General features: G+C 65.2%; 35 protein-coding genes and 2 riboswitches (1 of these 37 cut by a window edge). Of the genes, 17 read left to right on the top strand and 18 right to left on the bottom strand.

The window, feature by feature from the left end:
* The first annotated feature begins 551 nt into the window (after positions 1–551).
* Complete coding sequence (gene pyk / locus PI87_RS13930) at positions 552–2,024, top strand: pyruvate kinase (RefSeq protein ID WP_039598303.1); 1,473 nt, start codon at positions 552–554, stop codon at positions 2,022–2,024.
* Between the two features lie 6 nt (positions 2,025–2,030).
* On the opposite strand, the gene hemN is transcribed toward pyk, so the two are convergent.
* On the bottom strand, positions 2,031–3,515 hold the full coding sequence (hemN, locus tag PI87_RS13925) for an oxygen-independent coproporphyrinogen III oxidase (protein WP_039598302.1): 1,485 nt from the start codon (positions 3,513–3,515) through the stop codon (positions 2,031–2,033).
* 234 nt (positions 3,516–3,749) lie between these two features.
* Here hemN and PI87_RS13920 point away from each other — a divergent pair, with 234 nt between their 5' ends.
* Positions 3,750–4,865, top strand: a complete 1,116-nt coding sequence (locus PI87_RS13920) for an ABC transporter substrate-binding protein (protein ID WP_198139560.1) — start codon at positions 3,750–3,752, stop codon at positions 4,863–4,865.
* A 172-nt stretch (positions 4,866–5,037) separates the two neighbouring features.
* Here the strand turns inward: PI87_RS13920 and PI87_RS13915 are convergent, their stop codons facing one another.
* On the bottom strand, positions 5,038–5,364 hold the full coding sequence (locus PI87_RS13915) for a hypothetical protein (RefSeq protein ID WP_039598301.1): 327 nt from the start codon (positions 5,362–5,364) through the stop codon (positions 5,038–5,040).
* A 253-nt stretch (positions 5,365–5,617) separates the two neighbouring features.
* Positions 5,618–7,468 carry a YadA family autotransporter adhesin gene (locus PI87_RS13910; RefSeq protein WP_039598300.1) on the bottom strand — a complete coding sequence of 617 codons (1,851 nt, stop codon included), beginning with the start codon at positions 7,466–7,468 and terminating at the stop codon, positions 5,618–5,620.
* Between the two features lie 499 nt (positions 7,469–7,967).
* Here PI87_RS13910 and PI87_RS13905 point away from each other — a divergent pair, with 499 nt between their 5' ends.
* From PI87_RS13905 to PI87_RS13880, 6 genes are all read left to right on the top strand, one after another.
* Positions 7,968–10,088 (top strand): UvrD-helicase domain-containing protein, encoded by a 2,121-nt coding sequence (locus PI87_RS13905; RefSeq protein WP_039598299.1) that lies wholly within the window; start codon positions 7,968–7,970, stop codon positions 10,086–10,088.
* Positions 10,089–10,228: 140 nt separating this feature from the next.
* Positions 10,229–10,326: riboswitch (glycine riboswitch) on the top strand.
* 13 nt (positions 10,327–10,339) lie between these two features.
* A riboswitch (glycine riboswitch) is annotated at positions 10,340–10,468 on the top strand.
* Between the two features lie 128 nt (positions 10,469–10,596).
* A complete protein-coding gene (gcvT, locus tag PI87_RS13900) occupies positions 10,597–11,724 on the top strand; it encodes a glycine cleavage system aminomethyltransferase GcvT (protein WP_039598298.1) in 1,128 nt (375 codons plus the stop codon).
* Positions 11,725–11,775: 51 nt separating this feature from the next.
* A complete protein-coding gene (gene gcvH / locus PI87_RS13895) occupies positions 11,776–12,156 on the top strand; it encodes a glycine cleavage system protein GcvH (protein ID WP_039598297.1) in 381 nt (126 codons plus the stop codon).
* 75 nt (positions 12,157–12,231) lie between these two features.
* Entirely contained in the window at positions 12,232–15,171 is a 2,940-nt protein-coding gene (gene gcvP / locus PI87_RS13890; RefSeq protein ID WP_039598296.1) for an aminomethyl-transferring glycine dehydrogenase, read from the top strand.
* Between the two features lie 174 nt (positions 15,172–15,345).
* Positions 15,346–16,464, top strand: coding sequence for an alginate lyase family protein (locus tag PI87_RS13885; RefSeq protein WP_039598295.1), 1,119 nt, complete (start codon positions 15,346–15,348; stop codon positions 16,462–16,464).
* A 96-nt stretch (positions 16,465–16,560) separates the two neighbouring features.
* On the top strand, positions 16,561–17,937 hold the full coding sequence (locus PI87_RS13880; protein WP_039598294.1) for an L-serine ammonia-lyase: 1,377 nt from the start codon (positions 16,561–16,563) through the stop codon (positions 17,935–17,937).
* A 107-nt stretch (positions 17,938–18,044) separates the two neighbouring features.
* Here PI87_RS13880 and PI87_RS13875 read toward each other — a convergent pair whose 3' ends face one another.
* Complete coding sequence (locus PI87_RS13875) at positions 18,045–18,515, bottom strand: GNAT family N-acetyltransferase (RefSeq protein WP_052321537.1); 471 nt, start codon at positions 18,513–18,515, stop codon at positions 18,045–18,047.
* 168 nt (positions 18,516–18,683) lie between these two features.
* Between PI87_RS13875 and PI87_RS29095 the strand changes: the two genes are divergently transcribed.
* Positions 18,684–18,827, top strand: a complete 144-nt coding sequence (locus tag PI87_RS29095) for a hypothetical protein (protein WP_157003138.1) — start codon at positions 18,684–18,686, stop codon at positions 18,825–18,827.
* Between the two features lie 252 nt (positions 18,828–19,079).
* Entirely contained in the window at positions 19,080–21,134 is a 2,055-nt protein-coding gene (locus PI87_RS13870) for an OPT family oligopeptide transporter (protein WP_039598293.1), read from the top strand.
* Positions 21,135–21,145: 11 nt separating this feature from the next.
* On the opposite strand, the gene PI87_RS13865 is transcribed toward PI87_RS13870, so the two are convergent.
* From PI87_RS13865 to PI87_RS13835, 7 genes are all read right to left on the bottom strand, one after another.
* On the bottom strand, positions 21,146–22,279 hold the full coding sequence (locus PI87_RS13865; RefSeq protein WP_039598292.1) for a YbdK family carboxylate-amine ligase: 1,134 nt from the start codon (positions 22,277–22,279) through the stop codon (positions 21,146–21,148).
* A gap of 3 nt (positions 22,280–22,282) precedes the next feature.
* The gene (locus PI87_RS13860; RefSeq protein ID WP_039598291.1) at positions 22,283–23,506 is read right to left on the bottom strand and encodes a cation:proton antiporter; all 1,224 of its coding nucleotides are present in this window, start codon (positions 23,504–23,506) and stop codon (positions 22,283–22,285) included.
* A gap of 203 nt (positions 23,507–23,709) precedes the next feature.
* Positions 23,710–24,843, bottom strand: coding sequence for a branched-chain amino acid ABC transporter substrate-binding protein (locus PI87_RS13855; protein ID WP_039598290.1), 1,134 nt, complete (start codon positions 24,841–24,843; stop codon positions 23,710–23,712).
* Positions 24,844–24,973: 130 nt separating this feature from the next.
* Positions 24,974–28,960, bottom strand: a complete 3,987-nt coding sequence (putA, locus tag PI87_RS13850; RefSeq protein ID WP_039598289.1) for a trifunctional transcriptional regulator/proline dehydrogenase/L-glutamate gamma-semialdehyde dehydrogenase — start codon at positions 28,958–28,960, stop codon at positions 24,974–24,976.
* 264 nt (positions 28,961–29,224) lie between these two features.
* Entirely contained in the window at positions 29,225–31,522 is a 2,298-nt protein-coding gene (locus PI87_RS13845) for a primosomal protein N' (protein ID WP_039598288.1), read from the bottom strand.
* Between the two features lie 595 nt (positions 31,523–32,117).
* Positions 32,118–33,212, bottom strand: coding sequence for a uroporphyrinogen decarboxylase (hemE, locus tag PI87_RS13840; RefSeq protein WP_039598287.1), 1,095 nt, complete (start codon positions 33,210–33,212; stop codon positions 32,118–32,120).
* A gap of 138 nt (positions 33,213–33,350) precedes the next feature.
* Entirely contained in the window at positions 33,351–34,337 is a 987-nt protein-coding gene (locus PI87_RS13835) for an NAD-dependent epimerase/dehydratase family protein (RefSeq protein ID WP_198139559.1), read from the bottom strand.
* A 59-nt stretch (positions 34,338–34,396) separates the two neighbouring features.
* Between PI87_RS13835 and PI87_RS13830 the strand changes: the two genes are divergently transcribed.
* A complete protein-coding gene (locus tag PI87_RS13830; protein ID WP_039598285.1) occupies positions 34,397–35,209 on the top strand; it encodes a helix-turn-helix transcriptional regulator in 813 nt (270 codons plus the stop codon).
* Positions 35,210–35,394: 185 nt separating this feature from the next.
* Here PI87_RS13830 and PI87_RS13825 read toward each other — a convergent pair whose 3' ends face one another.
* Positions 35,395–35,874 (bottom strand): cupin domain-containing protein, encoded by a 480-nt coding sequence (locus PI87_RS13825; protein WP_039598284.1) that lies wholly within the window; start codon positions 35,872–35,874, stop codon positions 35,395–35,397.
* Positions 35,875–36,022: 148 nt separating this feature from the next.
* On the bottom strand, positions 36,023–37,825 hold the full coding sequence (locus PI87_RS13820) for a methyl-accepting chemotaxis protein (RefSeq protein WP_039598283.1): 1,803 nt from the start codon (positions 37,823–37,825) through the stop codon (positions 36,023–36,025).
* A 158-nt stretch (positions 37,826–37,983) separates the two neighbouring features.
* Between PI87_RS13820 and PI87_RS13815 the strand changes: the two genes are divergently transcribed.
* The 3 genes from PI87_RS13815 (at position 37,984) to PI87_RS13805 (ending at position 40,186) form a co-directional block, all read left to right on the top strand.
* Complete coding sequence (locus PI87_RS13815) at positions 37,984–38,565, top strand: hypothetical protein (RefSeq protein ID WP_157003137.1); 582 nt, start codon at positions 37,984–37,986, stop codon at positions 38,563–38,565.
* Positions 38,566–38,663: 98 nt separating this feature from the next.
* Positions 38,664–39,611 (top strand): sterol desaturase family protein, encoded by a 948-nt coding sequence (locus PI87_RS13810; RefSeq protein WP_039598281.1) that lies wholly within the window; start codon positions 38,664–38,666, stop codon positions 39,609–39,611.
* 134 nt (positions 39,612–39,745) lie between these two features.
* Positions 39,746–40,186 carry a hypothetical protein gene (locus tag PI87_RS13805; protein ID WP_039598280.1) on the top strand — a complete coding sequence of 147 codons (441 nt, stop codon included), beginning with the start codon at positions 39,746–39,748 and terminating at the stop codon, positions 40,184–40,186.
* Positions 40,187–40,222: 36 nt separating this feature from the next.
* Here PI87_RS13805 and PI87_RS13800 read toward each other — a convergent pair whose 3' ends face one another.
* On the bottom strand, positions 40,223–41,104 hold the full coding sequence (locus PI87_RS13800) for a LysR family transcriptional regulator (RefSeq protein WP_039598279.1): 882 nt from the start codon (positions 41,102–41,104) through the stop codon (positions 40,223–40,225).
* Between the two features lie 112 nt (positions 41,105–41,216).
* Here PI87_RS13800 and gstA point away from each other — a divergent pair, with 112 nt between their 5' ends.
* The 3 genes from gstA to PI87_RS13785 all read left to right on the top strand — a co-directional run bounded on the left by gstA (position 41,217) and on the right by PI87_RS13785 (position 43,512).
* A complete protein-coding gene (gstA, locus tag PI87_RS13795) occupies positions 41,217–41,822 on the top strand; it encodes a glutathione transferase GstA (RefSeq protein WP_039598278.1) in 606 nt (201 codons plus the stop codon).
* Between the two features lie 252 nt (positions 41,823–42,074).
* Positions 42,075–43,136, top strand: a complete 1,062-nt coding sequence (gene pstS, locus PI87_RS13790; protein ID WP_039598277.1) for a phosphate ABC transporter substrate-binding protein PstS — start codon at positions 42,075–42,077, stop codon at positions 43,134–43,136.
* A 172-nt stretch (positions 43,137–43,308) separates the two neighbouring features.
* Complete coding sequence (locus PI87_RS13785) at positions 43,309–43,512, top strand: DUF3562 domain-containing protein (RefSeq protein WP_039598276.1); 204 nt, start codon at positions 43,309–43,311, stop codon at positions 43,510–43,512.
* A 9-nt stretch (positions 43,513–43,521) separates the two neighbouring features.
* Here PI87_RS13785 and PI87_RS13780 read toward each other — a convergent pair whose 3' ends face one another.
* The 4 genes from PI87_RS13780 to PI87_RS13765 all read right to left on the bottom strand — a co-directional run.
* Positions 43,522–44,469 carry an alpha/beta hydrolase gene (locus PI87_RS13780; RefSeq protein WP_039598275.1) on the bottom strand — a complete coding sequence of 316 codons (948 nt, stop codon included), beginning with the start codon at positions 44,467–44,469 and terminating at the stop codon, positions 43,522–43,524.
* 66 nt (positions 44,470–44,535) lie between these two features.
* Positions 44,536–44,943 carry a hydroxyisourate hydrolase gene (uraH, locus tag PI87_RS13775; RefSeq protein WP_039598274.1) on the bottom strand — a complete coding sequence of 136 codons (408 nt, stop codon included), beginning with the start codon at positions 44,941–44,943 and terminating at the stop codon, positions 44,536–44,538.
* A gap of 74 nt (positions 44,944–45,017) precedes the next feature.
* Complete coding sequence (locus PI87_RS13770; protein ID WP_039598322.1) at positions 45,018–45,479, bottom strand: CoA-binding protein; 462 nt, start codon at positions 45,477–45,479, stop codon at positions 45,018–45,020.
* 17 nt (positions 45,480–45,496) lie between these two features.
* Positions 45,497–46,581, bottom strand: the 3' portion of a protein-coding gene (locus PI87_RS13765) for an RsiV family protein (protein WP_052321534.1). It continues 70 nt past the right edge of the window; 1,085 of the gene's 1,155 nt are visible here — the last part of the coding sequence; the start codon falls outside the window, past its right edge; the stop codon is at positions 45,497–45,499.

The following is a 46,581-nucleotide window of genomic DNA, read 5'->3' as shown; positions in this document are numbered from 1 at the left end:
CCGTTTCATCCCCTGCCGGGGCTGACTCACTTTCTTTGTCTTGCCAAAGAAAGTAAGCAAAGAAAGGCGCGCCCAAGCGGCGAAAGACTCCTTGAATTTATGTCGCAGGGAGGGAGGAGAGGCAAACTCGCTTCGCTCAGACAAGCCTCCCCTCTTTTTCCTCCCTGCAACAGAAATTCAAGGCGCCGCATAGGGCAAGGGACGGCCAAACAATCGGTCCACAAGCGCAGTAGCAACAAGCAATAAGCAGCACAGCAGCAAACAAGAGCCTGAAGGGGCAGCGCACCGATTGTGTGTCTTTGCCCTGCCCTAGATGGCGCCTTGAATTTGTGTAAGCGGGCGGAGAAAAGACGGGGAACTGTTTGAGCGCAGCGAGTTTTCCCCGTCTCCGCCCGGTTACACAAATTCAAGGAGGGTGTCGCCATCTCGGGCGCGCCTTTCTTTGCTTACTTTCTTTGGCAAGACAAAGAAAGTGAGTCAGCCCCGGCAGGGGATGAAATCAAGGGATGGACCACTCAGGTCCAAACACAAACCCACCGGAGCAATCCAAAGTGCGCCGCTTCCGCAACACCAAAATCCTCGCCACCCTCGGCCCCGCCAGCAGCGACAAAGACACCATCCGCGCGCTGTTCGACGCCGGCGCGGACGTCTTCCGCCTGAACTTCAGCCACGGCTCGCACGAAGACCACCGCAAGCGCTACGACGCCGTACGCGCAGTGGAAGCCGAGACCGGCCGCCCCATCGGCATCCTGGCCGACATGCAAGGTCCCAAGCTGCGCATCGGCACGTTTGCCGAAGGCCGCGTCGTGCTCAAGAACGGCGATCGTTTCGTACTCGACCGCGACCCGACACCGGGCGATGTCACGCGCGTGCACCTGCCGCACCCGGAGCTGTACGCCGCTGCCGCACCGGGCCAATCGCTGTTGCTCGATGACGGCAAGATCCGCCTGGCCGTGGAAGCCGCTGACCCGACCGCCATCGTCACCCGTGTGGTCGACGGCGGCCCGCTGTCGGACCGCAAGGGCGTGAACGTGCCGGACGCCGTGATCCCCATCCCCGCACTCACCGAGAAAGACCTGCGCGACCTCGAGTTCGCCCTGTCGCTGGGTGTGGACTGGATTGCACTGTCGTTCGTGCAGCGCGCCGAAGACGTGATCGCCGCACGCGAGATCATCGGTGACCGCGCCGGCCTGCTCTCCAAGATCGAAAAGCCCGCAGCACTGCTGCACTTGGAAGACATCGTGCAGGCCTCCGACGCGCTGATGGTGGCGCGTGGCGACCTGGGCGTGGAACTGCCACCTGAGCGCGTGCCCGGCGTGCAGAAGCGCATCCTGCGCATCGCGCGTCAGCACGGCAAGCCGGTGGTCGTGGCCACGCAGATGTTGGAATCGATGATCGAAGCGCCGGTGCCGACGCGTGCGGAAGCCTCCGACGTGGCCACCGCCGTGTACGACGGCACCGATGCAGTCATGCTGTCGGCCGAATCGGCCAGCGGCAAGCACCCGGTGGCGGCGGTCAGCATCATGAACCGCATCATTGCCGAGACCGAGCGTGACCCGCTGTACCGCAACCTGATCGACGCACAACACCAGGCCCCGCTGCCGACGCGTCAGGACGCCATCTGCGCGGCCCTGCGCGACGTGACGCACATCCTGGGCGCGGTGGCCACGGTCACCTACACGTCCAGCGGCAAGACCAGCCTGCGCGCCGCACGCGAACGGCCGCTGGCGCCCATCGTGAGCATCACGCCGCGCCTGGATACGGCGCGCCGTCTGGCAATCACCTGGGGCGTGCACAGCACCGTGAGCGCCGACGTGCACAGCGTGGATGAAATGGTGGATGCGGCGTGCCGCGCTGCCGCACGCGAAGGCTTTGCCGTGTCGGGCGACCAGATCGCCATCACGGCGGGCATGCCGTTTGGTCAGGCCGGTTCGACCAACCTGCTACGCCTGGCCGAGATCTGGCCGCAGACCGTCGTCACTGCGCAAACGGAAGTGAATGCGCAGGAGCCGGCAACAGCCTAACGTGGGTCAGACCACCTTGGAGTAGCGCGGGACAAAGGCGACGGGCTTGCCCTCCGCCTCGACCGCGCGCTCGGTACCCGCGGCGCGCAGGTGCGCGTCGAACACCATCGCAATGCGCCGCACCAGCAGCCGTCCTTGCGGGGTGATGAGAATGCGTTCATCGCCCACCTTCACCAGACCCGCGTCTTCGAGCGGCGCCAGCGCTTCCAGCTCATCGGCAAAGGTGCGCTTGAAGTCCAACCCATGCGTGGCGCCAAACGCGCGCATGTCCAGCTCAAACCCGCACATCAGCTCGCCAATCAGCGCGCGTCGCACGTGGTCGTCCGGCGTGAGCGACAGGCCGCGCAGCACCGGCAGCGCGTTGGCATCGATGCGCGCGTAGTACGCGTCGAGCTCCTTTTCGTTCTGCGCATACACGTCGCCCACGCGGCTGATGGCGGACACGCCAAAGGCCAGCAGGTCGCAATCGGCATGCGTGGAGTAGCCCTGGAAGTTGCGCTGCAGCCGCCCTTCGCGCTGTGCAATCGCCAACGCATCATCCGGCCGCGCGAAGTGGTCCATGCCGATATAGACATAGCCCGCGTCAACCAGACGCTCCACCGTCATTGCCAGCAGGTCGAGCTTCTCGTCGGCCGTGGGCAGCGTGAGGAGATCGATGCGGCGCTGCGGCTTGAACAGATGCGGCAGATGCGCATAGCTGTAGACCGACAGCCTGTCCGGCGCCATCTCCAGCACGCGGTCCAGCGTGGCGTTGAAGGTCTCCGTACGCTGATGCGGCAGACCGTAGATCAGGTCGAAGCTGATCGACTCGAAGCCGAGGCGGCGCGCACTCTCCACCACGCGGCGCGTGTCTTCCACGCTCTGGATGCGGTGGACGGCGCGCTGCACATCTGGGTCAAAGTCTTGAATGCCAAGGCTGGCACGGTTGAAGCCAAGATCGGCCAGCACCTCCAGCGTGGCGTCGTCGGCGTGGCGCGGGTCGAGTTCGACGGAGATTTCCGCGTCCGGCGTCAGGTCGAAATGCTCGCGTGTGGCGGCCATCACGGCGCGCATCTCATCGTGCGTGAGGAAGGTGGGCGTGCCACCGCCCCAGTGCAGTTGCGTCACGCGGCGCAGCGGGCCGATGTGCCTGGCCACGAGCGCCATCTCCTGCGCCAGGGCGCGGATGTAGCGCGCACTGCGCGAATGATCCTTGGTGATGACCTTGTTGCAGCCGCAGTAGTAGCAGAGGTTCGCGCAGAACGGCAGATGCATATACAGCGACAGCGGCGCATGCAGCGCCGGTGCAATCGCGGCGCGGCGGTGCAGCGCGTCGAGGTAGTCGGCGTTGTTGAACCCGGCGTGGAAGCGGTCCGCCGTCGGGTACGACGTATAGCGCGGGCCGTGCGTATCGAAGCGCTGCGCCAGCGCGCGCACCTGCGATGCAGACCAGCGGAAGGCGGCGTCATTGGCGGCCGCATCCTCGGCGGCCGGTTGGGCAAAGGGGAACATGGGGCGTGGGGTGCGAGGGCGATGGTTGATGCTATGCCTGTGCTCCCGGCGGCGCGTTGATATGTGTCAACGTCGGTCAATACGGGTTCAAACGCGTCGATCCCTCCGTCGGGAGGGGCTTAACTTCACGGATCTGTCACGTTCCGCCGCCTAACATCGACGATTGGCGCGCGCCCGCCTGCCTGGCCGGTCACAACAAAAACAACGCGCCGTCGATTCGCCTTTGGGGGAAGCATGATCTGGCAGACACTGGCACACCGCTGCGCGTGTGCACTGGTTTGCGCGGCCGCCGTTGTGACACTGACGGCGCATGCGCAGGGCAACACCACCTTCGTCGTCGGACAGTTGATCGAGCGTGGCGGCGCCCAGGCCGACTACGCGCGCGACTTCATGGCGGGCGCCAAGGTCGCGTTTGATGCGGCCAACCTGAGCGGCGGCATCAAGGGCCGGCGCATCAGCCTGATCCGCCGCGAAGTCGAACAGGCCGAGGCGGTGCCACAAGCCCTCGACATGGTCGAACGCGATCACGTGGAGGTGCTCTTTGGCGTGAGTGAGCGCCTGTTGCCCGCGTTAACGGCCTCTCCGGAAATCGCGCGGCGCAATGTGCCGCTGCTGGCGCCGCTTTCGGGCGCCACGTCCACCTCTGACAACGTCTGGTTCATCCGCCCCGACTACGACCACGAGATCATCGCCGCGCACAACCGGCTGCGCCAGTTCGGCATGCGGCGTATCGCGTTGGTCACCACCGCGGGGTTCGATCCGCAGATCGGCACGCGCCTGCGCAACACCCTCGCCAGCACAACGCCGGCGAAAGGCGAGGCGGCAGAAGCGCTCGACCTCTATACGCTGGCGGGAGATCCGGGCGAATTGGCAGCGCGCATCGCCCCAACCAAGCCGACCGCCGTTATCGTCGCTGGCGATACCCTCGCCTATGCCAGCGTTGGCCGCGCGCTGGCGCAGCACGGTTGGTACGGCTTCTTGGTCGGGCTCTCGTCAGTCAACCCGCAGGTGGCGCGAGAAATTCTCGGCACCGGCTACAGCGGCGGCATGCTGCTCGCGCAGACCGTGCCCAATCCTGCGGTCGGCAACACGAAAATCACGCGCGAGCACATCGCGCGCATGAAGCAGTTTCTGGATGAGCCGCCATCAGGAGCGACGTTGTCGGGCTATATCGCGGCGACGTATCTACTGCAGTCGATGAATGCGGCGGGTGGCAAGGTGGCCGGGGCCGAATTGCGGCGGGCGCTGCAGACGCGGGTGGATGTGGGGGGATTTACGTTGGACTTCACGCGCGGGAATCGTGGGAGTGAGTTTGTGGACTTGAACTACATCCAGGGGAATGGGAATTAGCGGTTGGCGGTCCACTTCCCTTTCGCCCCCTGCCGGGGCCAGCTCACATTCTCTGTCTCACTAAAGACTAAAAACCGGAAAGACAAAGGACAACGGCCACACCCTCAGGACGCTGGCGGTATCGCCATGCCCTGGGTGTGGCCGGAGTGCGGGTCGTTGGTTATGCGGCGTCTTAGTTGCCGATCTTGCCGCTGACCTGGTTTTCCTGTTGGTTCAGGGTGCGCTGTTCTTGCTTGGTGATGTGGCCGCCATTTTGCGAAGCCATATCGCGCTCTTCCTGGCGGATCTTGCGATCGTCCTTGTGCAACTGGCGGGCTTGGCCCTTGGTGATTTCGCCTTCCTTCACTTCGTTGTGGATGCGCTTGTCTTGGTTGGCAAGGCGGTGGTTCACCTCGGCGCGGCGCGGGTGATCCTTCTGCCATTGCGTTTGTGCGAAGGCGCCGGTGGTAGCAGACAGGGCGACGGCGGACACAGCCAGGATTTGGACGATGCGGTTCATGGTGTTCTCTCCAGGGTGGTGATCGGGCGGCCGATCCATTCAGCCGCTGTCCTGCCTATAACGACCCGCTTCTGCCGCAGGCTTACTGCCGTCGTGTAACCGCGCGTAAGCGGTGTAACGGCTGCGGGGAAAGCGAGGGGCGCAAACGAGTGCGGTCGCCCAGCCGGCACCTCCGCCGATGTGCTTACCAAGAAAAAAGGCGCATCGGCCAAAGCCAATGCGCCTGTCGCCACACGTTCAATGCAGCAACGGCTTACCAACCGTAGCCTGCGCCAACGCCCACGTTGTACTCGGAGCCGCCCGCTGTGGAACCGCCGATCGTGACCGTCGCGCGCGAGCCGACTTTGCGCTGGTAGCCGACTGCCAGGGCGGTCTGGCCGCGGTACAGGCCGGTGCCGATGGCAATACGGTTATCGGTCTGCAGGCCGGCGGCGCTGGCGACCATCGTCGTCATGGCGGCGTTCATCGCACCGACGCGATTGACGCGGCTGTCGAGCTGGTCGAAGCGCTGGTTGACCTGGCTTTGCAGCGTGTCGACGCTTTGCTGGATCTTGGCCGTCTCGCCCTTGAGCTGCTGAACGTTCACGGCATCGGTGTCTTGTGTACCGGCCATCACGTTGGTGATGACGCGTTCGTTGCCAGCGGAGCCCACCGACACCGTGTTCTCACGGTCCGCGACCGAGCCCGCGCCCAGCGCCACGCTATTTTGCTTCGAGGCCGAGGAACCGGCGCCGAGCGCCACGCTGTTATCCGCCGAGGCTGACGCCTTGGCGCCGGCTGCAGTCGCGTTGGTGCCGGTCGCCTGCGCGTTTTCCTTATCACCGCTGCCGGCGTTGCCGCTGCCGCTGCCGATGAACCTTTGGTCGGTCGGGCCGCCATTGCCACTGCCGCCGTCGCCCTGCTCCAGACCGGTGAGCCGGCCGTCCAGGTTCTTGAAGACATCGCCAACGTTGTTGTAGGTGGCGCCACCCACTGTATAGGTCGGCGAGATGATGGTGCCGCTTGCGCTGAGCGAGGTGCCCAATGCCGAGGCAACCGCCTGATTGGTCGCGTACAGCTGAGCACCATTGATGGCGTCCATGCTATCCGCCGCCACGGCACCTGCCGCCACGTTGGTCAACGTGGTGCCATTGGCGCCGCCGAGCGAGACTTTCGACCTGGTGTCGTCGTCATACGTCACGACGTTGGCGAGGGAACCGTCGTCCTTGACCAGACCGGACTGCTTCAACTGCCCCAGGTTGACCGCATCGCCGTCTTCCGTGCCATCTGCCACGTTCTTGATCTGCGCCGGCTTGCCGTTACGTGCCAGATCAACGTTGCCGCTGGCGTCGTACTTGACGGCACTGGCGTCCAGATCCGCTACCTGCTTGCCGACCGCTTTGAGCTGGCCGACGTTGGCAGCATCGGTATCAGCCTCGCCCGCCGTGACATTGGCTAGCCTGCGGGTGATGGCGTTGCCCTCGGCATCCTTGCCGGCAAAGTTCACGCTGTCGCCCGCGGTGTCCTTGGCGATGGTGATCTCGGACGAGGCATCCACCTGTTGCACGAGGCCGATCGCGCCGTTGACGATTTGCTGGTTCAGGCTGGTGATGCTGTCGCCGTTGGCTTTGATACGGTTGTTCAGGTTGCCCAGCGCGCTGCCGACGTCGCGGTATACGGTTGTACCGGCGGGGTCCGTCGGATCTGCGTAGAGGCTGTAGGTTGGCGCAGTGACCGCGCCAGTGACGGAGTTGACTGCTGCCCCGCCGCCCAGCGCTCTGGCGATTCCGGCGTTGACGGATGAGAACTGACCATAGTTGATGGCATCGGTTGTGTCCCGGCCATTGGCGACGCCCATCAAGCGACGGTTTTCACCGAGTTCATTTGCAATGTTGACAATGGTCCCATCAGTACCGCTGCCAATATTGATCGTTCCGCTGAAGGGGTCCTGCTCCACCAACTGGGCCATTGCGCTTGGTGCCCAGATAGCAGTTGCACCCGCCACCAATACAGAACTGACCGCGCGCACTGCGGCGCGCCCCTTGCCGTGCCCGCGCGCGATTTCCGAAACCGCTGTCCATGTGCCGGTCGCTTTGTTGCGAACGACGCGATATGCCTTGTTCATGTCAATCCCTCTGCGGAAATGAAAGTCGAATTCGGTGCCGATTCAAACGCTGTATCGGCGGCCGCAGAGTCTGGGGAAATCACGGAATCAGTTCCGTCGATTTGTGTGTCAATCGCAATGAATTGCGGAAATTGAAGAATCAGAATGCGCTGATAACACGCTGCATCCTGTGTGTCGTGTTGTTGCTCGTGACAACGCTGAAACGATGTGACGTGGCAGAAGACCTTTCTTCGGCATCACGAAAAGTCCCAAAGATCGGCAAATTCTTATTTTTCTATTTGACGGCGATCCATCCATCGACGTTGGGTTGGCTGCTGAGAGTTTCAGCAAGACAGGGCGCCCGTCCGGTACGTGAAAATCGCCTTCATCAGCACCTCAGAAAATGCCTGTCCGGCACGGCGCTCGACCATGTGCGCGCCACGCCAGAAGGGGCGCCAAGCCCTGTCGCCCACGCGTGCTACCATCGCCGTCCGCCTGCAATTCCCGCCTGTTTGCCCCCATGTCTTCCGGTCTCGCCCACGGGCTCAATGCTGCCCAATCCGAAGGTGTGCACTACCTCGACGGCCCGTGCCTGGTGCTGGCCGGGGCAGGCTCCGGCAAGACGCGTGTGATCACGCAGAAGATCGCGCACCTGATCCTCGACAAGGGGTTCGAGCCCAAGCACATCGCCGCCGTCACGTTCACCAACAAGGCGGCCAAGGAAATGCAGGAGCGCGTGGCCAAGCTGATGGACGGCAAGACGCGCGAAGACGGCAAGCGCATCCCCATCAAGCAGTTGACGGTGTGTACGTTCCACTCGCTGGGCGTGCAGATCCTGCGGGCCGAAGCCGAGCACGTGGGCCTCAAGCCGCGCTTCTCGATCATGGATTCAGACGACTGCTTCGGCATGATCCAGGAGCAGCTGGCGACCACCGACAAGCAACTGATCCGCCGCGTACAGAGCACGATCTCGTTGTGGAAGAACGGTCTCGTCGACCCGGAAACCGCGATTGCCGAAGCGCTCGCCAACAACAACGTTGATGATCACCAAGCCGCGCTGGTCTACCGCAACTACGTCGCCACGCTGCACGCCTATCAGGCGGTGGACTTTGACGATCTGATCCGCATTCCCGCCGAGCTGTTCGCGCGCAATGAAGACGTGCGTCTGAAGTGGCAGAACCGCCTGCGCTACTTCCTCGTCGATGAATACCAAGACACCAACGCCTGCCAGTACCAGCTCCTGAAGCTGCTGGCGGGCGGCTCGCACCTGCGTGCGCCGGCCTTCACGGCGGTGGGCGACGACGACCAGGCCATTTACGGCTGGCGCGGCGCCACGCTCGACAACCTCAAGCTGCTGCAGACGGATTTCCCGAACCTGAAGGTGATCAAGCTGGAGCAGAACTACCGCTCCACGGTGCGCATCCTGAACGCCGCCAACGCGGTGATTGCGCAGAATCCGAAGCTGTTCGAGAAGACGCTGTGGAGCGAGCACGGCATGGGCGACAGCATCAACGTGACGGGCGCCAATGACGAAGAGCACGAGGCCGAGAGCGTGGTCTTCAAGCTCTCCGCGCACAAGTTCGAGCGCCGCGCGCAGTTCCGGGACTACGCGATCCTGTATCGCGGCAATTTCCAGGCGCGGCTGTTCGAGCAGATCCTGCGCCGCGAGCGCATTCCGTACGTGCTTTCCGGCGGTCAGAGCTTTTTCGACAAGGCCGAGATCAAGGACCTGTGCGCGTACCTGCGCCTGATCGCCAACGCCGATGACGACCCCGCCTTCATCCGCGCCATCACCACGCCCAAGCGCGGCGTGGGCAATGCAACGCTGGAAGTGCTGGGCGCGTTCGCGGGGCAGGCCAAGGTGTCATTGTTTGAGGCGGCGATGATGGGCGGCATCGAGGCGCAACTTGGCTCCCGTCAACTGGAGCCGCTGCGTGTGTTCTGCGAGTTCATCGTGCGCCTCTCAGACCGCGCCGCGAAAGAGCCCGCCAGCACGCTGCTCGACGAGATGATGGAAGGCATCCACTACGAGGCCTACCTGTACGACACCTATGACGAGCGCCAGGCCCAGAACAAGTGGACCAACGTGCTCGAGTTCACGGAGTGGCTCAAGCGCAAGGGCACCAAGCCCGAGAAAGAAAATGACGAAGAGGCCACCGGTTTCGACAATGCCGATGGCTTGATGGATACCGGCAAGAACCTGCTGGAACTCACGCAGACCATCGCGCTGATCAGCATGCTTGAAGGCAAGGAAGAGGACCCGGATGCGGTGCGCTTGTCCACGCTGCATGCGAGCAAGGGGCTGGAGTATCCGCACGTGTTCCTCGTGGGCGTGGAAGAGGGCATCCTCCCGCACTGCCGCGAAGACGACGACCTGACCGACGAGAAGATCGAAGAAGAGCGGCGGCTGATGTATGTGGGGATTACGCGGGCGCAACGCAGCCTGCATATCAGCTGGTGCAAGAAGCGCAAGCGGGCGCGAGAGACGGTGGTGTGTGAGCCGTCCCGCTATATCGCTGAGATGAAGTTGGGGGATGACGCGGGGCCTACCCCGGAGGATTCCATGCCGGCCATGTCGCCCAAGGATCGGTTGGGGGCGTTGAAGGGGTTGTTGTCGGCTAAAAAGCCCGTGGTTTCCTGATTGTTCTTGGCCGTGGTGGTCCATTCCGGTTTCGCACCCTGCCGGGGCTGAAACAGAAGATGGACCACCAACAATAGAACCCAGCCCTAAGACCTCCCTCATCCCCAATTGACAATCCCAGCCCCCTTCCGTAAATTCCGCTCATCCATCCGGGAGAGCGTGCCCGCCGCACACGGCAAGGCACCGCCGAAGGGGTAGCACCCAAAAACTCTCAGGCACCAAGGACCGGGCGGATCGGCTGGACATGCGTCCGACCGCACTCTGGAGAGCTGGCGCCGCACGACCACTGCGGGCGCCCACCGAAGGGGCTCACGAACCGGCGCGCACCGCTATGCGCCCCGCTTTGCAATCTCTCAGGTACCAAGGACAGAGGGGCCATCTGCGCAGCTTGCATCTTCATGGCGTCACCATGAGGCATCAGGCTGCGCGGGTGGCCTTTTTGCTTTTCTGGTCCCGAATAACGCGCCGCGCCCAGGCCTCAGTGGCGGCGCTTCAGCCGAGAGATTCCATGACGCTCCAACACACGCCGCTCAACGCCATCCACCGCTCGCTGGGCGCCCGCATGGTCGACTTTGGCGGCTGGGACATGCCGGTCAACTACGGCTCCCAGATCGAAGAACACCACGCCGTGCGCCAAGACGCCGGCATCTTCGACGTCTCGCACATGTGCGTCGTCGACCTCACCGGTGCGCACGTGCGCGACTTCCTGCGCGGGCTGCTGGCCAACAACGTCGACAAGCTGCAGACCCCGGGCAAGGCGCTCTACAGCTGCATGCTGAACCCCAAGGGCGGCGTGATCGACGATCTGATCGTCTACTTCTTCCGCGAAGACTGGTTCCGCCTGGTGGTCAACGCCGGCACCGCGCCGACCGACCTAGAGTGGATCGTCGCGCAGAACGCCGCCGCCGGCACCAACGTGACCATCACGCCGCGCCGCTCGGACAACAACGCTGGCGCCGAGCCGCTGGGCATCCTCGCCGTGCAAGGCCCGAACGCGCGTGCCAAGACCTACGCCGCGCTGCCCGGCACGCAGGCCGTGGGCGAAGCGCTCAAGCCGTTCAACGCAGGCTTTGTCACCGTCGACGGTGTGGGCGAGATCATGGTCGCGCGCACCGGCTACACCGGTGAAGATGGCTTCGAGCTGGTGGTGCCCGCCTCGCAGATTGCTGGCGTGTGGGAGCGCCTGCAGCAAGCCGGCGTGCGCCCGGCTGGCCTGGGGGCACGCGACACGCTGCGCTTGGAAGCCGGCATGAACCTCTACGGCCAGGACATGGACGACCACGTCTCGCCGCTCGACGCCGGCCTGGCCTGGACGGTCGACCTGCAAAGCGAACGCGACTTCACCGGCAAGGCCGCGCTGCAAGCCGGCGGCCAGCGTGAACAGTTCGTCGGCCTGATCCTGCGTGACAAGGGCGGCGTGCTGCGCGCCCACCAGAAAGTCATCACCCCCGCCGGTGACGGCGAGATCACCAGCGGCACCTTCAGCCCGAGCCTGTCGCTCTCCATCGCGCTGGCACGCCTGCCCAAGGACGTTGCCATCGGCACCGACGTGCAGGTGGAAATTCGCGACCGCAAGTTGACCGCGACTGTGGTTAAACTGCCGTTCGTGCGCAATGGCAAGGCGCTGGTCAGCTAGTCACCGACCGAATCTGCATCCCCCAATACCAATCTTTCGGAGAAACCTTTCATGAGCAACGTCCCCGCCGATCTGAAGTACACCGAACACGACGAGTGGATCCGCGTTGAAGCCGACGGCACGCTGACCATCGGCATTACCGACTTCGCGCAAGAGCAGCTCGGCGACATCGTCTTCCTGGAGCTGCCGGAAGCCGGCCGCACCATCGCCAAGGACGAAGCGATTGCCGTGGTGGAATCGGTCAAGGCCGCCTCCGACATCTACGCCCCGGTGTCGGGCGAGATCATCGCCAACAACGGTGACGCTGCGGGCGCGCCCGAGTCGGTCAACGCCGGTGCCTACGAGGCCTGGCTGTTCAAGATCAAGCCGACCAACGCCGACGACGTGAACGCCCTGATGGACGCCGCCGCGTACACCGCCAAGATCGGCTAAGCCGGTCCTCCGGCCGATGCGCGCGCTCTGACCTGCGCCGCGCATTGGCTTTTGCCAGAATTTCGAGCCCTTGCCATGAACGCTCCGCACCCCGCTTCCTCGGCGCTGTCCGCCGAACGTCCCACGTTGGCTGACCTGGAGGCGCGCGACGCCTTCGCGCACCGCCACATCGGCCCGTCTGCCGACGAGCAGGCCCAGATGCTCAGCACGCTCGGCTATGCCAGCCGCGCCGCGCTGATCGACGCCGTGATCCCGCCTGCCATCCGCCGCCAGGACGGCATGCCGCTGGGTGAATTCACGCAGCCGCTGACCGAAGAGGCCGCACTGGCCAAGCTGCGCGGCATCGCCGGGCAGAACCGCGTGGTCAAGAGCCTGATCGGCCAGGGCTACTACGGCACGCACACGCCGGGCGTGATCCTGCGCAACATCCTCGAGAACCCGGCCTGGTACACGGCCTATACGCCGTACCAACCGGAAATCTCGCAAGGCCGCCTGGAAGCGATGCTGAACTTCCAGCAGATGGTGATCGACCTGACGGCGATGGACATCGCCAACGCGTCGATGCTGGACGAAGCCACTGCCGCGGCTGAAGCGATGACGCTGCTGCAACGCATCGGCAAGTCGAAGTCGACCGTGTTCTTTGTCGCCGACGATGTGCTGCCGCAAACGCTGGAAGTCGTGCGCACGCGCGCCGAGCCGATCGGCGTGCAAGTCGTGACCGGCCCGGCGGCGGACGCCGCCAAGCACGATGCCTTTGGCGTGCTGCTGCAATACCCAGGCGCCAACGGTGCGCTGCTGGGCGATCTGTCGACGTACCAGGCACTGACCGATGCCGTGCACGCTGCCGGCGGCCTCGTTGTCGCTGCGGCTGATCTGCTGGCGCTCACGCTGCTGGCCGCGCCGGGCGAATGGGGCGCCGACGTGGTGATCGGCAACACGCAGCGCTTTGGCGTGCCGTTCGGTTTCGGCGGCCCGCACGCCGGCTACATGGCCGTCCGCGATGCGTTCAAGCGCTCGATGCCCGGTCGCCTCGTCGGCGTGACGATCGATGCGCAAGGCAACTCGGCCTACCGCCTCGCACTGCAAACGCGCGAGCAACACATCCGCCGCGAGAAGGCCACCTCGAACATCTGTACCGCACAGGTGCTGCTGGGCGTGATGGCGTCGATGTACGCCGTCTACCACGGCCCGCAAGGCTTGAAGCGCATCGCCCAGCGCGTGCACCGCCTGACCGCCACGCTGGCCGCCGGCCTGCGCGCGATCGGCTACACGCTGGAATCGGACGCCTTCTTCGACACGCTGACGGTCGCCACCGGCCCGCGCACCGCCAACCTGCATATCGCCGCGCAGGCGCACGGCATCAACCTGCGCCAGATCGATGAGGCGCGCCTGGGCATCTCGCTGGACGAGACCGTCACGCGCGCCGACGTCGTTGCTCTGTGGGAAGTCTTCGCCCACGCTGCTCACGCAACGGCACCGGACTTCGACAAGACCGAAGCCAGCGTTGCCGATGCGTATCCGGCATCGCTCGTTCGCCAGAGCGCGTACCTCACGCACCCGGTGTTCAACGCGCACCACTCCGAGCACGAAATGCTGCGCTACCTGCGCAGCCTGGCCGACAAGGACCTGGCGCTCGACCGCACGATGATCCCGCTGGGCTCGTGCACGATGAAGCTCAACGCCACCGCCGAGATGCTGCCGGTGACGTGGCCCGAGTTCTCGAACATCCACCCGTTCGCGCCGGCCGACCAGACCGTGGGCTACCGCGAGATGATCGACCAGCTCGAACAGATGCTGTGTGCCGCCACTGGCTACGCTGCTGTGAGCCTGCAGCCGAACGCCGGCTCGCAGGGCGAATACGCCGGCCTGCTGATCATCCATGCGTACCACGCCAGCCGTGGCGAAGGCCACCGCAACGTGTGCCTGATCCCGTCGTCGGCGCACGGCACGAACCCGGCATCGGCGCAGATGGCCGGCATGCAGGTCGTCGTGGTTGCTTGCGATGAGCGCGGCAACGTCGATCTGGCTGACCTGGAGAAGAAGGCCGCCGAGCACAGCAAGAACCTCGCGGCGATCATGATCACCTACCCGTCCACGCACGGCGTGTTCGAGGAAGGCGTGAAGCGCGTCTGCGAAATCGTGCACAGCCACGGTGGCCAGGTGTACGTGGACGGCGCCAACATGAACGCCATGGTCGGCACCGCCGCGCCGGGCCACTTCGGCGGCGACGTTTCGCACCTGAACCTGCACAAGACGTTCTGCATTCCGCACGGCGGTGGCGGCCCGGGCGTTGGTCCGGTGGCCGTGGGCGCGCATCTCGCGCCGTTCCTCCCGGGGCGCGCGGCGTCGGGTGAAGACGCCAGCCAGAACATCGGCAACGTGTCGGCGGCGGCTTTCGGCTCGGCGTCGATCCTGCCGATCTCGTGGATGTACATCGCCATGATGGGCGCGGCCGGCCTGACCGCCGCCACCGAAACGGCCATCCTGTCGGCCAACTACGTGGCCAAGCGCTTGGCACCGTATTACCCGGTGCTATACACCGGCGCGCACGACCTGGTGGCGCACGAGTGCATTCTCGACATCCGCCCGCTGCAGAAGGAATCGGGCATCAGCAACGAAGACATCGCCAAGCGCCTGATGGACTTCGGCTTCCACGCGCCGACAATGAGCTTCCCGGTGCCGGGCACGCTGATGATCGAACCGACCGAGAGCGAGCCGAAGGTGGAACTCGACCGCTTCATCGACGCGATGATTGCCATCCGTGGCGAAGTCGACAAGGTGATCTCGAGCGAATTCGACCGCGAGGACAACCCGCTCAAGCACGCCCCGCACACCGCGCAGGTGGTGATGGCCGATGACTGGCAACACAAGTACACGCGCGAGCAGGCCGCCTACCCGGTGGCGTCGCTGCGCAAGCAGAAGTACTGGCCGCCGGTTGGCCGTGCGGACAACGTGTACGGCGACCGCAACCTGTTCTGCGCCTGCGTGCCGATGAGCGAGTACGCGCAGGATTGATCGGCCTGATGTGACATGCATGACGCGGCGGCGGGCACCCTGCTCCGCCGCCGCGTCACATGTAACCTGGCAGGATCGTCGCAAACCGCGCTGTAACCCGTTGTGACAACCGATGCTTTCCGGCGTGTCGCCGTTTAAGGTGACGACAGTTCACCTGATCGACGAGACCCTTCCATGCCGATGCCCCACCGCGCCCCGCTCCTCCGCCTGCTTGCCTGTGCTGCCGCCGTTGCGGTGTGCAGTGCGTGCTCGCCGACACAAGCCGGAGCGGCAGCGTCCATGTACGCTGGGGTGCACAGCCCGGCTGGCCCGACGCGCGACTGGTGCAGCGTGTCGCCCGCGCAGTCCGGTGACCCGTCCGCAGTCAAGCTGATCGCCCGCGCGACCCAACATCTTGGGCAGACCCCGCATCCGCTGCCGCGCCTGCATACCGAAGGCACGCTGCCGCACCAGGGCATCTACGACGAATCCGTTGTTGCCGCGCGCGACTTCCCCATCATGCGCGACGCCGCATTGGCCTGGCGCCTGACCAGTGACAAGCGCTTCGCCGAGCAGGTCGACACCTTCCTGCACGCGTGGGTCGGCACGTATGTGCCGAGCTTCAATCCGATCGACGAAACCAAGTTTGATGCGCTGATCCAGGCTTACACGCTCGCACGCGACGGCCTGACGCCGGGCACGCGGGAAGAAACGCAACGCTTCCTGCGCACGCTGGCTGAGGGCTACATCGCCCGCACGGAGACTGCCAAGCAACCGCTGTCGCACACGTGGGTCAACAACTGGCAAAGCCACCGCATCAAGCTCATGGCGATGTCGGCCGCTGCACTGGGCGACCACGCGCTGATCGCGCAGGTGCATCGTCTGTTCCTGCAGCAACTCGCCAACAACGTGCGCCCCGACGGCTTGGTGGAAGACTTTGAAGACCGCGATGCGCTGCACTACGTCGTCTACGACCTGGAGCCGCTAACGATGGCCGCGATTGCCGTGCAGCCGTTTGGCCAGCACTGGCTGCGCGAGCGTGCGAGCAATGGCGCCACGCTGGCCGCTGCCATCGACTGGCTCGTGCCGTATGCCGATGGCAGCCGCACGCATGAGGAATACGTCCACTCGCACGTCGCGTTCGACAAGAAACGTGCCGATGCAGGTCTACCCGGTTTCTCCGGCATGTGGGAGCCCAAGAGCGCCGGCACGCTCTACTGGCAGGCCGCGCGGCTGGACCCGAAGTACCGCCCGCTGGCCGAACAGCTGGCCGCCACCGCGCCCGATTGGCTGGCGCTGTGCGCGGCACGCTGATCGGCGCATCATTGCTGTAACAGCGGGCACGCAACAACCCGGCGCAAGTGGCCACAAGCCGACTTGCCCTCACTAACGCCCCCGGAGCCCTACCCCATGGCTGTTTCTGTTTTCGACCTCTTCAAGATCGGCATCGGCCCGTCCAGCTCGCACACCGTCGGCCCGATGCGCGCCGCGCTGATGTTCGCCTCGGCCCTCGAAGCCGATGGACTAATGCCGCAAGTGGCCAGCGTGCGTGTGGAGTTGTACGGCTCGCTGGGTGCTACCGGCAAGGGCCACGGTACGGATCGCGGTGTGATCCTCGGCCTGATGGGCGAGGCGCCGGACACCATCGACCCCGACACCATCGACGCCAAGCTGGCGGAACTGCGCAAATCGCAGTCGCTGTCACTGCTGGGCCGTCACGCGGTGCGCTTTACCGAGAAGGAGCACATCGCCTTCTACCGCCGCGAGGCGATGGCCGAGCACCCGAACGGCATGAAGTTCCACGCTTTCGATGCGGCGGGTGAGCGGCTGCGCGAGGCGCGCTACCTGTCAGTGGGCGGTGGCTTTGTCGTCACGGCCGGTGCAGCGAATACGCAAGTACTGTCTGCGCATGACCAGTTGCCGCATCCGTTCCGCAGCGGCAAGGACCTGCTGACGATGTGCGAATCGACGGGCAAATCCATCGCTCGCCTGATGCTGGAGAACGAACTGACCTGGCGCACCGAAGCCGAAGTGCGCGCCGGCCTGCTCAACATCTGGCACGTGATGCAGGCATGCGTGGCACGCGGCTGCCGCACGGAAGGTGAACTGCCCGGCCCGTTCCACGTGCGTCGCCGTGCGGCTGAGTTGTATTCACGGCTCACAGGACAGGCGGAGCGGACGTTGTCCGATCCGCTGTCGGTGATCGACTGGGTGAACCTGTATGCGATTGCCGTGAACGAAGAGAACGCTGCAGGCGGACGTGTCGTGACAGCACCGACCAACGGCGCGGCGGGCATCATCCCGGCGGTGATGCATTACTACGATCGCTTCGTACCTGGTGCGAATGACAACGGCATTGTGGATTTCCTGCTCACCGCGGGTGCGATCGGCATGCTTTACAAGATGAACGCGTCCATCTCGGGCGCGGAGGTCGGGTGCCAGGGCGAAGTGGGTGTTGCGTGTTCGATGGCGGCGGGTGCGCTGGCGGCAGTGCTGGGGGGCACGCCTGCGCAGGTCGAGAATGCTGCGGAAATCGGTATGGAGCACAACCTGGGGCTCACCTGCGACCCAGTGGGCGGGCTGGTGCAGATTCCGTGTATCGAGCGCAATGCGATGGCGTCGGTGAAGGCGGTGAATGCGGCACGCATGGCGCTGCGCGGCGACGGCACGCACTATGTTTCGCTCGACTCCGTGATCAAGACGATGCGGGAGACGGGGGCGGATATGAAGACCAAGTACAAGGAAACCGCGCGCGGCGGACTGGCCGTCAATATCGTTGAGTGCTGAGGGTAAATTAAGGGCCTCAAACCGGCACGCGCCAGCGTTTGAGGCTCAGAGATGCCTAGGAGATCCGGCGCGATTCAACAAGAGAAAGCAGTCGCTCGACGCGTGCATTAAGCCGACCCGCGTAGCAGGTTCGGCTTGAATGAATTGTTAGGACTGGCCCTCTCCATAAGGACATACGAGCCTTCCGGACCGTCAGCCTCGCTGCGTACACGCCACCCCTGAGACTGGTAGAACTGCTTGGCACGCTCATTAGCTTTGAGGCATTTCAGTGTAGGTACGCTGGAAAAGTACTTGTCGCAGCCGGCCAATAACATCGTTCCTACACCCAGCCCCTGATGCCGAGGGTGAACAAATAGATTGTGTAAGAAGCTGTCATCCTGCCATACAGACGCAAAGCCGATGGGATGGGATGAATGCACGGCTACCAGAATCCTCTCACCTGCGGTGCTCAGATCAAAGTCTTCAAGCTTATGGGTGCCAACGGTAGCCCACGAGAAAGCGGCATCGCGCGATACAACAAATAACTTGCGAAGGGCCTCCCGATCGGCCTCAACAAACTCTCGCACGATGACCTGCATGTTTCTGCCTATATCGCTAATCACAAAGACTGAAGAATCTGGCTAGCGTGGGTCCATAGGATGGACCCACCGGCATTTTCCAGAAAGTAACGTTGGCGTTTCGCAAGCGCCTGTGCAGTATGGCACCTCCATGGCGTGGCGCTCTTGGGCTTCTGGATGGCGCTCGACATGTTCTTCCTATCGCTGCTCGCGCTGTGCACGCAGGATGTCGGCGAATGGGGCACACGCGGGGCCGCGCAAAAGACACCCTCCGAAGCTGAGGAGGCCAGCGAACCCACCACGCCGATACCCGTCAGCGGGCCACAGCCATGATCGTGCCCCAGAAGCATGCTGCCTCGCGCGCTGGCGCCCCGTCCTTTCGGAAACCGGTAGACAGCTCGCGCGTCGAATGCACGAAGCGGTTTAGCCCGTCGCCGCAGTCCGGCACGCCTCTGCAGATCCGCCACCTCACCAGCAAGAAAACGGCCGGAATTTAGAGGAAGCTCAAAACAAAATCATTCGTCCTGTCGCATCCCTGCCCTCCTATAATCCGGGCCACAAAAACCCTCATCGGAGACCCGCAGGATGCAATCTCCTCATTCTCTCAAGCACATTCCAGCAGCCACCCTGCCGGAGCTGACGCTGCGCGGCATGATCCTCGGTGCCATCATCACCGTGATCTTCACCGCCTCGAACGTGTACCTCGGCCTGAAAGTGGGCCTCACGTTTTCTTCAGCGATTCCCGCTGCCGTGATCTCGATGGCCGTGCTGCGCATGCTCGGCAGCACCAACATCCTCGAGAACAACATGGTGCAGACGCAGGCCTCTGCGGCCGGCACGCTGTCTTCCATCATCTTTGTCTTGCCGGGCCTCGTGATGATCGGACACTGGCAGGGCTTTCCGTTCTGGCAGACGTTTGGTGTGTGCATGGCCGGCGGCATGCTGGGCGTGGTGTTCACGATCCCGCTGCGTCACGCGATGGTGGTGCAGAGCGATCTGCCCTATCCCGAAGGCGTGGCCGCGGCAGAAATCCTGCGCGTGGGCAGCGGCCACTCCGCTGACGGCACACAGGCCGACAATGGCGATGCCGTGCCTGCGGCCACCGGCATGCGCGATCTTGCTGCGGGCGGCATCGTCGCGGCCATCGTTGCATTTGCGACCAACGGCCTGCGCGTGCTGGGCGAAGGGGCGAGCTGGTGGTTTGCGGCGGGGGCCTCGGTGGTGCGCCTGCCGCTGGGCTTCTCGACGGCGCTGCTGGGCGCGGGTTACCTGATTGGCCTGATGGGCGGGTTGGCCATGCTGGTGGGTCTGGTGATCGCCTGGGGCATCGCCGTGCCGTACCTGACCGCCATCACGCCAATGCCGGAAGGCAAGGCGCTGGCCGCGTTCGGCGCAGACGTCTGGCGCACGCAGGTGCGCTTCATCGGTGCAGGTGTGATTGCGGTGGCCGCCGTGTGGACGCTCGGCACGCTGATCGGCCCGGTAGTGCAAGGCGTCAAGCGCTCGTTCGGCAGCCTGCGCCCGCAAGGCGATGACCGGCAGCGCACCGAGCAAGACATGGCGCCGCGCTGGATTCTGCTGGTCACGCTGGCGATGGTGGTGGTGCTGGTCATCACCTTCGCGGCCTTCCTGGCGCCGACCATGCTGTCGGCCGGCTCGCGCTGGACGCTGATCGCCTGCGCGGTGGTGTTTGCGGTGGTGTTCGGTTTTCTGGTGGCGGCGGCGTGCGGCTACATGGCCGGGCTGATCGGTTCGTCCTCCAGCCCGATTTCGGGGATCGGCATGATCGCCGTCACGCTGGTGTCGCTGCTGCTGTTGGCCGTGGGTGCGGACAACGGCCTCGTGGGTTCGCCCGAGGCCAGCAAGCTGGGGATTGCGCTGGCGATCTTCACGACGTCGGCCGTGGTGGCCGTGGCGACCATCTCCAACGACAACCTGCAGGATCTGAAGACCGGCTGGCTGGTCGGGGCCACACCGTGGCGCCAGCAGGTCGCGCTGCTGGTGGGCTGCGTGGCGGGCGCGGCGGTCATCTCGCCGGTGCTGGAGCTGCTCTACAACGCATACGGCTTCCCGGGTGCATTGCCGCGCGCAGGCATGGATGCCGCGCAGGCGCTGTCCGCACCGCAAGCGACGCTGATGACGGCCATCGCCACCGGCATCTTCACGCACAAGCTGGAATGGAACATGGTGATCACCGGCACCATCGTCGGCGCCATCCTCATCGCCATCGACTGGGTGCTTAAGCGGCGCGGCGGCGCGGCACGACTGCCAGTGCTGGCCGTGGGCATCGGTATCTACCTGCCGCCGACGGTGAGTGCGCCGCTGGTGATCGGTGCCGTGCTGGCATGGGTTATCGAGAAGATTCTCGTCAAGCGCGCACAAGCTGCCGGTGTGCCATACGAGCGCTATGCAGAAGTCCCGAACCGCCACGGCGTGCTGCTCGCCTCGGGCCTGATCGTGGGGGAAAGCCTGGTGGGCGTGCTGATGGCGGCCATCATTGGCGCCACAGGTAGCGATGCGCCGCTGGCCGTCGTCGGCGCTTCGTTTGAAGGTGCCGCGCAATGGCTGGGGCTGATCGTATTCGCCCTGATCTGCTGGGCATTTGCGCGCCGCGTGCTGGCGGTGCGCCCCGCTCACTGATCGACTGCCGATTACGCAGGCTGGGTTGCCGCCTGCGTCCAACGCCCGCAACCCCGTCGCACGGTCTCGTGCAGGTTGCGGGTTTCGTTTTGGGCACGGCGGATCCACTCGGCATCCGTGTCACGCGCTTCCACCACTTCTCGCACCATGTCGAGTGCGCCTTCGGACGACAACGCCTCGGCGTGGTGGGACAGCACCTTGCTGGTTTCCAGGATGTGATCGGCCAAGGCTCCACGGTTGCCGGTGGCCGGGTCGACGTATTCGCCCGCCAGCCCGAAGCGGCACGCCTGGAAGCGGTTGAAGGTGTAGACGAGGTAGTCGTCCTCCACCGGCGTGAATGGGCGATCGAGCAGCAGCCAGCGGCCCAGCGCTTGGATGTAGGCGGCAATGGCGGCGGCGCGCTCCACCGTCAACGGCGTGTCCATCACGCGGACTTCGATCGTGCCGTACCTGGGGCTGGGGCGGATGTCCCAGTAGAAGTCCTTCATGCTGTCGATCACGCCGGTGGCGTGCATCTTGTCGAAGTAGGCGTTGAAGGCGTCCCACGTGAGCACGAAGGGCGCACGACCCGACATCGGGAAAGCGCTGACCGAGTTCATGCGCGCCGAGGCAAACCCCGTATCCACCCCTTGCACGAACGGTGACGACGCCGCCAGCGCAATGAAGTGCGGCACGTAGCGCGACATGGCGTGCAGCAGGTACAGCGCATCGTCGGGGCTGGAGCAGCCCAGGTGCACGTGCTGGCCGAACACGGTGAACTGCTTGGCGAGATAGCCGTACAGCTCCGAGATGTATTGGTAGCGCGGCGATTGCGAAATCGTGCGCTGGCTCCACTGCTGGAACGGATGCGTGCCGCCACCGCAGATGCCGATGTTCAGCGCCGTAGCGGCATCGGCCATGCGGTCGCGCATCTCGCGCAACTGCCATAGCGCTTCATCGTGGCTATGGCAGATGCCGGTGGAGATCTCGATCATCGAATCGGTGATCTCCGGCTTGATGTCGCCGGGATGCTCCTTGCCCTTGAGCATGCGCAGCAGATCGGGCGACGCCGAGGCCAGGTCGTAGTCGTGACGATTGACGAGCTGCAGCTCCAGTTCAACGCCGAACGTCAGCGCCTCGGATTTGGCAAACGGTTCAAGCGACATGGCTTATCGCCTCCCTTCATCTTGGCGCACCTCACCGGCCCAGCGCAGCGAACGCGCGGTCAGGATGGGTGCTGCAATCTGCTGGATCGCCAGCGTGCATAGAATGATGGCCGCCAGCGGCGCGCCGGTCTGGGGATACAGCGCTGCCGTATCGTGCATCAGCAACCATGACAATCCTGACATCGGCCCCAGCGCCAGGCCCAGGGCCACGCTCTGGCGCATCGACAGCCCTGAGAACGAACCCAGCGCCGTCGTACCGGCCAGCTTGGCGACGAAGCGCGCCAGTACGAGTGCGACCGCCGCCACCCCGCCGATCGCCCAGTCTGCCGCGGTGATCGGCAGCCCAAGCGACACAATCATCACCACGATCAAGATGCTGCCCGCGCTGCCGAAGTGCGACGGCCACACGCGCGGGTGTGCATCCTGGTGCTTGAACACCACGCCCGCCAGCAACAGCGTGAGCGGCACCGACAGCTTGAGCAGCTTGGCCATCGCCAGTGCAAACAGCACCAGGCCCACCAGCACCAGGAACGCGTAGTGATCGTCACCCGCCATGCGGTGATACAACGCGTGGCCCACCTTGCCGACTATCCAGGCCAGTAGCACGGAGCCTGCCAGCAGGTAGAGCGGGTGAATCAGCGCGGCGGCCCAGTGACCGTATTCGGAGTGCAGCCAGCCGGCGGTGAGCGGCACCAGCACGCTGGCGTAAATGCTGTTGAGCGCGCCCAGCGAGAGCAGCCGTTCGGTCACCTGGCCTTCGGCGCGCAGTTCGTTCTTCAGTTGTAGCAGCACGGTGGGCGAGGTCGCCACCGCAATTGCGCCGGCCGCCACCGCCACCGGCGTTGCCACGCCAAACAGTTGCAGGACCCAGGTGACGAGGCCCCAGGTCAGCAGACTCTCAAAGCCGCTGGTGAGCAGCAGCCAGCGGTTGGCGCGCAGCCACTCGAACGAGAGCCGGTGCCCCAGCTCGAACAGCGCGAGTGCGAGCGCCATCTCGATCAGGATGTGGGTCTGGTCGAGCATGTCGGCGTCGATCAGCGGGCGGCCGAGCACGCCCGCCGCCAGCCCCGCAATGGCGTAGCCGACAATGCGCGGCAGTTTGAGCGCCACGCGCGCAAACTCGCCGCACAGCGCCGCGCCCACCAGCGCCAGCCCGATCCAGAACAGGCCGCCCGGAGCGGGGGGCCACGAAGGGAAGAGATCGTGAAGTCCTGTCATGGGCCACATGGTACCCGAAGCACCCAAACGGAAAAGTCAGCCAAGCACTGACACGCGATGAGATCGCGTTACACGATATTTGACATCAGATAAAAGAGGTTTGCAGAAGATCAAGGAGTTCACGTGTTTGCGCCAGCTGATGCCGGGCAAAGAAAAACCGCCCCGGAGGGCGGTTTTTCATGCTGCAAACGGCGCAGAGCCGTTGGGTTGGCTTACTTGCCGCCCACGCTTTCCAGCGGTGCCCACTTGCCGTTGGTGACCTTGTAGACGGTGATACCGCCGTCCTTCAGGTCGCCCTTGTCGTCGTAGGCGTAGTGCTTGGCGGTCACGCCTTGCGCGTTGGTCGCTGCCAGGATCGGCAGGTACTTGCTCGGGTCGGACGAGCCGGCCGCAACCATCGCCTTCATCAGCGACATCGCGCCGTCATAGGCGTACGGCGAGTACGTCTGCACCGGCGTGCCGAAGCGCTTCTCATAGCGCTGCTTGTACCCAGCGCCGCCCGGCATCTGCTCCAGCGGCAGGCCAGCCAGCGATGCCACCATGCCTTCGGCCGCTTGCGGGCCGGCCAGCTTGATGAAGTCGTCGGTCTTGGACATTTCGCCCGACATCAGCGTGGACTTCATGCCCAGCTCGCGCATCTGCTTGAGCAGCGGTGCCGATTGGCCTTCCGCGCCGCCGTAGAACACGGCGTCCGGGTTCTTGCTCTTGATCTGCGTCAGGATGGCCTTGAAGTCGCTGGCCTTGTCGTTGGTGAATTCGCGACGCACGATGGTGGCGCCGGCAGCCTTGGCAGCCTTCTCGAACTCGTCGGCCAGACCTTGGCCGTAGGCCGTGCGGTCATCCACGATGGCGATGTTCTTGTAGCCCAGCTTCTTGACGGCAAACGTGCCGACCACCGAACCCTGCTGGGTGTCGGAGGTCATCATGCGGAAGGTCGTCTTGTAGCCTTGCTTGGTGTACTCCGGTGCAGTCGCCATGGCGATCTGCGCGATGCCGGCCTGGTTGTACACGCGCGACGCCGGGATGCTGGTGCCCGAGTTGAAGTGGCCGAGCATGCCCTTGATGCCGCCATCCACCAGCTTCTGTGCGACGGCAGTGCCCGTCTTCGGGTCAGCCTGGTCGTCTTCGGCCATGAGCTGGAACTTGACTTCCTTACCGGCGATCTTTGGGTGCGTGGCGTTGAACTCTTCAACGGCCAGGGTCGCGCCGTTCTTCATGTCCGTGCCGTATTGCGCTTGCGGACCCGACATCGGGGCAGCAAAGCCCAGCTTGATGACTTCCTGGGCCGATGCAGCGCTACCCAGTACACACAGCGCTGCCGCCACCCACAGTTGCTTCATTTTCATTTGTGCGTCTCCTAGTTCAAACGCAATTTGGATCAATAGCGCGACGGGATCACCATCGCCCTCCTCCCGCTTCGCCTCCCATCCGTACGTGTCGCGCGGATGGAAGTGCGAATCCTGCTTGTGCTCCCCGTCAGCCGATGGTCATCAGGCTGGCGTTGCCACCCGCTGCGGCCGTATTGACCGCTAGCGAACGCTCGATCAGCAGGCGCTCCAGCGCCAGCCCTTCCCCGCCGTGCGGCAGGCCTTGCACCCCCACGATCGGGCCGGCGCGTCGTGCCAGCCCTTCGCAGATGGCGCGTAGATGGTCCGAATCGCCGTGATGCAGCACCGCGTCGAACTCGGCCCCATCGAGGGCCGGCACCACGCGGACGCGCGATTGTACTGCCGCTGGTAGCTCTCGCAACACGGCTTCCACAGCAGGGTTTTCCAGCACCACGGCCGTGCTACCGACCGCCAGCACAGCGGCCAGTTGGCGCAGCCAGTCAGCCGGATCCACTGCCACGCACAGCACCGCTTCGCGCGGCAGCAGCGTGTAGGTGTTGCGCTCGCCGGTCGGGCCCGGCAGCGTGAGTGTGGCACCGGCGGCTGAGGCCGCCGCCAGGCGTTCGCACAGCGCCGTCAGGTTGGCGGACTGCGCCACCGGCGACTGCTTGCCCGCCCATGCTGCCAGGGCATCGAACGGTGCCAGCAGCGCACGGCGCGCATCGGTTTCGACTTCCGTGCCGGCGCCAGCCGTGAGCGACAGCGCGGTACGCATGCCGTCCTGCGGGCACGTCGACAGCAAACGCAACAAATACAGCGGCCCGCCCGCCTTCGGGCCGGTGCCCGACAGGCCCTCACCGCCGAACGGCTGCACACCCACCACGGCGCCGACGATATTGCGGTTCACATACAGGTTGCCGACATGGGCGCGGTCGACCACGTGCGCGATGGTCTCGTCGATACGCGTGTGGATGCCCAGCGTCAGGCCGTAGCCTGTACCGTTGATCTGCTCGATCAGCTTGGTCAGGCCGGCGTTGTCTGCCGAGCGCTTCCAGCGCACCACGTGCAGCACCGGGCCGAAGATCTCGCGCGTCAGGTCCGACAGGCTGTCGAGTTCGATCACCGTTGGCGGCACGAAGGTGCCATGCGCGCAGGCAGCCGGCACCGGTGCCTGATGCACGCGACGGCCCTTGGCACGCATGCCTTCGATATGGCCGACGATGTTGTCGCGCGCCTCGGCGTCGATCACCGGGCCCACGTCGGTGGACAGGCGATCTGAGTTGCCCATCGCCAGCTCGGCCATACCGCCCTTGAGCATCGTGAGCACGCGGTCGGCCACATCGTCCTGCACGCACAGCACGCGCAGTGCCGAGCAACGCTGGCCCGCCGAATCAAACGCGGAGGACAGCACATCGGCCACCACCTGCTCGGCCAGTGCGGACGAATCCACGATCATCGCGTTCTGGCCGCCGGTTTCGGCGATCAGCGGGATCGGTGCGCCGTTGGCGTCCAGGCGGCCGGCCAGCGTGCGCTGCAGAATGCGCGCCACTTCAGTCGAGCCGGTGAACATCACACCCTTGGTACGCGAGTCTTTCACCAGCGCGGCGCCAACCGTCTCGCCGCGGCCCGGCAGCAGTTGCACCGCACCGGCCGGCACGCCGGCTTCGCGCAGGATGCGCACGGCTTGCGCGGCAATCAACGGGGTCTGCTCGGCGGGCTTGGCCAGCACCGGGTTACCGGCAGCGAGCGCAGCGCTCACCTGGCCGGTGAAGATGGCCAGCGGGAAATTCCACGGGCTGATGCAGACCACCGGGCCCAGCGGGCGGTGCGTGTCATTCGAGAACCCGCCGCGCACTTGCGCCGCGTAATAGCGCAGGAAGTCCACGGCCTCACGCACTTCAGCGATGGCGTTGGACAGCGTCTTACCGGCCTCGCGAATGATCAGCCCCATCAGGTGCTGCATCTCGCCTTCCATCAGGTCAGCGGCGCGATCGAGCAGCGCGGCACGCGCCTCGGGCGGCGTGGCTTGCCAGATCGGGGCAGCGGCAGCGGCGGCAGCGAGTGCGGCATCCACGTCGGCCTCGGTGGCTTCCGTCACGTGGCCGACCACATCGCGCAGGTCCGACGGATTGCGCACCGGTTGAGCGGTGCCACCGACGTATGGCGCATCACCGATGGTCGGCTCAGCAGCCCAGACCGTGCTGGTGCCAGACAAAAGGGCGGACGACAACGACGCCAGGCGCTGCTCGTTCGCCAGGTCAATGCCTGACGAGTTTGCGCGAACGTCACCGTAGAGGTGGCGTGGCAGCGGAATTCTCGGATGCGGCATGCCGAGCGTCCCTTCATCGGCGTGCATCCGTTCCACCACCGCCACCGGATCGGCGACGAGGTCGTCCAAAGAAATCGACTCGTCCGCAATGCGGTTCACGAACGAGGTGTTGGCGCCGTTTTCCAGCAGACGGCGCACCAGATAAGCCAGCAGTGTTTCGTGCGTGCCGACCGGCGCGTAGATGCGGCACGGGCGATTGAGCTTGCCCGGCTTGTTGCCGACGACCTGTTCGTACAGCGGCTCGCCCATGCCGTGCAGGCACTGGAATTCGTACTGGCCAGGGTAATAATTCTGGCCAGCCATCTGGTAGATCGCGGCCAGCGTGTGCGCGTTGTGCGTGGCGAACTGCGGGAAGATCGCTTCCGGTGCGGCCAGCAGCTTGCGGGCGCACGCCAGGTACGACACATCCGTATAGACCTTGCGGGTGTAGACCGGATAGCCCTCCAGGCCTTCCACCTGGGCACGCTTGACCTCGCTGTCCCAGTAGGCGCCCTTCACCAGGCGGATCATCAGGCGGTGCTTGCTGCGGCGGGCCAGATCGATGATGTAGTCGAGCACGAACGGGCAGCGCTTCTGATAGCCCTGCACCACGAAGCCGATGCCGTTCCAGCCGGCCAGCTCAGGCGCGAAGCACAGGCGCTCCAGCAGGTCGAGCGACAGCTCCAGGCGGTCCGCCTCTTCCGCGTCGATGTTGATGCCGATGTCGTATTCACGCGCCAGCACAGCCAGCGCCTTCACGCGCGGGTACAGCTCGTTGATCGTGCGGTCGTACTGCGCGCGGCTGTAACGCGGGTGCAGCGCCGACAGCTTGATCGAGATGCCCGGCCCTTCATAGATGCCGCGACCGCCCGAGGCCTGCCCGATCGCGCGGATGGCCTGCTCGTACGACGCCAGGTAGCGCTGCGCGTCTTCCTCCGTCATGGCGGCCTCGCCGAGCATGTCGTAGGAGTAGCGGAAGCCTTCGGCTTCAAACTTGCGCGCGTTGGCCAGCGCTTCGGAAATGGTCTCGCCGGTGACGAACTGCTCGCCCATCAGGCGCATCGCCATGTCCACGCCCTTGCGGATCAGCGGCTCGCCGCTCTTGCCGATGATGCGCGTGAGCGCCTTCGACAAGCCCGCTTCGTTGTGCGTGGCGACCAGCTTGCCCGTCAGCAGCAGGCCCCAGGTGGCGGCATTCACGAACAGCGACGGGCTCTGGCCCAGGTGCGAGTGCCAGTTGCCGTTGCTGATCTTGTCGCGGATGAGCGCGTCGCGCGTGGCCTTGTCGGGGATGCGCAGCAGCGCTTCGGCCAAGCACATCAGCGCCACGCCTTCCTGGCTCGACAGGGAGAATTCTTGGATCAGGCCCTGCACCAGGCCTTCGCGGCCGGTGCCGACCTTTTGCGTGCGGAGCTTGCCGGCAAGGTCGCGGGCCAGTTGCTTGGCTTCCGAGGCGAGCGCGGCCGGCAAGCGGGCCTGCTCCAGCAGCATCGGAATGGCTTCGGTTTCCGGCCGGCGGTACGCGGCCGTAATGGCGGCGCGCAGCACCGATTGCGGTTGCACGCTCTGTGCGAATTCGAGGAACGGTTGCACCGCGGGCTCATCACCCTCGTGCACGTCCGAGACGGCTGCGGCGGCGGACGGGAGGCCATCCGCCGCCGTGCCGTTTGCATCAGTTGGCAGCTGCCCCCGCTCCACTTGATCCAGATACGTGAAGATCGCCTGCTTGATCAGCCAGTGCGGCGTGCGGTCAATGGACTGCGCAACGCGCTTGAGGCGTTCACGCGAAGCGTCGTCCAGTTTGACCCCGAGGGTGGTTGTAGCCATGTGGGTTCCTATCCGTAGCTGCCATTGCCAAAGCTTGTGGCCGGCAAATCGGAGCGGATGTTACGCCCGGTGACTTAGAGGGTGCAACCTAGTAAAACCCCTTGCATCGAATTGGGTAGGTTTGGTGCAACCGCACAATGAGGTTGCTGTTTTTGTGCTTGTTGCTTTGCTTGGACGCTGGTGGTCCACCTCCCTTTCACCCCCTGCCGGGGCTGCAATAAGGGATGGACTACCGGGGCCAAAACAACAAACCCAACCCCGCAGCTAAATCCGCAACGGATCAATCTCCAACTGCCAACGCACGCCTTTAACTGTCTTGCCGATTTCAGCAAACCGCTCAGTCCAGGCCGTCAGGAATTTCTGCAACGCGCCGCGCGAGGCACTTTCCACGAGCAGCTGCGCCCGCTCGCGATTGGCCAACCGCACCATGGTCATCGGCACGGGGTCATGCAGGAAGACGGGCGCGGCGAGTTCAGCCACCAGAGCTTCCCCAACCTCCCGCGCGGCGCCGAGGAATTCCAGCGCACGCGCCACCTCCTTATGCTCGGTGGTCAGCAACGCCTGATAGGCAAACGGCGGCAACCCCGCCTGCTTGCGCTCGCGCAGCAGCTGACGAGCGAACCCGCCATAGTCGTGCCGCACCAGCGCTTGCAGCGCGGGCGCATCTGGATAACGCGTCTGGATCAGCACTTCCCCCGCCAGCCCCGCGCGGCCAGCACGCCCCGCCACCTGCATCAGCGAGGCAAACAGATGCTCCCCAGCCCGGAAGTCATGGGAGAACAACGAGGGATCCGGCGCCACCACCCCCACCAACGTCACACGCTGGAAGTCGTGCCCCTTGGCGACCATCTGCGTGCCGATCAGGATGTCGACGCTGCCTTCGTGCACGGTGTCGAACAACGCTTCCGCACTGCCCTTGCGGCGCGTGGAATCAGCGTCGATGCGTGCCACGCGCGCTTGCGGAAACAGCTCGCCGAGTGTCTCTTCGATACGCTGCGTGCCGCGCCCGAGCGGGGCGATATCGACGTTGCCGCAGTCCGGGCAGTGATGCGGAATGCGCGATTCGTAGCCGCAGTGGTGGCAACGCAAACGGCGCTCCGGCTTGTGCAGCACGAGGTACGCCGAGCACCGCGGGCAGCCCGACAGCCAGCCGCACGCATCACAAGACAGCACCGGCGCATAGCCCCGGCGGTTGAGGAACAGCAGGCTCTGCTCGCCACGCGCGAGGCGATCGGCAATCGCATCGACCAACGGTTTGGACAGCCCGTCGCGGATCTCCCGCCCGGCGCGCCGCTCCAGATTCAGATCGATGAGCGACACGCGCGGCAGCACCGCCTCGGCCTGCGCACGCTGCGACAGCGTCAGGCGCGTGGTCGCGCTCTGCTCCGCGCGCCACCAGGTTTCCAGCGACGGCGTGGCCGAGCCCAGCACGACCGGGATGTTGCGCTGCTTGGCCCGCCACAGCGCCAGATCGCGCGCCGAATAGCGCAGGCCTTCCTGCTGCTTGTAAGACGTGTCGTGCTCTTCGTCGACGAGGATGAGCGCCAGGTTGGGCAGCGACGCCAGCATCGCCAGCCGCGTGCCGAGCACGATGCGCGCCTCGCCACGATGGGCGGCCAGCCAGTTCAGTGCGCGCGGCAGCTCGGCCAGCCCGCTGTGCAGCGCTGCCATGGGCACCCCGGGAAAGCGCGCGGCGATGCGCGCCTCGAGTTGCGGCGTCAGGTTGATCTCGGGCACCAGCATCAGCACCTGCGCGGTCGGATCGCGCGCCAGGGCGTCGGCGATGGCGTGCAGGTAGACCTCGGTCTTCCCGCTGCCCGTTACGCCGTAGAGCAGGAACGGGCTGAAGGTGCCGCTCGCCCCACCCTGTGCGATGGCGGCCACGGCGGTGGCCTGTTCCGCATTCAGTGCAGGGGCGGCGGAAGGCGCAGGCAATTCCAAGGGCTGCGGCAGCAGCGCCTTCGGGCGCAGTTCTGCACGCAGCCAGCCAACCGCAGCCCAATCGCGCAGCTTGGCGACCGCCTGGCCGTGCAGATCGACGGCGGCGCTGGTGGACAACTCACCGTCGCCGGTCAATGCCTCGGCCAGGCGCATTGCCCCGGTGGCGCGCTTGGGCACGCTGTCGAGCAGTGCCGCACGCGCCGGTTCAAACATCACATAGACGGTTTCGGTGGCCTGGCGCGCGAGGTTGTCCCAGCTACCGGGCGTACGCCACAGTGGCGGCAGTGCCGGCAACGTCACCTCGCCCAGCGCACGGTGGTAGTAGCCGGCGGCGAATTCGGCCAGCGCGCGCCATTCGGCATCGAGCGGCGGTACCCAGTCGAGTACGCGTTCCACATCGCGCAGTTTGTCTTGCGGCACGTCGGTGGTCGCGGCGGTTTCCACCACCAATGCCACCACGCGGCGGTTGCCGAACGGCACGACCACCAGTTGCCCCGGCAGCACCGGCTGGGCACATCGGTAATCGAACACCGCGTCGAGCGGCGTATCAATCACCACCCGCGCAAAGGCGGCCACCGCCCCGGCTTCAGGCAACACGGTATCGGCTTGTGCGGTGGTCATCCGAAGGGCAAACGGTTGAATTGCAAAGGAATTGTTGCGGTGCAGCGGCCTATCGTGCACCCGTGTGCACCCAGCAAAAGCGTGGCGCCCGTCTCACCTTGCCAGCACAGTGATTGCCGTGCCCGGCTCAATGTTCAAGTATCACTTGAGGTTTGTGCAGTGGCGCCCTGATCGGTGACCGGTTTTTGGGTCTATCCACACAGGCTGTGGATAACTTTGTTGAAAAGTCGCCCGTAGCGCCCGCGAAGGCCGATGAATCCGCCGTTTTTCTGGCCTGCACGATTTCCACGCACACGCCATTCCCTCAAAAAAATCAAACACTTATGCGATGGCTGCACGTAGCGCCCCCTGTTGCGCCGCGATAAAAACCAGCCGCGACAGCTTTGTGCATAAGTCAAGTCTTGACAGTCAGGTTACGCACCAAAGTGCGCGAAATAAATCGCTTGACACCCCTTTGGGGCCAATCTGCGCGCCCAGGCATGCGAGTAGACGCTCACCCTCTTTGCACCAAAGCGGCGAGCGACCCACTCATGCGCTCGGCTGCACGCACCGCGATGGCTCAATTCAAACGCTATCGCACCGCAGCATGCATCTGTTACGCGGCTTTTTTGCGCAGTGCACGACTGAAGCTGTGCACCTCGTCCACCAGCACCGTCACAGCCTCGGGCGGCGTGAACTGCGAGATGCCGTGGCCCAGGTTGAAGATGTGGCCGTCGCTGTCGCCGCCGGCGGCGTAGTCTTCCAACACGCGGCGCACCTGGGCGCGGATGGCGTCAGGCTCGGCAAACAGGACGGTCGGGTCCAGATTGCCTTGCAGGGCGACGCGGCCGCCGGTGCGTTGGCGGGCGAGCTGCAGGTTGACCGTCCAGTCCACGCCGAGGGCATCGGCGCCGGTCTCGGCCATGGCTTCAAGCCACAGGCCACCACCCTTGGTGAACAGGATGACCGGCACACGCTGGCCATCGGCCCCGGGGCGAATGCCTTCCACCACACGCTGCATGTAGGCCAGCGAGAACTCGTGATAGATGCCGTCGGCCAGGGCGCCGCCCCAGGTATCGAACACCTGCACAGCTTGGGCGCCGGCTTCGATCTGTGCATTCAGATAGTCGATCACGGCCTGCGCGTTGATCTCCAGGATGCGGTGCATCAGGTCCGGGCGCGCATAGAGCATCGACTTGACGGTGCGGAAGTCGTCCGAGCCGCCGCCTTCGACCATGTAGCAGGCAAGCGTCCACGGGCTGCCCGAGAAGCCGATGAGCGGCACGCGCTGGCGGCCGTCCTGCACGAGCGCGCGGCGGATTTCCGCCACGGCGTCAAACACGTACTGCAGTGACGACATGTCCGGCACCGACAGCGCGGCCACGTCGGCTTCCGAGCGCACCGGCTTGGCAAAGCGCGGGCCCTCGCCCTGTGCGAACGACAGGCCCAGGCCCATGGCGTCGGGCACGGTCAGGATGTCGGAGAAGAGGATGGCCGCGTCCAGCGGATAGCGATCCAGCGGCTGCAGCGTCACTTCCGTTGCATATGCCGGCGACTTGGCCAAGCCCAGGAAGCTGCCGGCGCGGGCACGCGTGGCGTTGTACTCCGGCAGGTAGCGGCCTGCCTGGCGCATCAGCCACAGCGGCGTGTAGTCGGTGGGCTGGCGGCGCAGGGCGCGCAGGAAGGTGTCGTTGGCGAGCGGAGCGGACATGGCGTTGGACTCTTTATGAGGGCGCCATTGTAAGGGATGGGGGGCGGGTGGCAGGCGGGGAGCCCCCGCCGGATGCCCCGCCTCCGGACCGCCCTGCTCCCGTTGTAGCGCTCAAGGCCGTCCGCTCACCAGCAGCACTCATCCACCGAGCGTATCGCGCAGCACTGCGTCGATCGGCGTTGCGATCACACCCAACGCCCGCTGGGTCGCGGTGGTATCCAGGCAGCAAGGCCCGTCGTAGAGGTAGGCCATCTCGATCACCTCGCGCAGGATGGAATCGCCGGCGCCGAGCGCCTCGAATTCCGCCGCCGGCATACGCACCAAGACTGGTGCCGGTGCCGCTGCAAGTTCAGCGATGCGCGCGCACAACGCCCGCACTGACAGATCACTCGACGGAACGTGCCACGCACGCCCCCAGGCGCCTTCGTAGCGAGAGGCGGCAACCAGGGTCTTCGCCACATCGTGCGTGAAGGTCCAGCTATGCAGCGCATCGAGATCCCCCGGGAAGCTGGCCGGCTGGCCCTGCACGATGGCGGGGAGCGTCATCAAGGTAAAGAGCGACGCCGCGCCCTGGCCAAGGTAGTCGCTCGCTCGCACCTCGGTCACGCGCACCCGGCTCGCCAGCGCGGCGTTCCACATGGCCGCCCGCACGCGGCCCTTGACAGTGCTCGGCGCCATCGGCAGCGATTCGGACATCGCGCCGCCAACATTGCCATATCCGTAGACGTTGCTCAGCGTGATGAGATCGGCGCCGGCGCGCTCCGCCGCGTTCAGCACCGATGCGGCGATCGGCGGAAATTCTTCGGGCCACCGGTCATAGCGCGGCATCGCGCAATTGAAGAGGGCCGATGCGCCAGCGGCGAGCCCGGCCAGCGCGTCGGCATCGGTCACGTCCAGCGCGACATGACGGACACCGGAAAGATTCGGGCCGGTGCCACGGCGCGAGACGACGATCACATGATCGCCCGCGTCTGCAAGTAGCTTGGCAGTCTGCATGCCGGTGGGGCCGGCGCCGATAACGAGTTTTGTCGCCTGTTTCATGGTGAGGGAACAAAGTTGCGCTGAGCAGCACTCTAGGGTGTTTGTCAGCCGCAATCGCGCACGTTCGGCTTCGGAATTTGGCACGTTCGGCTTCGCAAACCGCTAAAACCCCTTGCCGACAGAGAGAAATCCTCAACGCTAGAATGCACCGCATGCTCGAACCCTCTGCTCTCTGGCCCCCTGCAGGTATCCAGGTCGCCCGCCGGTTCAACCCGCCGGGACGCATCGATTTGCCAATGATCGCGGACCACCGCGTGAGCCTGCACCTGAGCGCACGCACGATCACGACGTGCCGGGAGTCCGGGCAGCGCTTCCTGCGCCGACACGGCCACGTCGATCTCACGCCCGCCGATTGCAGCGGCGCTTTCGATGCCGATGAAGACTACGCCGCGCTGGACGTGCAGATACCTTGTGGGTTTCTCCAGCGCGTGGCGCAAGAGATGCAGATGCGCCCAGCACACGCGGGGCTGCAAGCGCGGCACCTGATCGAGGAGGCTCGCCTGTGTCACCTGATGCTGGCCATTGAGGCTGATCATTGCTCAGGCGCGCCGGGTGGACGGCTGTACACGGACAGCCTGGGCGTCGCGCTCGCGGTGCAGTTGCTGGCTGGCTACGCGGTGGCAGGGCGGCAGGGTGAAGCGCTTTCGGCACGGCAGGTTCAGCGCGTGGTCGACTTTATCGAAGCCAATCTGGACGTTGATCTCTCGCTCGACGCGTTGGCCAGCGTCGCCGGGGTCAGCCGTTCGTATTTGCAGCGCGCCTTCCGGTCGAGCAAAGGCACATCGCTGCACCGGTACGTTGTGGAACGGCGCGTCGAGCGGGCACGCCTGCTGTTGATCAAGCGATCACTGCCCGCCAGCGAGATCGCGCTGGCCGTGGGCTTCGCAAACCAGAGCCACATGGCGCGCTGGATGCGGCGCCTGCTTGGTGTGACACCGCGCGAGCTGCTGCCGTAGCGCGAGCCTCGGCGCTCGCCATGGCCGTTCCAGCCTTGCGCGGCGCCTCGCTTTTCAGGCTCGAGCGGAAAAAGTCAGGGGCACTGTCTGAGCGAAGCGAGTGTATCGCCCCGCTCCCGATCAAGCCTCAAACAAGGGATGAAACACTGGAATCATCACCGGGGCCCAGAACCGCGGCCAGACAATCAAGGCACCTTGTGCGTATCTCCGGCACGCTGCGGCGGCAGCTTGATCGCCATGGCCTTGAAATCCGGGCTGGTGGTCGACGTTCCGTGCACGACCCCGCGCGGAATGACGATCAGGTCGCCCGCCCGCACCTCACTCGGCGCGTCGTCGAGCCAGAACGTGGCCGTGCCGGACATCACGTACTGGATCTCGTCCGAGTACGTATGCGTGTGCTTGGCCACCGTACCCACCTGGATGCCCACCGTGCCGTTGGGCGTGCTTACCAGCCCCTTGGTGCGCAGCGTGCCCATCTCGGCGATGACCGGGCCGATCTCTTCGGCCGTCATGCCGCCCATGTTGATGATCTGCGGAATGAGCGGTGGCGTGGATGGCGCCGCGGCAGGTGCTGAAGCCTGTGCAAACGCGCCGGCGCATCCGATCAATGCAACGGTGGCGAACGCCATCCGGATGCCAGCGACAGAACGGTGATGACGATGCATGACGCCTCCTCATGTCACGGCCGCCGTCAGGATGCGGTGGTCCGGGGCAACGCTGCGCCGATTGTCGCACCGGCGCGCGCGTGAGGAGACTTAGGGCGATTCCGTAGCGAGCGACGGGCGCGTCGCCCGACACCGCACAACAGCAGGCTCAGCCCGCACGCAGCTTGAACAACCCCACCGTACGCGCCAGGCCCTGTGCCTGCTCGTTGAGCATCGCCGATGCGGCCGTCGATTGCTCGACCAGCGCGGCATTCTGCTGCGTGGCCTGGTCCATCTCGGCGACGCTGCGGTCGATCTGGCTGATGCCGCTGCTCTGCTCGTGCATCGCGCCGTCGATCTCGCCGATGATGCGCGACACGCGCTCGATACCGGCCACGATTTCCTGCATGGTCGAGCCGGCCGCCTGCACGCGCTGCGCACCGGTCTTGACGCTGGCTTCCGAGGCCTGGATCAGGTCCTTGATCTCGCGCGCGGCGGTGGCGCTGCGTTGTGCCAGCGTGCGCACCTCGCCGGCCACCACGGCAAAGCCGCGGCCGTTCTCGCCAGCGCGGGCGGCTTCCACGGCGGCGTTGAGCGCCAGGATGTTGGTCTGGAACGCAATGCTGTCGATCACGCCGATGATCTCGGTGATGCGCGCCGACGACTTGGCAATCTCGTCCATCGTGCTCACGGCGCTCGACACCACTTCGCCGCCGCGCGTGGCGGCCTGGCTGGCGTCGCTCGCCAGGCGCGTGGCCTGCACGGCCGCGTCGGCGGAGTTCTTCACGCTGGTGGTCAGCTCGGTCAGCGCGGCGGAGGTTTCCTGCAGGTTGCTGGCCGAGACTTCGGTGCGGTTGGAAAGATCGCGGTTGCCCATCTCGATCTCGCCGGTGGCCGACTTCATGCTGTCGACGCTGGCGCGCACTTCCAGCAGCACCTCGCCAATCTTGTCGATGAAGGTGTTGAACGACGCGCTGATCTGCGCCACCTCGTCGTTGCCGACCACGGGCAGGCGGTGCGTCAAGTCACCGCCGCCGGAGCCGATGGTGTCCATCGCATCACGCACCTGCGACAGGCGGCGGAACGATTGCGAGGTAAAGAACGCGGCGATGCCCAGGGCTGCCAGTGTCAGCAGCACGATCGCCACGGCCAGCGCACGCACGACGTTACGCAAACCGGCGGTGGCCTCGGCCTTGTCCAGCGCGATCACCAGGCTCCAGTCGGTGCCCTGCACGGCCTGTGCCTTGAGCAGCTTTGGTACACCGGCAAGCTCAACCTCAAGCGGTGCGCTGGCTTTGGCCAGCGTCGCCAGCACATCGGCATTGAGCGCAGAGGACACGTCCGTCACCGGCTTGAGCATCAGCTTGGCGTCGGGGTGGGCGATGACCTGGCCGTCCTTGGCAACCACAAACGCCAGGCTCGACGGTGTCGGGTGCACGGCGGCCACCACCTCGCGTACGCGATCCAGCGGCACGGCGCCGCTCACCGCGCCGGTGGCTTCGCCATTGCGGATCAGCGGGGCGGAAAACGACACATACTGCACGCCGGTCGACACGTCACCGTAGGGCTTGGTGACGAGCAGCTTGCCGGCGGCAATGGCCTGCTTGTACCAGGGGCGGATGGTGGGGTCGTAGTCCTTGGGCGTGGTGGTGCTGGTGGACAGGAAGGATTTGTCGGTCCAGCCGATGGTGGTGATGGGGAAGCCATCGGCGTCGCCCATGTGCTTGACCAGGCCGCGCGGGTCGCCATGCTCGACGGCCTCGGCGGTCGTCTTCACGGCGCGCGCCTTGGCGGCCACCCACTTGTCGATGACGAGCGTGTTGGCACTGGTGATGGCGGCCAGGTTCTGGTCGATGGATTCCATCGTATTGCTGCGCACGATGGAGTACGTGGCGGCGCCGGACAGCGCCAGGGCACCGATCACGGTGGCCGACGAGATGAGGAGAATGCGGGTCCGAAGAGAGGAGATCATGATTCTTCTAGGTGGAATGTCCTGCGTGAATCAGACGACTGCGTACGACGTACAGCGCTCGGTGCTACCGTTGCGCCCTCCAGAACGCCTAGTACTTCCGGCTATCAAGGGCCACTGAGCAAGCTACGGCACGGCGCGCGCGAACTTGAGGGCACGCCGTGCCGCCCATCCGAGGGGGCGGCTGCTATAACTGGACGATTCGCTGGACGATTCGCTGGACCATTCACGAGATCCGTCCGCCTGGTTACCCAGACACGATCGGCACGACGATGCCGAGCCTGCACGCTCTCTTCACGATCCGCATGAACGACGTCATCCGTATCAACCCCGCCACGGGTGAAGTCACCCTGGGCGGCTTCAGCGTGACCCCGCAGGCCCAGCCCGACGGCCTGCCCGCACGTTTCGTTGTCGGGCCGCAGCGGCCGGTACAGGTCGAGGGCAAGGCCGTGCCCTGCCGGTTCGCCACCGCCGCCGCGCTGGACGACACCACCCCCGTCACGATCAGCCTGCGCTTTGAGTCCGGCGTGCTGGTGAGCACGTTCTTTGAGCTGGCCCAGCCTGCCACCTACGACGACATCGCCACCACCGAGCAGCGCCACCGCAAGTGGATCGCCAAGAAACTCGGCAAGGACCCGGGCGCCATGGCCACGTTCCCCTGGGGCAGCGCGGGCGTGGCGCAGGACAAGAGCGGCGGTGTGCATATCTATCTGCACAATCGGAACAACACCTGGGCACGCTGAACAGGTTGTAAGAGACGCCTGCGTCAGCCCCAATTGCCGCCCCGGTGCGGTTGCAGTACCGTCGCTGGCATTCCCCACGGAGCCGGGAGCCGAGCGCCATGGACGTGCTGCTCACCATCCTGAAGATTGCTGTCGTGATCGTGCTGGTGTCGTCACTGGCCGAGGCGCTTGCGCTGTCGTTCCTGCGCGGCTGGGGCAACTACGACTGGAAAGCCGCCGGCGTGTCGGTGGTCGATTTCCTGGTACGCGAGTACCCACTACGCTGGCTGGTGCCGATGGCGTTCTGGGTGCACGGCCTGGACTGGGTCTACCAGCACCGCCTGTGGACCCTGCCGATGGACCACTGGACCGGCTGGGCAGCATGCTTTCTCGGCCAGGAGTTCTGCTACTACTGGTACCACCGTGCGGCGCACCGCGTGCGCTGGTTCTGGTGCACCCACGCCATCCACCACTCGCCCAACGACCTGAACCTGTCGGCCGCCTACCGCTTCGGGTGGACGGGCAAACTGACCGGCACCCTGCTCTTCTTCTCGCTGGCGCCGCTGCTGGGCATGCCGCCGCGCATCGTGCTGATGCTGCTGTCGCTGAACCTGCTGTACCAGTTCTGGATTCACGCCACGTGGATTCCGCGCCTTGGTCCGCTGGAGTGGTTTCTGAACACCCCGTCGGCGCACCGCGTGCACCACGCATCCAACCTCGAATATCTGGACGGCAACTACGGCGGCGTGCTGATCATCTTCGATCGCCTGTTCGGCACCTACATCCCCGAGCGCAAAGAGGTGCCCTGCCGCTACGGCCTCGTGCATCCGATGTACACGTACAACCTGCTGACCATCGAGTTCAGCCAATGGCGCGGACTGTGGCAAGACCTGAAGACGGCCCGCTCAACGCGCGACGTGCTCGGCTACCTGTTCCGCCCGCCGGGCTGGCGGCCGGACGGCAACGGCGAGACCACGGAAGATTTGCGCCGCCGCGCTGCGCTCGACGGTGACTTATCGCGCGCCAGCGAGTCCGAGCCGAGTGCACCTGCCGTTGCGTCTTCGTGACATACCCTCCTTCAGCCCACGAGGCAGCTGCATGGGTTTCTGCTAGCCTCGACCGCGATGCCTCATCAACGTCTCCCACGCTTACCCGCACCATGCTGACTGCTTCCCGACGCGCGTGGCGCCTTGCCACAGCCATGGCCACCCTGCTGCTCGCCCTCCAGGGCGCGGCATTTGCTGCACCGACAGTGACGGATCTACCGATCAAGCTGGGTGACTCCATCGATGACGTCAAGCGCGCGCTGGGTACCTCGCTCGACCCCGAGCAGATCGATCAGCCGATCCCCACGCCCACCCTGCCCAAGAAGAAACAACTGCGGCTGAAGACGAAAGGCATCTGGGTGTTTTTCGAGAAAGACCGCGTTACGTCCTATCGTGTGGACGCGCCGTTCCGAGGCGGTGTGGGTGGCGTACATGTCGGCGACGACGTGGTCACGCTTACAAAGGCACTGGGCAACCCGGTCAAAACCGGAACGTTCGGCACCAAGACCACCTACACGTATTACTTCGACGACATCACGACGACGACCTTCATTCTGAACAACGACGAGGTCGAAACCATCTTCTTCATCAAGTAAGCCGAGCGGCGCAATGCGCCGCTCCATGCTTGCGTCTTACGGCATGCGCAACACCTGCGCCAGATGCCCGTACACCGTCGCGATCCGCCGCAGATGACGCGACTCCGGATGTGTCAGCAGCCATAGCTCCGACTGGTTGGCATCCTGCAAATCCCGCAGCGACACCAGATCGCTGCGCGCCTGCGCCATCACCACGGGCAGGATCGAGATACCCGCCCCCATCGCCGCCATCTCCGCCGCGATCTGCAGGCTGTTGACGAAGTACGTGGGCACCACCTTGGGAAAATGCCGCTTGCGCCAAGCCACGGAGGGGTGCTCCGGAATCGCATCGTCAATGGCAATCCACGGTGCACGGCCCGCTTCCACATCGGCGTACGTAATACCGCAGCCGCGCCCCGCATACAGCCCCACGCGAATCGAGCCCAGGTGCTTGCCGACCAGATGCTGCGGCGGACGGCGCGTGGCGCGCACGGCAATGTCGGCGTCGCGCCGGGTCAGGCTCGCCAACTCATTGCTGACCTGCAGGTCGTAGCTCAGGTTCGGGTGCTGCACCTGCAGTGCCTTCAGCGCCGGCGCCACCAGGCCGACCAGGATGGTGTCCGTGGTGGTGATGCGCACGGTGCCCGAGACCTGATCCGGCGCAGCATGCACTGCGGACCGCGCCTCCTCCAGCGCGGCCTCCACCTGCTCCGCACGCTCGGCCAACGACTGCGCCAACTCGTTCGCCAGATACCCCGTGCGCGAGCGCACAAAGAGCGATTGCCCGAGCCCGCGCTCAATCCGCTGCAACGACCGGAATACGGTGGACGCATCCACCCCCAGCCGCTCACCCGCTGCCGCCAGCGTGCCGGTGCGCACCATCGCCAACACGACCTCCAGGTCGGCGGCGCTGAGCCGGTATTGCGTTTGTGCATGCATGGTTTTCTGTTCCGCCTATTTCATTGGCATGTGCGCAATCCTACAGTGTCGACACCGCCGCCGTTGGCAACGACCTCCGGCGGCTCCCAACGTGTTCAATGAGATAACGACCATGAAGCTCTACTACTCCGCCGGCGCCTGCTCGCTGGCCGTACATATCGCCCTGCGTGAAGTGGGCGCGAAGTTTGACCTGACCTCGGTGGACCTGACCAAGCACCTCACTGCGGACGGCACCGACTTCTATACGATCTCCCCGCGCGGCTACGTGCCGCTGCTGGAGCTGTCCGACGGCTCGCGCCACACCGAAGCCGCTGCGCTGCTGCAATACGTGGCGGACCTGGACCCAACACAGGCGCTCATCGGCAAGGCTGGCAGCGCGCACCGGCTGGCCGTGATCGAGTGGCTGACCTTTGTCAGCACCGAGCTGCACAAAGGATTCGGCCCGCTCTGGTACAAGGACACGCCCGAAGCCACGCGCCAGGGCGCCAAGGACAAACTGGCCAAGCGCTTTGCCGAGCTGGATGCCCGCTTTGCCAAGCAGCCGTATCTGGCCGACAGCTACAGCGTGGCCGACGCCTACGCTTTCACCGTGCTGAACTGGGCCAACTTCCTGGCGCTGCCGATGGGGGCGTATCCGAACGTGCAGGCGTATATGGCGCGCGTGAGTGCACGCGCTGCTGCGCTGGACGCGATGAAAGCGGAAGGGTTGGTGAAGTAACGCGCACCACGCAGTCGCGGTGATTCCAGAGCGCTGGACTACAGGTCCGGCGCTTTGCGTTTAGCGATGTCTGGCCCCAACACGGTCTAATCAAAAAGGCCTAATCAACACCCTACTCCGCCTAACGTTTGCGGAACGTCTTACAACAGATGCCCATGTCGTAGATGTGTTCTATCAGCGCAGCATGCCGCGCTGCAGCACGCGCATCGCTACAATTTCAGGCTTCGCACTCCGCTGTCTGCAGGTCGCCTCATGTTCAAGCACGTTGTTCTGGCCCTGGCTGTTGTCGCCACGGGCGCCCCCGTTCTCGCGCACGCTGAAGTGCGTGGCGCCGGGTCGACGGCCGCTGCGCCGGTGTATCGCATCTGGTCGGCGGGGTATGCCGCCTCGTCCGGCGTCACGCTCAGCTATGACGCGGTGGGCTCAGGCGAAGGCATCAAGCGTATCCGCGCGGGTTCGGTGGATTTCGGTGCATCAGACGTGCCGCTGTCTTCGGCCGATGCGGCCAAGGCGGGTCTGGTGTGCGTGCCGTCCGTGGTGACCGGTGCGGTGCCGTTCATCAACGTGCCGGGCGTGTCGCGCGGTCAGCTCAAGCTGACGGGCGAAGTGCTCGCCCAGATCTTCCTCGGCAAGATCGACAGCTGGGACGCGCCTGAGCTGCGCACGCTGAACCCCGGCGTGGCGTTGCCCAAGCTGAAGATCCGCCTCGTAGTGCGTGCCGATGGTTCGGGCACGACGTACCACTTCACCGATTACCTGAGCGCCGTCAGCGCGGACTGGAAGTCCACCTACGGCACCAAGTCGACCATTGCCTGGCCGGCGGACTACCTTGCCGCCAAGGGCAGCGGCGATGTGGTCAAAGCCGTGCAGGCCACCTCGGGCGCCATCGGTTATGTCGACTACAACTACATCCTCGACAACGACCTGAACGCAGTGCAGTTGCGCAACGCGTCCGGCCGTTTCGTGAGCGCGCAGGTGGGCGGCTTCCGCGAAGCCGTGGTGCAGAGCGCCTGGAACCGCAAGGGGGATTTCACCGCGCCGCTGGTGAACCTGCCGGGCGCGGATACGTGGCCGATCACCATGGGTACCTTCATCGTGGTGCCGGCTGTGAGCCCGTCGGGCCCGCGCACGCTGGCCGCGCTGAAGTTCGTGACGTGGGGCTACTTCCACGGGGACGAGCTGGCCACGCGTGCCAAGTTCGTACCGCTGCCCGAGCGCGTGCAGGCGAGTGCGTATCGTGAGCTGGCGCGCGTGACCGATGCTTCCGGCGCCGCCATCGGCCTGCAGAGCATGCCCGCAAACTGGGGCAAATGATGCTTGCCGGTGCAGCATTTGCACCGGCAACTGCACTGTTTTGACGCAGCGCAGACAGCGCGCTGAAAGCTTTGCAACAGGGCTGGATTGTTCTAGTGCGTTATCTATAGTGGTCACTCGTCGCGCGAACCAGCCGCGCATGTCACTGCCACAGCAACGACGGGGAACCGCAATGGGCACCGCCATCGCAGACCAGGACGAACAGATCGACAAGATCGCACAGGACACCGGCGCACCCGCCGATCTCGTCCGCGCCCAGTATCAGGAAACCATGCGCACCCTGGCGGCTGACGCCAGCGTGCACGACTACCTCTCGCTGTTCGTCACCCGGCGCGTGCTGGCGGCGTTCCGCCCGCGCCGTACACCGCCGCGCTAGTCCCAGCGCTTATTCCTCACTGATCATTCCAACGAAGGCGTGCGCCGCGCGGCGCATCCATTCGCGTGCGCGCTCGACGTCGGGTTGGATGCGCGCAAAGGCGTGCGTCATACCCGACGCTTCGATGGTGATGACCTGCGCGCCGTGTTGCACGAGGTAATCGGCGTAGTTCAAACCGTCGTCGCGCAGCACATCGTGCGCCGCCACGATGACGACCGTGTCGGGCGGCGTGGTCTTCGGCGGTTGCGCCATCAGGTAGATGCGCGCGTCCTGCTCGACCAGCGGCTTGGCCAGCGCCTGCGCACCGATAAATTTCTCCCAGTACCAGCGCATCTCGTCGCGTGTGAGGCCGGGGCCTTGTGCGAAGGCGTTGTAGCTCTCGCTGCCGAAGGCTGGCGTGGTCACGGGGTAGACCAGCAACTGCGCATTGACGAGATCTGGGCGCACGCTTGCCGTGGCCTGAGCAGCGAGATGCCCGCCCGCGCTATCCCCGCCGACAGCCAGAAAGTCGGTATCGAACCCGAGGTCCGAACGCTGTTCTGCCAGATACGCGAGCGCATCACGCGCATCGTCGGCGGGTGTGGGAAACGGGTGCTCGGGCGCGAGGCGATAGTCGACGCTGACGACCGCACAACCGGTGTCCTGCGCCAGCAACGCAGCCAGCATGCGGTGCGTCGTACGCGGTGCGCCTACCACCCAGCCGCCACCGTGAAACCACACCAGCATGCGCGGCCTGGCCACGTGCTTCGGGCGAAAGACGATCGCATCCAGCGTGCGGCCCGGCAGCGGCAGGCTCAGGTCCGACGTTTCAACGCCGTCCGGATCGGGCCGATCCGAGAGCGCGGCAATCGCCTCGAAACGCTCACGCTGGGCGGAGGCATCTTCCGGCGCAGGCAAGGCGCCAAAACGTTCGGCAATGCGTTGATAGAGTTGCAGGATTTGCGGATCGACGGCCATGGTGCGAGTGCTTCGTGCAAGTTTCGATGACCGTCGAAGTGTAGCGCGTAGGCTTCGGCTCTCGCCTCAGCTCCCGCGATATGTCGAGAAGCCGAACGGGCTGAGCAGCAGCGGAATGTGATAGTGCTGCGCCGCGTCCGGCACGTGGAAGACGACCGGCACCTCGGGGAAGAACGTGGCCGTGTGGTGCGCGCGGAAGTCATCGCCGGTGTGGAAGGTCACGCGATAGTCGCCGGCGGTGAGCGGCTGGCCGGCCTGCAGCAGCGTCTTGATGCGGCCATCAGCGTCGGTCGTGCCGTGGGCGATGGTGTGCCAGGCGCCATCGGTGCGCGCATCGAGCGTGACGCGCATCTCGGCGGCGGGTGTGCCAGTTTGCTGATCGAGCACGTGCACGCTCAGGTGGCCGTCACCAGCAACGGCCAGAGAGGATGCGACGGTCAACGCAACGGCCGTGACCCAGTGTCGGAAAGGCATGGGGGCTCCTTGAAAGTTGGAGCCCAAAGCCTAGGAGGAAGGCCTACGGCCGACCGTCACAAGTCGTGACGCACTCAGGCGCGCTCGCCGATACCGAGTCGCCAGTGCTCGATCTTGGTACAGCGGTCTTGCACGGCTGGAATGCCCGCGGCGCGCGCGGCGGCCATCGCCTCGTCGTTGACGATGCCGAGCTGCACCCAGATGCCGCCCACGCCCACGGCAATCGCTTCCTGCACAACCGGCAGCACCTGCTCTGCGCGGCGGAAGATGTCGACCAGGTCGATGCGCTGGCCGGCGGCCGCGAGTGTCGTCGCGGCTTCCGCCAGCGTGCCGTAGCACGGCTCACCGAGCACGTCTTCACCGGCATGCTGCGGGTTGACCGGGACGATGCGGTAGCCGGCCTGCTGCAGATAGCGCGCCACGTCGTAGCTCGGCCGCGTGGGACGCGGCGAGAGGCCAACCACGGCAATGGTCTTGGCAGACAGCAGCCGACGCATGGTGGCTTGTTCGTCGACGTAGGAAGGATTGGCGGACATGGCGATGGAATGCGTGTTCAGGTGGTGGGCCGCTTGCACGCGGCACTCAAATCATCGACCCGCACAGCGGCACGGAAGGCGCCCGACGAATATGGGCCCACTTCATACGGCCCGTAGTGCACGACGATGCGGTCTCCTTGCAGCGTAAACGGAAACGCCGCGTTACGCAGATCCTTCTCTTTGAGCGTGCCGCGCGTGGCTTCGGGCGCGCCTTCGCGCTTGAGCGCATCGACAATCTGCGTGTTGAAGCTCTGAAGGCACGCGGGCGTGGGGTTCAGCACATCGGCCAGGGTGATCGGTTGGAAGCCTTGTGCGCCGCGCCGCCAGTTGCCGGCCGTGAAGCCGTAGTTGCCGTGCGCGCCGCCGCTGTACGCCCACACCATGCGCAGCAGGCTGACAGTGTCGCCCAGGCCGACGGCGCTGATGCGGATGACACATTCGGTGTCGTACTGGTCGCAGCGGTTGATGCGCAGCGATTGCACCAGCGCATCAACGGCCGCATCGCCAGTCACGGGGTAACGCTCGGTAATGGTGGCCTGCCCGGCGGTGCCGGTGACTTCTCGGTAACGTGCCGCGCGCTTGAGCGTGAAGGGCTGGCTGCGGCCGCCGTCGCTCCAAGTGCCGGTGGCTGCGGTGCCGTCGGCCGACAGCGCGCCGGAGAGCGTGCCGCCCTCGCGCACCATGGGCTGGCCGCTGGCGTCGAGTGCATCGGCACGCTCGCGCCACACGAAGCGGCGTTCAGGGGCGTTGCGGCCTTCGATGGTCCACATGGTGCGGCCTTGAGGACGATCGTCGTAGGCGTCTCCAGTGAGCGTGTCGGCGACGGGATCCTTGTCCTGATCCCGTGCCTTGGGAGGCGGGTCATACACACTGAGCCAGACGTTCCAGCCCGCGTTGTCGGCACCCTTGCCCACCGTGCCTTGCCAGAACGCACCGGCGTGGCGTTCGCGTGGCTCCTGCGGTTTTGCAAGCGGTGTTGTTGGTGCAGAAGCAACAGGCGCAGAGGCTGCGGGCGCACTGGCAGGCGTTGCGAGTGGCGCAGAAGCCGCTTCCACGGCGGCATGTGCCGAACCTGCCGCGCAGAGTGCCGCCATCAAGGTAA

The sequence above is a fragment of the Ralstonia sp. A12 genome (assembly GCF_000801955.1).
Lineage (GTDB): Bacteria > Pseudomonadota > Gammaproteobacteria > Burkholderiales > Burkholderiaceae > Ralstonia.
The sequence above is the reverse complement of the archived record's forward strand: the minus strand, read 5'-3'. Positions and strand labels throughout refer to the sequence as shown.

What these genes read in the sequence shown, in the direction of transcription:
- hemN (WP_039598302.1), bottom strand. Translation starts at nt 3,515, where the DNA reads ATGTTCCCCTTTGCCCAACCGGCCGCCGAGGATGCGGCCGCCAATGAC.
- PI87_RS13920 (WP_198139560.1), top strand. Translation starts at nt 3,750, where the DNA reads ATGATCTGGCAGACACTGGCACACCGCTGCGCGTGTGCACTGGTTTGC.
- PI87_RS13915 (WP_039598301.1), bottom strand. Translation starts at nt 5,364, where the DNA reads ATGAACCGCATCGTCCAAATCCTGGCTGTGTCCGCCGTCGCCCTGTCT.
- PI87_RS13910 (WP_039598300.1), bottom strand. Translation starts at nt 7,468, where the DNA reads ATGAACAAGGCATATCGCGTCGTTCGCAACAAAGCGACCGGCACATGG.
- PI87_RS13905 (WP_039598299.1), top strand. Translation starts at nt 7,968, where the DNA reads ATGTCTTCCGGTCTCGCCCACGGGCTCAATGCTGCCCAATCCGAAGGT.
- gcvT (WP_039598298.1), top strand. Translation starts at nt 10,597, where the DNA reads ATGACGCTCCAACACACGCCGCTCAACGCCATCCACCGCTCGCTGGGC.
- gcvH (WP_039598297.1), top strand. Translation starts at nt 11,776, where the DNA reads ATGAGCAACGTCCCCGCCGATCTGAAGTACACCGAACACGACGAGTGG.
- gcvP (WP_039598296.1), top strand. Translation starts at nt 12,232, where the DNA reads ATGAACGCTCCGCACCCCGCTTCCTCGGCGCTGTCCGCCGAACGTCCC.
- PI87_RS13885 (WP_039598295.1), top strand. Translation starts at nt 15,346, where the DNA reads ATGCCGATGCCCCACCGCGCCCCGCTCCTCCGCCTGCTTGCCTGTGCT.
- PI87_RS13880 (WP_039598294.1), top strand. Translation starts at nt 16,561, where the DNA reads ATGGCTGTTTCTGTTTTCGACCTCTTCAAGATCGGCATCGGCCCGTCC.
- PI87_RS13875 (WP_052321537.1), bottom strand. Translation starts at nt 18,515, where the DNA reads ATGCAGGTCATCGTGCGAGAGTTTGTTGAGGCCGATCGGGAGGCCCTT.
- PI87_RS29095 (WP_157003138.1), top strand. Translation starts at nt 18,684, where the DNA reads ATGTTCTTCCTATCGCTGCTCGCGCTGTGCACGCAGGATGTCGGCGAA.
- PI87_RS13870 (WP_039598293.1), top strand. Translation starts at nt 19,080, where the DNA reads ATGCAATCTCCTCATTCTCTCAAGCACATTCCAGCAGCCACCCTGCCG.
- PI87_RS13865 (WP_039598292.1), bottom strand. Translation starts at nt 22,279, where the DNA reads ATGTCGCTTGAACCGTTTGCCAAATCCGAGGCGCTGACGTTCGGCGTT.
- PI87_RS13860 (WP_039598291.1), bottom strand. Translation starts at nt 23,506, where the DNA reads ATGTGGCCCATGACAGGACTTCACGATCTCTTCCCTTCGTGGCCCCCC.
- PI87_RS13855 (WP_039598290.1), bottom strand. Translation starts at nt 24,843, where the DNA reads ATGAAAATGAAGCAACTGTGGGTGGCGGCAGCGCTGTGTGTACTGGGT.
- putA (WP_039598289.1), bottom strand. Translation starts at nt 28,960, where the DNA reads ATGGCTACAACCACCCTCGGGGTCAAACTGGACGACGCTTCGCGTGAA.
- PI87_RS13845 (WP_039598288.1), bottom strand. Translation starts at nt 31,522, where the DNA reads ATGACCACCGCACAAGCCGATACCGTGTTGCCTGAAGCCGGGGCGGTG.
- hemE (WP_039598287.1), bottom strand. Translation starts at nt 33,212, where the DNA reads ATGTCCGCTCCGCTCGCCAACGACACCTTCCTGCGCGCCCTGCGCCGC.
- PI87_RS13830 (WP_039598285.1), top strand. Translation starts at nt 34,397, where the DNA reads ATGCACCGCATGCTCGAACCCTCTGCTCTCTGGCCCCCTGCAGGTATC.
- PI87_RS13825 (WP_039598284.1), bottom strand. Translation starts at nt 35,874, where the DNA reads ATGCATCGTCATCACCGTTCTGTCGCTGGCATCCGGATGGCGTTCGCC.
- PI87_RS13820 (WP_039598283.1), bottom strand. Translation starts at nt 37,825, where the DNA reads ATGATCTCCTCTCTTCGGACCCGCATTCTCCTCATCTCGTCGGCCACC.
- PI87_RS13810 (WP_039598281.1), top strand. Translation starts at nt 38,664, where the DNA reads ATGGACGTGCTGCTCACCATCCTGAAGATTGCTGTCGTGATCGTGCTG.
- PI87_RS13805 (WP_039598280.1), top strand. Translation starts at nt 39,746, where the DNA reads ATGGCCACCCTGCTGCTCGCCCTCCAGGGCGCGGCATTTGCTGCACCG.
- PI87_RS13800 (WP_039598279.1), bottom strand. Translation starts at nt 41,104, where the DNA reads ATGCATGCACAAACGCAATACCGGCTCAGCGCCGCCGACCTGGAGGTC.
- gstA (WP_039598278.1), top strand. Translation starts at nt 41,217, where the DNA reads ATGAAGCTCTACTACTCCGCCGGCGCCTGCTCGCTGGCCGTACATATC.
- pstS (WP_039598277.1), top strand. Translation starts at nt 42,075, where the DNA reads ATGTTCAAGCACGTTGTTCTGGCCCTGGCTGTTGTCGCCACGGGCGCC.
- PI87_RS13785 (WP_039598276.1), top strand. Translation starts at nt 43,309, where the DNA reads ATGGGCACCGCCATCGCAGACCAGGACGAACAGATCGACAAGATCGCA.
- PI87_RS13780 (WP_039598275.1), bottom strand. Translation starts at nt 44,469, where the DNA reads ATGGCCGTCGATCCGCAAATCCTGCAACTCTATCAACGCATTGCCGAA.
- uraH (WP_039598274.1), bottom strand. Translation starts at nt 44,943, where the DNA reads ATGCCTTTCCGACACTGGGTCACGGCCGTTGCGTTGACCGTCGCATCC.
- PI87_RS13770 (WP_039598322.1), bottom strand. Translation starts at nt 45,479, where the DNA reads ATGTCCGCCAATCCTTCCTACGTCGACGAACAAGCCACCATGCGTCGG.